The organism is Pseudomonas sp. L13 (assembly GCF_009935965.1).
In the GTDB taxonomy this organism is placed as follows: domain Bacteria; phylum Pseudomonadota; class Gammaproteobacteria; order Pseudomonadales; family Pseudomonadaceae; genus Aquipseudomonas; species Aquipseudomonas lactis.
The window spans coordinates 1-57671 of record NZ_QODJ01000036.1; the positions used below are offsets into that span (position 1 = coordinate 1).

General features: G+C 60.0%; 51 protein-coding genes and 2 pseudogenes (1 of these 53 running past the window's edge). 10 read left to right on the forward strand and 43 right to left on the reverse strand.

The genetic code is table 11. The features are described 5' to 3' along the window. Window positions 1-193: 193 nt before the first annotated feature. The 12 genes from DK871_RS17985 to arnC all read right to left on the reverse strand — a co-directional run bounded on the left by DK871_RS17985 (window position 194) and on the right by arnC (window position 13280). Entirely contained in the window at window positions 194-1345 is a 1152-nt protein-coding gene (locus DK871_RS17985) for an acyl-CoA dehydrogenase family protein (protein WP_161906122.1), read from the reverse strand. Window positions 1346-1348: 3 nt separating this feature from the next. After that, entirely contained in the window at window positions 1349-2452 is a 1104-nt protein-coding gene (locus DK871_RS17990; RefSeq protein WP_161906123.1) for an enoyl-CoA hydratase/isomerase family protein, read from the reverse strand. A 130-nt stretch (window positions 2453-2582) separates the two neighbouring features. Continuing rightward, on the reverse strand, window positions 2583-3293 hold the full coding sequence (locus tag DK871_RS17995) for an HPP family protein (protein ID WP_161906124.1): 711 nt from the start codon (window positions 3291-3293) through the stop codon (window positions 2583-2585). A 165-nt stretch (window positions 3294-3458) separates the two neighbouring features. Next, window positions 3459-3647, reverse strand: coding sequence for a type VI secretion system contractile sheath small subunit (locus tag DK871_RS18000; RefSeq protein ID WP_256677490.1), 189 nt, complete (start codon window positions 3645-3647; stop codon window positions 3459-3461). 321 nt (window positions 3648-3968) lie between these two features. Further along, the gene (locus tag DK871_RS18005; protein WP_161906128.1) at window positions 3969-5591 is read right to left on the reverse strand and encodes a glycosyltransferase family 39 protein; all 1623 of its coding nucleotides are present in this window, start codon (window positions 5589-5591) and stop codon (window positions 3969-3971) included. After that, the gene (locus DK871_RS18010; RefSeq protein WP_161906130.1) at window positions 5592-6974 is read right to left on the reverse strand and encodes a UDP-glucose/GDP-mannose dehydrogenase family protein; all 1383 of its coding nucleotides are present in this window, start codon (window positions 6972-6974) and stop codon (window positions 5592-5594) included. Continuing rightward, window positions 6971-7384: a 4-amino-4-deoxy-L-arabinose-phosphoundecaprenol flippase subunit ArnF gene (gene arnF, locus DK871_RS18015; RefSeq protein WP_161906132.1), complete on the reverse strand. Its 414-nt coding sequence runs from the start codon at window positions 7382-7384 to the stop codon at window positions 6971-6973. Before arnF ends, DK871_RS18010 begins: the two co-directional genes overlap by 4 nt. Continuing rightward, on the reverse strand, window positions 7381-7728 hold the full coding sequence (arnE, locus tag DK871_RS18020; protein WP_161906134.1) for a 4-amino-4-deoxy-L-arabinose-phosphoundecaprenol flippase subunit ArnE: 348 nt from the start codon (window positions 7726-7728) through the stop codon (window positions 7381-7383). Before arnE ends, arnF begins: the two co-directional genes overlap by 4 nt. Next, window positions 7725-9380 carry a lipid IV(A) 4-amino-4-deoxy-L-arabinosyltransferase gene (gene arnT, locus DK871_RS18025; RefSeq protein ID WP_161906135.1) on the reverse strand — a complete coding sequence of 552 codons (1656 nt, stop codon included), beginning with the start codon at window positions 9378-9380 and terminating at the stop codon, window positions 7725-7727. Before arnT ends, arnE begins: the two co-directional genes overlap by 4 nt. Continuing rightward, on the reverse strand, window positions 9377-10261 hold the full coding sequence (gene arnD, locus DK871_RS18030; protein ID WP_161906137.1) for a 4-deoxy-4-formamido-L-arabinose-phosphoundecaprenol deformylase: 885 nt from the start codon (window positions 10259-10261) through the stop codon (window positions 9377-9379). The genes arnT and arnD overlap by 4 nt, the downstream gene beginning before the upstream one ends. Next, a complete protein-coding gene (gene arnA, locus DK871_RS18035) occupies window positions 10261-12252 on the reverse strand; it encodes a bifunctional UDP-4-amino-4-deoxy-L-arabinose formyltransferase/UDP-glucuronic acid oxidase ArnA (RefSeq protein ID WP_161906139.1) in 1992 nt (663 codons plus the stop codon). Before arnA ends, arnD begins: the two co-directional genes overlap by 1 nt. Further along, window positions 12249-13280 (reverse strand): undecaprenyl-phosphate 4-deoxy-4-formamido-L-arabinose transferase, encoded by a 1032-nt coding sequence (gene arnC / locus DK871_RS18040; RefSeq protein WP_161906141.1) that lies wholly within the window; start codon window positions 13278-13280, stop codon window positions 12249-12251. Before arnC ends, arnA begins: the two co-directional genes overlap by 4 nt. A 410-nt stretch (window positions 13281-13690) precedes the next feature. Between arnC and DK871_RS18045 the strand changes: the two genes are divergently transcribed. Both DK871_RS18045 and xerC read left to right on the forward strand, forming a co-directional pair. Then, on the forward strand, window positions 13691-14503 hold the full coding sequence (locus DK871_RS18045; protein WP_161906143.1) for a M949_RS01915 family surface polysaccharide biosynthesis protein: 813 nt from the start codon (window positions 13691-13693) through the stop codon (window positions 14501-14503). 108 nt (window positions 14504-14611) lie between these two features. Next, window positions 14612-15526 carry a tyrosine recombinase XerC gene (xerC, locus tag DK871_RS18050; protein ID WP_161906145.1) on the forward strand — a complete coding sequence of 305 codons (915 nt, stop codon included), beginning with the start codon at window positions 14612-14614 and terminating at the stop codon, window positions 15524-15526. A 489-nt stretch (window positions 15527-16015) separates the two neighbouring features. On the opposite strand, the gene DK871_RS18055 is transcribed toward xerC, so the two are convergent. After that, window positions 16016-17227 carry a multidrug effflux MFS transporter gene (locus DK871_RS18055; RefSeq protein WP_161906146.1) on the reverse strand — a complete coding sequence of 404 codons (1212 nt, stop codon included), beginning with the start codon at window positions 17225-17227 and terminating at the stop codon, window positions 16016-16018. A gap of 157 nt (window positions 17228-17384) precedes the next feature. Here DK871_RS18055 and DK871_RS29730 point away from each other — a divergent pair. Continuing rightward, window positions 17385-18140, forward strand: a pseudogene (locus DK871_RS29730) (MCP four helix bundle domain-containing protein); the annotation flags it as partial. 132 nt (window positions 18141-18272) lie between these two features. Beyond that, the gene (locus DK871_RS29735) at window positions 18273-18998 is read left to right on the forward strand and encodes a methyl-accepting chemotaxis protein (RefSeq protein ID WP_375139745.1); all 726 of its coding nucleotides are present in this window, start codon (window positions 18273-18275) and stop codon (window positions 18996-18998) included. Here DK871_RS29735 and DK871_RS18065 read toward each other — a convergent pair. The 7 genes from DK871_RS18065 to DK871_RS18095 all read right to left on the reverse strand — a co-directional run bounded on the left by DK871_RS18065 (window position 18988) and on the right by DK871_RS18095 (window position 26055). Further along, entirely contained in the window at window positions 18988-20355 is a 1368-nt protein-coding gene (locus DK871_RS18065; RefSeq protein WP_161906148.1) for an ATP-binding protein, read from the reverse strand. The genes DK871_RS29735 and DK871_RS18065 overlap by 11 nt on opposite strands. After that, complete coding sequence (locus tag DK871_RS18070) at window positions 20331-20996, reverse strand: response regulator transcription factor (protein WP_161906149.1); 666 nt, start codon at window positions 20994-20996, stop codon at window positions 20331-20333. Before DK871_RS18070 ends, DK871_RS18065 begins: the two co-directional genes overlap by 25 nt. Before the next feature lie 81 nt (window positions 20997-21077). Further along, on the reverse strand, window positions 21078-21497 hold the full coding sequence (locus DK871_RS18075; protein WP_161906150.1) for a hypothetical protein: 420 nt from the start codon (window positions 21495-21497) through the stop codon (window positions 21078-21080). A gap of 29 nt (window positions 21498-21526) precedes the next feature. Next, window positions 21527-22291, reverse strand: a complete 765-nt coding sequence (locus tag DK871_RS18080) for a hypothetical protein (protein ID WP_161906151.1) — start codon at window positions 22289-22291, stop codon at window positions 21527-21529. Between the two features lie 111 nt (window positions 22292-22402). Further along, a complete protein-coding gene (locus DK871_RS18085; protein ID WP_161906152.1) occupies window positions 22403-23440 on the reverse strand; it encodes an ABC transporter ATP-binding protein in 1038 nt (345 codons plus the stop codon). Beyond that, the gene (locus DK871_RS18090; protein WP_161906182.1) at window positions 23437-25020 is read right to left on the reverse strand and encodes an iron ABC transporter permease; all 1584 of its coding nucleotides are present in this window, start codon (window positions 25018-25020) and stop codon (window positions 23437-23439) included. The genes DK871_RS18085 and DK871_RS18090 overlap by 4 nt, the downstream gene beginning before the upstream one ends. 18 nt (window positions 25021-25038) lie before the next feature. Then, window positions 25039-26055, reverse strand: a complete 1017-nt coding sequence (locus DK871_RS18095) for an iron ABC transporter substrate-binding protein (RefSeq protein WP_161906153.1) — start codon at window positions 26053-26055, stop codon at window positions 25039-25041. Between the two features lie 596 nt (window positions 26056-26651). On the opposite strand from DK871_RS18095, the gene DK871_RS18100 reads away from it, so the two are divergent. Further along, window positions 26652-26834 (forward strand): hypothetical protein, encoded by a 183-nt coding sequence (locus DK871_RS18100; RefSeq protein ID WP_161906154.1) that lies wholly within the window; start codon window positions 26652-26654, stop codon window positions 26832-26834. A gap of 302 nt (window positions 26835-27136) precedes the next feature. Here the strand turns inward: DK871_RS18100 and DK871_RS18105 are convergent, their stop codons facing one another. The 14 genes from DK871_RS18105 to DK871_RS18170 all read right to left on the reverse strand — a co-directional run bounded on the left by DK871_RS18105 (window position 27137) and on the right by DK871_RS18170 (window position 43766). Further along, window positions 27137-29848 (reverse strand): AAA domain-containing protein, encoded by a 2712-nt coding sequence (locus DK871_RS18105; RefSeq protein ID WP_161906155.1) that lies wholly within the window; start codon window positions 29846-29848, stop codon window positions 27137-27139. A 44-nt stretch (window positions 29849-29892) separates the two neighbouring features. Beyond that, window positions 29893-31191 (reverse strand): FAD-dependent oxidoreductase, encoded by a 1299-nt coding sequence (locus DK871_RS18110; RefSeq protein WP_161906156.1) that lies wholly within the window; start codon window positions 31189-31191, stop codon window positions 29893-29895. Next, a complete protein-coding gene (locus DK871_RS18115; protein WP_161906157.1) occupies window positions 31188-31763 on the reverse strand; it encodes a cytochrome c in 576 nt (191 codons plus the stop codon). The genes DK871_RS18110 and DK871_RS18115 overlap by 4 nt, the downstream gene beginning before the upstream one ends. A gap of 33 nt (window positions 31764-31796) precedes the next feature. Continuing rightward, a complete protein-coding gene (locus tag DK871_RS18120) occupies window positions 31797-32255 on the reverse strand; it encodes a hypothetical protein (protein WP_218581463.1) in 459 nt (152 codons plus the stop codon). Between the two features lie 93 nt (window positions 32256-32348). Next, window positions 32349-32963 carry a class I SAM-dependent methyltransferase gene (locus DK871_RS18125; RefSeq protein ID WP_161906159.1) on the reverse strand — a complete coding sequence of 205 codons (615 nt, stop codon included), beginning with the start codon at window positions 32961-32963 and terminating at the stop codon, window positions 32349-32351. 12 nt (window positions 32964-32975) lie between these two features. Beyond that, on the reverse strand, window positions 32976-33536 hold the full coding sequence (locus DK871_RS18130; protein ID WP_161906160.1) for a hypothetical protein: 561 nt from the start codon (window positions 33534-33536) through the stop codon (window positions 32976-32978). Beyond that, window positions 33533-34327: a hypothetical protein gene (locus tag DK871_RS18135; RefSeq protein WP_161906161.1), complete on the reverse strand. Its 795-nt coding sequence runs from the start codon at window positions 34325-34327 to the stop codon at window positions 33533-33535. The genes DK871_RS18130 and DK871_RS18135 overlap by 4 nt, the downstream gene beginning before the upstream one ends. A 23-nt stretch (window positions 34328-34350) precedes the next feature. Then, complete coding sequence (locus tag DK871_RS18140) at window positions 34351-37167, reverse strand: hypothetical protein (RefSeq protein ID WP_161906162.1); 2817 nt, start codon at window positions 37165-37167, stop codon at window positions 34351-34353. Beyond that, on the reverse strand, window positions 37164-37949 hold the full coding sequence (locus DK871_RS18145; RefSeq protein WP_161906163.1) for a hypothetical protein: 786 nt from the start codon (window positions 37947-37949) through the stop codon (window positions 37164-37166). Before DK871_RS18145 ends, DK871_RS18140 begins: the two co-directional genes overlap by 4 nt. Next, window positions 37946-39337, reverse strand: a complete 1392-nt coding sequence (locus DK871_RS18150) for an MBL fold metallo-hydrolase (RefSeq protein ID WP_161906164.1) — start codon at window positions 39335-39337, stop codon at window positions 37946-37948. The genes DK871_RS18145 and DK871_RS18150 overlap by 4 nt, the downstream gene beginning before the upstream one ends. Further along, window positions 39334-40806, reverse strand: coding sequence for an MBL fold metallo-hydrolase (locus DK871_RS18155; protein WP_161906165.1), 1473 nt, complete (start codon window positions 40804-40806; stop codon window positions 39334-39336). The genes DK871_RS18150 and DK871_RS18155 overlap by 4 nt, the downstream gene beginning before the upstream one ends. Window positions 40807-40892: 86 nt before the next feature. Continuing rightward, window positions 40893-41054 (reverse strand): hypothetical protein, encoded by a 162-nt coding sequence (locus tag DK871_RS18160; RefSeq protein WP_161906166.1) that lies wholly within the window; start codon window positions 41052-41054, stop codon window positions 40893-40895. Window positions 41055-41240: 186 nt separating this feature from the next. After that, a complete protein-coding gene (locus DK871_RS18165; protein ID WP_161906167.1) occupies window positions 41241-41912 on the reverse strand; it encodes a dTMP kinase in 672 nt (223 codons plus the stop codon). Window positions 41913-42038: 126 nt separating this feature from the next. Beyond that, window positions 42039-43766 carry a hydrogenase maturation protein gene (locus DK871_RS18170; RefSeq protein WP_161906168.1) on the reverse strand — a complete coding sequence of 576 codons (1728 nt, stop codon included), beginning with the start codon at window positions 43764-43766 and terminating at the stop codon, window positions 42039-42041. Between the two features lie 217 nt (window positions 43767-43983). Here DK871_RS18170 and DK871_RS18175 point away from each other — a divergent pair, with 217 nt between their 5' ends. The 3 genes from DK871_RS18175 (at window position 43984) to DK871_RS18185 (ending at window position 45549) form a co-directional block, all read left to right on the forward strand. Next, complete coding sequence (locus tag DK871_RS18175) at window positions 43984-44211, forward strand: hypothetical protein (protein WP_161906169.1); 228 nt, start codon at window positions 43984-43986, stop codon at window positions 44209-44211. Window positions 44212-44267: 56 nt separating this feature from the next. Continuing rightward, entirely contained in the window at window positions 44268-44528 is a 261-nt protein-coding gene (locus tag DK871_RS18180; protein WP_178116063.1) for a metallothionein, read from the forward strand. Between the two features lie 115 nt (window positions 44529-44643). After that, entirely contained in the window at window positions 44644-45549 is a 906-nt protein-coding gene (locus DK871_RS18185; RefSeq protein ID WP_161906170.1) for a LysR family transcriptional regulator, read from the forward strand. A gap of 1 nt (window position 45550) precedes the next feature. Here the strand turns inward: DK871_RS18185 and DK871_RS18190 are convergent, their stop codons facing one another. From DK871_RS18190 to DK871_RS18230, 9 genes are all read right to left on the reverse strand, one after another. Continuing rightward, window positions 45551-46483, reverse strand: a complete 933-nt coding sequence (locus tag DK871_RS18190) for a cupin (protein WP_161906171.1) — start codon at window positions 46481-46483, stop codon at window positions 45551-45553. 134 nt (window positions 46484-46617) lie between these two features. Beyond that, the gene (locus DK871_RS18195; protein ID WP_161906172.1) at window positions 46618-48108 is read right to left on the reverse strand and encodes an aldehyde dehydrogenase; all 1491 of its coding nucleotides are present in this window, start codon (window positions 48106-48108) and stop codon (window positions 46618-46620) included. 153 nt (window positions 48109-48261) lie between these two features. Beyond that, window positions 48262-49629, reverse strand: a complete 1368-nt coding sequence (locus DK871_RS18200) for an APC family permease (RefSeq protein ID WP_161906173.1) — start codon at window positions 49627-49629, stop codon at window positions 48262-48264. Window positions 49630-49668: 39 nt separating this feature from the next. Further along, window positions 49669-51051, reverse strand: a complete 1383-nt coding sequence (locus DK871_RS18205; RefSeq protein ID WP_161906174.1) for an aspartate aminotransferase family protein — start codon at window positions 51049-51051, stop codon at window positions 49669-49671. A gap of 36 nt (window positions 51052-51087) precedes the next feature. Beyond that, window positions 51088-51927, reverse strand: a complete 840-nt coding sequence (locus DK871_RS18210) for a helix-turn-helix transcriptional regulator (RefSeq protein ID WP_161906175.1) — start codon at window positions 51925-51927, stop codon at window positions 51088-51090. Between the two features lie 94 nt (window positions 51928-52021). Further along, complete coding sequence (locus tag DK871_RS18215) at window positions 52022-53359, reverse strand: LLM class flavin-dependent oxidoreductase (protein WP_161906176.1); 1338 nt, start codon at window positions 53357-53359, stop codon at window positions 52022-52024. Window positions 53360-53381: 22 nt separating this feature from the next. Continuing rightward, entirely contained in the window at window positions 53382-54338 is a 957-nt protein-coding gene (locus tag DK871_RS18220) for an ABC transporter substrate-binding protein (protein ID WP_161906177.1), read from the reverse strand. A gap of 165 nt (window positions 54339-54503) precedes the next feature. After that, on the reverse strand, window positions 54504-55832 hold the full coding sequence (locus DK871_RS18225; protein ID WP_161906178.1) for an ATP-binding protein: 1329 nt from the start codon (window positions 55830-55832) through the stop codon (window positions 54504-54506). Then, complete coding sequence (locus tag DK871_RS18230; protein WP_161906179.1) at window positions 55829-56539, reverse strand: response regulator; 711 nt, start codon at window positions 56537-56539, stop codon at window positions 55829-55831. Before DK871_RS18230 ends, DK871_RS18225 begins: the two co-directional genes overlap by 4 nt. A gap of 163 nt (window positions 56540-56702) precedes the next feature. On the opposite strand from DK871_RS18230, the gene DK871_RS18235 reads away from it, so the two are divergent. Together DK871_RS18235 and DK871_RS18240 are read left to right on the forward strand one after the other, a co-directional pair. Next, window positions 56703-57014 (forward strand): hypothetical protein, encoded by a 312-nt coding sequence (locus DK871_RS18235; RefSeq protein ID WP_161906180.1) that lies wholly within the window; start codon window positions 56703-56705, stop codon window positions 57012-57014. Continuing rightward, window positions 57014-57671 (forward strand): annotated as a pseudogene (locus DK871_RS18240) (DUF3313 domain-containing protein) (it continues 11 nt past the right edge of the window). The gene DK871_RS18235 and the pseudogene DK871_RS18240 overlap by 1 nt, the downstream one beginning before the upstream one ends.

Here is a 57671-nt window from a genome sequence, read left to right on the forward strand (position 1 = left end):
ACCCACGAATTCAAGCCTGCGTTCGGCCAGCGTGGTTTAACGGGGCGCTTGAGATCAAGATCACAAGCAGATCAAGAGCAAGAGCAAGAGCGGCTCGCTTCGCATCGTGGTTACCGTTGATCGGTACCCTGATGTACCGAGGTGTCTGCATCGCAGTTCAAGCCAGCTCCCACAGGGTTTTGTGGGGTGTCCGTTAGAGCTGGTAGTTTTTCAACTCCCTGGCAATCACCATCCGTTGAATCTCGCTGGTGCCTTCGTAAATCTGCGTGATCCGTGCATCCCGGTAGTAACGCTCCACCGGGTAGTCCTCCAGGTACCCATAACCACCATGGATCTGCATTGCCTTGGAGCAGACCCGTTCGGCCATTTCCGAGGCGAACAGCTTGGCTTGGGAGGCTTCGGATAAGCAGGGTTTACCGGCGGTGCGCAGGCGTGCGGCGTGGAGGATCAGCAGGCGCGCAGCGTTGAGTTGGGTTTGCATGTCGGCCAGCAGGTTGGCCACGCTCTGGTGTTCGATGATTGCCTTGTCGAACTGCACCCGATCACGGGCGTAGGCCAGCGCGGCTTCAAACGCGGCGCGGGCAATGCCCAGGGCCTGGGCGGCGATGCCGATGCGTCCGCCTTCCAGGTTGGAGAGGGCGATGGCCAGGCCTTTGCCGCGCTCACCCAGCAGGTTGGCTTCGGGAACCTTGCATTGGTTGAGCGTGACGGCGCAGGTGTCTGACGCACGAATGCCCATCTTGTGCTCGGTGCGGTCGACCACGAAACCTGGGGTAGCGGTGGGCACCAGGAACGCCGAAATACCTTTTTTGCCCAGCTCCGGGTCGGTGACGGCGAACACGATGGCCAATTTGGCACGCTTGCCGTTGCTGACAAACTGCTTGGCGCCATTGATGACCCATTGGCCGTCACGCAACTCGGCACGGGTGCGCAGGTTATGGGCTTCGGAACCGGCCTGGGGTTCGGTCAGGCAGAAGCAACCGATGGCCTGGCCACTGGCGAGTTCGGCCAGCCAAGTGTGTTTCTGTTCGGTTGTGCCGTAGTTGAGGATCGGCCCGCAACCCACTGAATTATGGATACTCATCAGCGCACCCGTCGCAGCGTCACCGGCGGAGATTTCCTCCACGGCCAGGGCGTAGGCGACGTAATCGACATAGGTGCCGCCCCATTCTTCCGGTACCACCATGCCCAGCAGGCCCAGCTCGCCCATCTTCGCCACCAGGGCGTCGTCGATCCAGCCGGCTTTCTCCCACGCTTGGGCATGGGGCGCGATTTCGCCACGGGCAAAATCCCGCGCCATGTCGCGGATCATCACTTGTTCTTCAGTGTATTCAAGATCTTGCATGGCTTATTTCCCAATCTGCACGAAGTCGCGGAAGAAGCTCTCGACATGGCTGGCATCCAGCGCATGGAGGGTGGGTGGGTTCCACTTCGGCGTCTTGTCCTTGTCGATGATCAGGGCGCGAACCCCTTCGATCAGGTCGCCGCGTTCGAACCACTGGCGGTCCAGGTGCAGTTCGAGGGCAAAGCACTGTTCCAGTGGCAAATGGCGGCCACGGCGCAGCATCTCCAGGGTCACGGCCATGGCCAGGGGCGAGCGGGTGTGCATGAGGTTGGCGGTGGTCAACGCCCAGTCATGGCTATCGGCCACGGTGACTTGTTGCAGTTGCTCGACGATGCTCGGCACGTCCGGCAACCCGAAGAAATGGTCAATGGCCGGGCGCAAGGCCGCCAACGGGGCGTCGGGCAATTGCTGCACGGCGAGCTTGGCGAGTACGCCTTGCAAGTCCTTGAGCGGCGAGTCGTGCCATTGCAGGCCGTCGAGTTTCTGGTCCAGCTCAACCAGCTTGGCGCTGTCGATGTACCAGTCTGCCAACCCGCAATACAAGGCATCCGCCGCACGGATCTGCATCCCGGTCACCCCGAGGTAGGTGCCCAGTTCGCCAGGAATACGCGAGAGAAAATAGCTGCCGCCCACATCCGGGAAGTACCCGATGGCCACTTCCGGCATTGCCAGGCGGCTGCGTTCGGTGACCACACGTAGGTCGGCGCCTTGCACCAGGCCCATGCCACCGCCGAGGACGAAGCCGTCCATCAACGCCAGTACGGGTTTACGGTAGTGGTGAATGGCCAGGTCGAGGGCATATTCCTCGACGAAGAAATCCTGGTGCAGGGTGTCGCCTTGCTTGAAGCTGTCGTACAGCGAACGGATGTCGCCGCCAGCGCAAAAGGCTTTCTCACCGGCGCCGCGCAGTACCACGGCGTAGACCTCGGGGTCGTCGGCCCAGTCCTGCAAGTGCGCGGCCAACTGGCGGACCATGTCCAGGGTGATGGCGTTCAGGCCGGCGGGACGGTTGAGGGTGAGGTGGCCGATATGGTTGCGCACGTTTGCCAGGACAGCGTCCTGCTGGACCTCGGCTTGGCTTGCTTGGGATGAAACCTGAGCAGTCATCTCTAACTCCCTGCTTTTATTGTCTTTATCAAGATGTTCGCGGGTGAACTCTCTCGTGATCGTACCAGTGCAAATTTGCTCCGTACAACCCGAAATCCTGCAGGTCGTTGTTGCATTTATGCAGTGCCGGTCAAACCACCCGGCTCGCCAGAACCTCGCCGATACTGCGACGCCTGGCATGGCCCTCGGCGGCGTGGATCAGCTGCTCCAGCTCTGTCGGTTCGACGTCGTAGAACTGCTCCATCTCGGCCAGCGCCCGCTTGAGGTCGGCTGCCGTGATGCTCGGCTCGCTGACGGCGGTGGCAGTGCCCAGGATAACCGGGGCAGGCTCGGCAAGCCCCTTGGGATAACGCGTGCGCGTGGCATTGTTATAGGCCAGCGCGCAGGCGAGCAGGGCGCCAGCGCCGAGCATCACCGGCGCCAGTTCGTACCAGCCGAGGGCGACGGATGCCGGATCGGCCAGCACCAGGGTCATGGCCAAGCCGCCGGCCGGCGGGTGCAGGCAGCGTAGCCAGCAGATGAGGATCACCGTCATGCCCGCCGCCAGGCACGCGCTGCCCAAAGTGCGCCCCAGGACGCGGGCGACCAGCAGCGCCACGACGCCTGCACACAGGTAACTGCCGATGATCGACCAGGGTTGGGCCAACGCGCCCGATGACACGGCAAACAACAATACTGCCGAAGCACCAAGGGGCCCGAGCAGGTGCAGGGCCACCTCCATGCCGAATACTTGGGCACAAGCCCAGACACTCAATAGCGTGCCCAGGGCCATGCCGATGGCTGCACGGCTCCATTCGGCGGGACGGGTGTTGATTGCAGCGGGTAACCAGCGAGCGAGCATTGAAAGACGGTCCATAAACGGCGGGCGAAAAAAAAGGCCTGCCTGGTTTCCCGGAACAGCCCTTTGAAGGTTCCAACATTGGGGGAAGGAACCTGCGCAGTGTGCCGCGCTTGATCAGATGGCACCACTGCATATTAATGAGGGTTAAATGCAACATAAATGCAGTTAACCAGCCTCGCCACAGGTTATCTGCCCGGTGGACACGGATGCAGTCGGGTTGATCTTGCCCAGCACGCGACTATGGGTTTCTTCGTTGAACAGGCGCTCTTGCAGGTCTTCGCGCAGCCTGGGATCGTCGGCCAACGGCCCCTTCAACGCCACCAGTGCGTCACGCAACGCCATCAAACGATCCAGCCTGGGTAAAGGTACGGTTAACAGGTCATCTCGCACGGCATTGTCCTCTCAATGAAGTAAGCCATCGCGCGCGGGCAGCCTACAACGTCCTTGTTGTTGTGAAGTGCCCTGACCCAAGCGTTACAGGTTGGTCCTGACGGTCGGGTGGTAGATAGTGAGTGCACGTGGCAGCGAGTCTACAGTTGGGCTCCGAGCACCGGAAGGGAAAGTGCACCAGCCATTACGCAAACAAATGTAGGTATTTTCTTGGTACCTATGATGAAAGTCGCCCACTCGTGGAGGGAGTGGGCGTTCTTTCTTACAGTGCAGCCGGAAAAGCACTCAAGGCGTCGAGGCTTTTTCCAAATGCAGCAACACATAGGGGTTTTTGTCGAACTCTGCGGTAAGCGTCGGCGTGATTGAACGCAGGCGCGGATCCTCCAGCGCTTGGAAGTCGGCCTGGCTCATGACCAACCACGCCGGCGCCTGCACCGGTTTCAAATCGGCGGGCAACTGGGTAAACAGCGGGACCTTGTCGCAATCGAAGTTGACCATGAACTTGATGGCTTTCGCGTCTTTGCCCAGTGCGTGCAATACCAGCGGCGCCGGTTGCTGCTGAACGTGCGCCTTGACGGCGAGGCTGAAGGTGCGGGTGTCGTAAAGCTGACGTTCCAGGGGTTCAACCACCATGATGTAGGTGGTCCAGAGGGCGAGTACGGCGGCCAAGGCGGGGCCGTAGCTGCGCAGCCGCGCTCGGAACAACCCCAGCAGCGCCAACACCTGCAGCATGCCAAGCACGATGAAGATCAGCTCAAGGTCGGCCAGCGGTTGCGGGTAGCGCCGCCGCGCCACCACCAGGCCAATTGCCAACAGCGCCGGCAACAACGTCCAGATGCCCAGCATCAAGGCGCGCAGCCAGGCGAACAGTCGCCCTTGCGTGACCTGGAAGGGATACGCGGCAATGATCGCGGCCATCGGCAACATCGGCAGGATATAACGCGCTTTCTTGGCTTGGGGCACCGACAGGCCCACCATCACCAGCACACCGGCTGCCGCGCAACAGAGCACCAGCTTCAATGCCGGGTCCGGCGCACGTCGACCGCCCATCAGCACCGCCAGCAGCACCAACAACGCGATTGGATAGGCCAAGGCGTAGTTGCCCAGGGAGCTGGTGAAGTAATACAGCACGCCGCCGGAGCCTTCGCTGCCATCCATGCGCCCCATGAACTGCATGCGAATCACGTCATGCATGAAGTCTTCGCCGCCGCTGAGCTTGGCCAGCAGCAGCAGCAGGCCGACGCACGCCGCCAGCAGCGCCAGTGCCAGCAGGCCGAAGCTGAACAACAGGCGCCACTGGCGGTTGATCAGGTAGTAGCTGCACAACACGCCCGTAGGGATCACCAGGCCGATCGGGCCACGGATGGCAAACCCCACCAGCAACAGCAAAAACACCCAATGCAGGCGCTTGGCTGCGGCGAAATGGTCATGGGCATAGCCCAGGTAGAACACCGCCAATGCCACCGCGGCGAGCATCTGATCGAGGGAGACTGCGCGGGTTTCGCTGACGAAGGTACTGCTGAGCAGCAACATCGCAATGCTCAACAGGCCCCAACGCGGCGAGTAGGGCGCAGTGAGGCGATAGACCAGCACCACAATCAGCGCCGACGCGAGCGCCGTGGGCAGCCACGCCGTCAGGCTGGTGACCTGGCCCAAGGACACCGACAGCAGCCACGTCAGCAGGGTCGACGTTGCCAGATAATCGGCATACGGCTGGCCATAGGTCGTGGGGAAGAAACTTGGCCCATGGCGCAGCATTTCCTGGGCAAACAGCACGAAGCGCGAATCAAAGCCGATGGTCGCCTGGTGCCAGTTGCCGACGATGAATAGCAGCAGCGCCAAGAGCCCAAGCCCCAGCGATTGGCGGCGGATCGTTGCGCTTTGCTGAAACGGGACGGCGATGTTCACCTAGCAAGCGTCCTTGACCTGTTCCACCCAGTTTTGCTGGGGGATCGGTAACTCGCAGGAGTCGCCACGGCCGATGGGGAAGTACTTGAAGCCTTTGCGTGTCAGGCGTTCGCCGTCGTACAGGTTACGGCCGTCGAAGATCACCGGGGTTTTCAGGCGGTCATGGATCAGGTCGAAGTCCGGGGCCTTGAATTGCTGCCACTCGGTGCACACGATCAACGCATCGGCGCCGCCCAAGGTGGATTCCGGGGTGCCCATCAGCATCAGCCGGGGGTCGTCGCCGTAGATGCGCTGGGTTTCCTGCATGGCTTCGGGGTCGAAGGCGCGCACATTGGCGCCAGCGGCCCACAGGGCTTCCATCAGCACGCGGCTGGGGGCGTCACGCATGTCATCGGTGTTGGGCTTGAAGGCCAGGCCCCACAAGGCGAAGGTCTTGCCCTTCAGGTCGCCCTTGAAGAAGGCATTGATGCGTTCGAAAAGTTTGCTTTTCTGCCGCTGGTTGATGGCTTCAACGGCCTCCAGCAGGTCGCTGGAACAATTGGCTTGCTTGGCGCTGTGGATCAGCGCGCGCATGTCTTTGGGGAAGCACGAGCCGCCGTAGCCGCAGCCTGGGTAGATAAAGTGGTAGCCAATGCGCGAATCGGCACCAATCCCCAAGCGCACGGCTTCGATGTCGGCGCCCAGGTGTTCGGCCAGCTCGGCGATCTGGTTGATGAAGCTGATCTTGGTGGCCAGCATGCAGTTGGCCGCATACTTGGTCAGTTCGGCGCTACGCAGGTCCATGAAAATGATGCGGTCGTGGTTGCGGTTGAACGGCGCGTACAGGTCGCGCATCACGTCGCGCACTTCTTCACGTTCGCAGCCGATAATGATGCGATCCGGGCGGCGGCAGTCGGCAACGGCGGAGCCTTCCTTGAGGAATTCCGGGTTGGAGACGATATCGAACTCCAGGTGGCGGCCGGCGATATGCAGGCTTTTTTCGATATGGGCACGCAAGGTATCCCCGGTGCCGACCGGCACGGTGGATTTTTCCACCAGAATCACCGGCTCCACGCGGTGACGGGACACGGCGTCACCCACCGACAGCACGTATTTCAGATCGGCCGAGCCGTCTTCATCCGACGGTGTGCCCACGGCAATAAACAGCACTTCACCGTGCTCGACGGCGAGTTTTTCGTCGTGGGTAAAGTGCAGGCGCCCGCTTTCCAGGTTTTCCTTGACCATGGCTGCCAAGCCCGGCTCAAAGATAGTCACGTGACCTTTCTGCAGCGACTCGACCTTGTGCTTGTCAACGTCCATGCAAATGACATCATGACCGACTTCGGCTAATACAGTGGCCTGGACCAGACCAACGTAACCACTACCAAATACACTGATTTTCATGGGGTATTCCTGGGACTTGAGGTGCTAGCACGACGAGAGTTGATAACCAGTACGCCGAGGATGACCAAGGCCACCCCTAGGGTTTTTGAAAGCGAAAAATCTTCGTTGAACGCCGGCAGGCTGGCGGCCAGCAGGTACACCAGCGCGTAGCTGATGCTGAGCAATGAGTAGGCGCGCCCGAGCGGCAAGTGTTTCAGCGCGCCGAGCCAGCAGAGCATTGAGAGTGCATAGGCGATGATCGCCAGGATCACCACGCCCAGGGCGCTGAGGTCGATGCTGCCGGTACTCAAGGCACTGAGCCATTCAGCCGGCAATGGCAGGCGCGTCATGCTCCAGCGCATGCCCAGTTGGGCAGCGCTGACCAGGCCGACACTGCCCAGGGCCAGGGCGAAACCGTGCGTGCGGCTCATACCTGGCGCCCCAACAGCACAACACCGGCAATGACCAGCACCACGCCCAGCCAGTGGCGGCCATCGATGTGTTCGTGGAAGACAAAGCGCGCTACCAACGTGACCAATACAAAGTTCAGGCTGAGCATGGGGTAGGCGACGCCGACTTCCAGGCGCTGCAGGACCAACAGCCACACCAGCAGGCCCAGGCCCAGGCATATCAGCGCCGACCACAACCACGGTGAACGCAATTTCAGCGCCCAACCCTCGGGCAACTGACGCCAGCTTTCCACGGCGAACTTTTGCGAGACCTGGCCCATGCAGGTGAGCAGGCAGGCCGTGAGTAACAGAAGCAGGGTGATCATTGCGCGACCTTGGCGAAGATCAGGATCACGATATTGCCTTGCTCGTAGCGCTTGCCGTCTTTGGGCAGCAGCTCGACTTCGGCCACTTCGTCGTCACCCTTGACTCGCATCACGACACCCACGGCGCCTTGCTTGCGCGCATCAGTCATCCATTGCTGGACCTGGTTAAGGTCAACTTTGCGATGCGCGGTGTCCGGGTAGGCGAGGCCGTACTTCACTTCACCGATCGTGTTGTAAAGCGTGACGTCCGCACGCGCCAACTGCCACGACAAGGCCGATGCAGCGCCCAGGTCATTGCTAAGCAATGCGGTGGTCGAACGCAGTTCCTGCAGGTGATCGATGATGAACTGGTCTGGGGTCTTGTTATAAACCACCGAGTGGGGCAACGCCGCTGGTGCCAAGGCAACCAGCAAGCCGCTGCCGATCAGCGGTGCGGCCCAGAATCGCAACGGGCGCGCCGCTTGCAACAGATTGGCCAGCACCCACCCGAACAGGCAGATGAATACCAACACCAGGCTGAGGGTTTCCTCACCGTGCTCATACACCGGTTTCTTCAACTGGACCCAGGTCAGCGCCACCAGGGCAAGCACGCCGATCACCAGGTTCAACCAGCCGTTGAGGCGCAGCACACGGCCCTGGCCCTGGGCGAGTTTGTCGCTCAGGGTCGAACCCATCAGCAAGGCCAGGGGCAACAGGCACGGCATGATGTAAGAGGGGAGTTTGCCTTTGGCCAGGCTGAAGAACGCCAGCGGCATCAACAGCCACAGTAGCAGGAACGCGGTTCTCGGCAGACGCTTGTCCACCCAGGCCTTTTTCACCGTCGACGGCAGCAGCGCAACCCAGGGCAGCGCGAACGCTACCAGCAACGGCAGGTAATACCAGAAGGGTTCGGCATGCTGCGCGTCTTCACCGGCAAAGCGCTGGATATGCTCATGCCAGAAGAAGAAGTGCCAGTAATCCGGCTCCTGCAGGTGAACAGCCAATGCCCATGGCAGGCTGACAAGGATCGCCATAACGACCGCCACAGGGCCGAATTTGAACAATTCACCCGAGCGCTTTTGCCAGAGGGCGTAGGGCAGGGCGATCAATACCGGTAACAACCACGCCAAAAAACCCTTGGTCATGAAGCCCATGCCGCAGGCAAGGCCCAACAGGGCCCAGGACCAAAGCCGAGCACGGCGTGTAGTGCTGTCGAAGCAGAACCACAAGGCAACGCCTGTCAGGTTGACCCAGAACGTGAATTGAGGGTCCAGGTTGGCGTAGCCGCCCAGCATCGCCACGCTGACGAAACTCATGTACAGCACGCTGCTGACCAGGCTCTTTTGCGGGTCGTTCCACAACCGGCGGGATACCAGATACACCAGCAGAATGCTTAACCCGGTGCTCAACGCCGAGGCAAACCGCACGCCGAACAGGTTCTGGCCGAAGACCGCCTGGCCCAGCGCGATCATCCAGTAGCCCGCGACAGGTTTTTCGAAGTAGCGAATACCCATGAAGTGAGGCGACGCCCACTTGCCGGTCAGCAGCATTTCCTGGCTGATCTGCGCGTAGCGGGTTTCATCGGGAATCCACAGCCCGTGGGTCGCCAGCGGTAACAGGTAAAACACACCGAACGCCAACAGGAGCAGGGGCAACGCCCAGCGGCGGATCATGCCTGCTGCACTCCCAGCCAACCCTCGCGGCCGCTCAAGGCGCCGCGTACCAGCTGTTGCTGGGGCAGGGTGGTCACATCCGCAGGCAACAGGTCGCCCAGGGGTTTGAAATCGATGCCGCGCTGCCCTGCCTGGGCGAGCAACTGGCGAAAATCATTGGCCATCAGAATCCCTTCTACTTCTGCGTGGATCGTATAGACGTTCAGCTTCGACGCGCTGAAGCGGTCGAGAATGAAGCGGTTGAAATCGTTGGCAGCCACCACCGGCCCGACGACTTCGTCGAAGGTCGGCAGGTCTACCGGAATTTGTGGGGTGCCCGCACTGCCATCGGCCAAGGTTGGTCGAAACAGGCTGCTGCCCCGGCAATCGCTGTTGTAGCGAAAGTTGAAGCCTTGCTTGGCTTGCACCACGCGCTCATCGGCACGCCAGCCGGCGGCCGCTGAACAGTCGATGCGCTCGCCGAGGATGTCGCTCAAGGTGTCTACGCCGCGTCGAATCTGCTCGACCAGCTGTGCCTCGCTCCAACGCCCGGTGTTGGCCTGCCAGCCATGGTGGTCCCAGGCGTGCAGGCCGACTTCATGCCCGGCGGCCTTGGCCTGGCGCATCAAATGCCCCAGGTCGCGGCCAATCGGCTTGCCTGGCCAGGCAGTGCCGGCCAGCAAAATATCCCAGCCATACAGGCCGGCAGCGTTGGAACGCAGCATCTTCCACAAAAACTGCGGACGGATCAGGCGCCACAAGTGGCGCCCCATGTTGTCCGGCCCGACACTGAAGAAGAACGTCGCTTTGACCCCGGCTTCGGCCAGGGAGTCGAGCAACCGTGGCACACCTTCACGGGTGCCGCGGTAGGTGTCGACGTCGATGCGAAGACCTGCCTGCATTACTTTTTATCCGCAATTTCAAGCATGGCTTCACGCAGGAAGAAATCCAGGGTGTTGCCGATGGTTTCGCTCATATCTACGCTCGGCTCCCAGTTCAGCAGGCGCTTGGCGTTTTCGATGCTCGGCTTGCGGTGCGCCACGTCCTGGTAGCCCGTGCCGTAGAACGCCTTGCTCTCGACGTCGCGGAAACCGGCGAACGGCGGGAAGTTGTGGCGCAGCGGGTGGGCCTCGAACTGACGCAGCAGCTCTTCGCCCAACTGGCGGATGCTGGCTTCGTTTTCGGGGTTGCCGATGTTGATGATCTGGCCGTCGCACACGCCATTGTCGTTATCAATGATGCGCGCCAGGGCTTCGATGCCGTCGGCAATGTCGGTGAAGCAACGCTTCTGCTCACCACCGTCGAACAGACGGATCGGCGTGCCTTCCACCAGGTTCAGGATCAGTTGGGTAATGGCGCGGGAGCTGCCGATACGTGCCGAGTCCAGGCGGTCCAGGCGCGGGCCCATCCAGTTGAACGGACGGAACAGGGTGAACTTCAGGCCCTTGTCGCCGTAGGCCCAGATCACGCGGTCCAGCAGTTGTTTGGAGACGGAGTAGATCCAGCGCTGCTTGTTGACCGGGCCCACCACCAGGTTGGAGGTGTCTTCGTCGAAGTACTGGTCTTGGCACATGCCATAGACTTCGGAGGTCGACGGGAAAATCACGCGCTTGTTGTACTTGACGCAGTAGCGCACCAGCTTGAGGTTTTCTTCGAAGTCCAGTTCGAACACGCGCAACGGGTTACGGGTGTATTCGATCGGCGTGGCGATGGCCACCAGCGGCAGCACCACGTCGCATTTCTTGATGTGGTATTCGATCCACTCGGTGTGGATGCTGATATCGCCTTCCACATAATGGAAATTGGGGTGGCTGCGCAGGCGCTCGATGGCGTCGGAGCCGATGTCCAGGCCGTAGACTTCGTAGCGGTCGTCACGCAGCAGGCGCTCGGACAGGTGGTTACCGATAAAACCGTTGACGCCCAGAATCAGCACGCGAGTGCGGCGCGGCTTGCGACCCGACTCGGCGCCGCGCAGTACAGAGCCATCCACCAGGCCCAGTTCATCGGCCAGGGACGGGCCCGCCAGGTACAGGCCGTTTTCGTTGCGCTGGCCGAACTTGACCACCAGGGAATCTTCACCACAGGCAATGCGCAGCGGGTTGACGCTAATCACACGGCCAGGCGCCAGACCTTCGTTGCCCTTGACCACGTCGGCTTGCCACACGATCAGCTTGTGCTCGCCCACGGCGCAGAAGGCGCCCGGGTACGGCTGGGTCACGGCACGTACCAGGTTGAACAGTTGCTCGGCGGGCTTTTTCCAGTCCAGCTTGCCATCGACGGCGGTGCGACGACCGAAATAGGTGGCTTTGCTCTCTTCCTGGGCGGTTTCGCTCAGCTTGCCCTGGGCCAACTGTGGCAAGGCATCGCGCAGCAGGGCAGCGGCCGCATCACGCAGCTTGGCGTGCAGGCTCAGGCCGGTATCGCTGCGCTCGATGATGACTTTTTGCTGGGCCAGGATAGCGCCCGCATCGGCACGCTTGACCATGCGATGCAGGGTCACGCCGGTTTCGGTTTCGCCGTTGACCAGCACCCAGTTAGCCGGGGCGCGGCCACGGTATTTAGGCAGCAACGAGCCGTGCAGGTTGAACGCGCCTTTGCGGGCGGTGGCCAACAGCGGTTCGCTCAGCAGGTTGCGGTAGTAGAACGAGAAGATGTATTCCGGGCTCAGCTTGGCAATGCGTTCGATCCACAGCGGGTGGTTGGCGTCTTCCGGAGCATGTACCGGGATGCCGTTGCGTGCGCAGAGTTGGGCGACGGAACCGTAGAAGTTGTTTTCCTTGGGGTCATCGGCATGGGTGAACACGGCGGCAATGTCGTAACCGGCGCTGAGCAGCGCTTCAATGCCTGCGCAGCCAATATCGTGGTAGGCGAATACAACAGCTTTTGAACTCATGACTGGACCTGATCCGAAGAAGTAGACGTATGGGAAGACACCAGGCCGTCAACCACGACGACTGGAGCCGGTGCTGCCGGTTGGTTGCGCAGCACTTTTTCAATAAAGAAGCGTGGGCGGGCGCGTACATCGCTGTACATGCGGCCCAGGTATTCGCCCAGCAGGCCCATGCCGATGAACTGACCACCGGTGAACACGAACAGCACCGCAAACAGCACGAACAGGCCATCACCAGCCCAGTCGGCGCCGAACGCCAGGCGCATGACGATCAGGGCAAAAGCAAACAGCACGCCCAGCGCCGCCAGGCTGAAACCGACGATGGACAGCAGGCGCAAGGGCGTGGTGGTCATGCAGGTCAGCAGGTCGAACATCAGGCTGATCAGGCGCATGGCGCTGTATTTGGATTCGCCATGTTCACGTTCGGCGTGGTGCACCAGGATTTCCGTGGTGTGGCGGGCAAAGCCGTTGGCCAGGATCGGGATGAATGTGCTGCGCTCACGGCAGGCGAGCATGGCGTCGACGATGGTGCGGCGGTAGGCACGCAACATGCAGCCGTAGTCGGTCATGGCCACGCCGGTAGAACGTTGCACGGCGAGGTTGATCAAACGCGACGGCCAGCGGCGGAAGGCCGAGTCCTGGCGGTTATTGCGCACGGTGGCAACCACGTCGTAGCCCAGGGCGGCTTGCTCGACCAGGCGCGGGATTTCTTCCGGCGGGTTCTGCAGGTCGGCATCAAGGGTAATCACCACTTCGCCACGGCACTGTTCGAAGCCGGCCATGATCGCCGCGTGCTGGCCGTAGTTGCGGTTAAGGATCACCGCCACCACGTTGCTGCCGTCTTCGGCGGCGGCGTCTTCGAGCAGTTGGGCCGAATTATCGCGGCTACCGTCATCCACCAGGATGATTTCGTATTCGTAAGCCAATTGCTTGCAGGCGGCCGTGGTGCGACGCAGCAATTCAGGCAGGCTTTCTTGTTCGTTGTAGACCGGGATAACGACCGACACGCAATGAATAGGGTAGGGTTTCAAAGATTCATGACCTCGGGCTAAAGCAATTCTAAGCGTGAAAACATCAGCGTTTATTGGGCGAGACTACAGGCCGCGAGTTACAAAACGGCGCTAAAGATGACGCGTTTTCAATAGGTTAGTCGATAATCCACGGATTGCTCTGAAGTAATGACGACAAGGTTAAGCGCAAAAATGTGCAACGAATATGAAAGCAGGATGAAAAACTCGTTTATTTGCCAGGTAGACAGCTAGGGTTCAGCTAAGTAATCAAGGCGTTACATGTCGATGTCAGGGGGCGATTCGCAACGCTATGCAGGGTGCTTGGTTCAATCTGAGCGACGTGATCAGGCCAATGCGTGCCCTTCAACAATCTTCTCTGCATTGGCGCTCAAGTGCCGGTAAAGTAAGCCCTCTCTTGCCAGGGTACTCGGATGAATAGCGTGCAGCTTTTACGCGGCCAGTTGCGGCCCGCGCTGATGGGATTGTTGATGGCGGTGGCCTGTGTCACCCACGTGCGCGCCGACCAGGGCGTCGCCTTGACGCCACTGGACCAGGTGCCAGAGGGCGTGGAAGTGCGCGGCAAGCAGGTTGCGGCTTACACGTGGGATGACCGCCAAGGCAAAAACCTGTTGGTACTCGCCGAGCAGGTCGGCGAGCGCGATGACGATGGTACCCAATCGGCCTTTGTCTACGCAGCGCAATACGTGCTGGGTGGCGAACGCCCCAAGCGCGTGTGGATGCTGTATGACGATGTGCAGCACTGCGAGTTCGACGCCGGGCTGCGTTTTGACCGGGCTGCCACCAAGGTCACCGACCTGCTGGGCGACGGCAATACCCAGGCTACGGTCGGTTATTCGCGGGCCTGCACCAGTGACGTCAGCCCCAACGAATTCAAGCTGATCATGCATGTCGGCAAGTCCGAGAAGTATCGTCTGCGGGGCCTCGACCGCGTGGGCGCCAGTTGGTGGGATGAGGACGCTGGCGCCTTGCGTGGCATGCCACTGCCCACTGACTGCAGCGTCGCGGCGCAGCAAGCGTTGGTGAGCCAGTACAAGGAGCAGGGCACCGAACTGCCACTGCCAGGCTGCTATGGCGACGAGAAGGACTTTGCCAAGGCGCCGGACAGTTACCTCGCCTTTATGCGCCAGCAGTGGTTCGCGCTGATGCAGCAACAGGACGCCGACTGGAGCCAGTCCCAGGCCCAGCCCCAGGCCGCCACCGAGGACGACGACACCGCCCCGTGATTTTGTGCCAGGGCCGCTCCTGGGTTAGACTCGGCCTTCGCCAATCCACTAAATACATCGATTAATCAAAGTGTTGGTCGATTTATTTAATCCAAAGGCTGATCTACCTTGACCGAGTCCATTTGCAACCCGCTGACCCTTTATCTCACCCGCCTGGCGCCTTCCAGCCAACTGACCATGCGCTACGTGTTGCAGGATGCCGCCGACCGCCTGGGTTTCGAAGACCTCAACCTCGAAGAGATTGACTGGCACCTGCTGCAGCCCGAACACGTTATCGCGCTGGTGGCTGCCTTGCGCGAGGACGGCTTTGCGCCGAACACCTCATCGCTGTATGTGAATGCGGTGCGCGGGGTGATGAATGAGGCGTGGCGCATGAGCTTGATCAGCCAGGACCACCTGTTGAAGATGCGCTCGGTCAAGGCCACACCCGGCACGCGCCTGGGCCAGGGTCGCAACCTGCGCCGCACCTTGATCCGCGAGATGCTCGACGTCTGCGCCGCCGACCCTCGGCCCCAGGGCCTGCGGGATGCCGCAGTGATCGGCCTGTTATATGGCTCGGGCATGCGCAAGTCGGAGTCGGTGAACCTGGACCTGGCACAGATCAACTTTGACGAGCGCAGCTTGCGCGTGATCGGCAAGGGCAACAAAGAACTGGTCAAGTACGCGCCGGACTGGGCGTTTGCCAAACTGCAGGCCTGGCTGGCGTTTCGTCGCGAGCAGCTCAAGGATGGCGAGCAGGACGACAGCTTCCTGTTCAACCGCATCCGTCGAGGCAGCCATATCACCCGGGAGCGCATCACAAAGCATGCGATTTACTACATCGCGCGCCAGCGTGGTGATCAGGTGGGCGTCAAGATCATGCCCCATGATTTCCGTCGTTCGTTTATCACGCGGGTGATCGAGGAGCATGATTTGTCGATTGCGCAGAAGCTGGCGCATCACACCAACATCCAGACCACTGCCAGCTATGACGTGCGTGACGACAATGAGCGGCGGCGAGCGGTGGACAGGTTTGATTTATAGGCGGCGGCGACACCTCGATCCAAATGTGGGAGCTGGCTTGCCTGCGATGGCGGCCTCCCAGCCGACACCTATCTATCTGACACCCCGCGATCCAACTGTGGGAGCGGGCTTGCTCGCGAAGGCGGCCTGACAGCCGGCCGGGATGTTGGCTCACACCGAGTACATATCCGTTATTTAGGTAACGGCCACCTAGGGTTACGCCCTGACGGCGTCTCACTTTTGAGAAGCGCAAAAGTAAGCAAAACGCTCTTGCCCCACCACTCGGCACCTCGCTTGGGCTCGGTGTGCCCTCACTCCGGCTTGAATCCGTGGGCCGCCGTCATGGGCCATCCTTGGCCCAGGACGGCTAACCCGGCGTCCTGCCGGGTTACCCACGAATTCAAGCCTGCGTTCGGCCAGCGTGGTTTAACGGGGCGCCTAAGATCAAGATCACAAGCAGATCAAGAGCGGCTCGCTTCGCATCGTGGTTACCGTCGGCTGCAACCATGCTCAGGAGGAGGGCGGAGCGCTTGAAGCCAAGTGGGCAGGCAAACGTCGCAAGGTCCACCACGTGGTCAACATCGCGGCCAGCGCACACAGCGCAATGCCGATCAACATCGGCGCCGGTGTATGGTCGGCAAACACACCCACCAAGGTCATCGCCACAGCCGCCGTGACCATCTGGATCGCGCCCAGCAGTGCAGACGCAGAACCGGCCACTGCACCGTGATCTTCCAGCGACAACACCCCGGCCGCCGGCAATAGCAGGCCAAGAAAGCCAAAACCGATAAACAGCAGCCCCATCATCAAGGCCAGGCTGTCACCCCACAGCGTAGTCGCCGCCAGCAAGCTCATGACCGCCGCCACGCCCACCACCGACCAGCGAATCAACGGCGCCAGGCCAAAGCGGGCGCTGAGGCGTGCGGTCAGTTGGCTCATGGCAAAAAACGAAGCTGCGTTGAGGGCAAAGCACAGGCTGAACTGGGTGGGTGTCAGGCCAAAAAACTCGATATACACGAAAGGCGCGCTGCCGATGAACACGAAGAAAGTGGCCAGACCAAACCCGCACACCACCGACAACCCCGTGAAGACCGGGTCGCGGAGCAGGGCGCCATAACTGCCGAACGCCTGGCCCAGGGTCTTGCCCAGGCGGCGCTCGGCCGGGTGGGTTTCTGGCAGTTGTACGGCGGTCATCACCAGGCACAGCACGGCCACCACTGCTAAAACGGCAAACACTTCGCGCCAGCTCCAGATCGAAATCACCAGGCTACCAGCCAAAGGCGCGAGGATCGGTGAAACACTCATCACCAGCATCAACAAAGCCATAAGACGCGCCGCTTCATGGCCGGTGTACAGGTCGCGGACAATCGCCCGTGGGATCACCATCCCCGCACAGGCACCGAACGCCTGCACCGCACGAAAGCCGATCAACACTTCAATGGTCGGTGCCAGCGCGCAGCCGACGCTGCCAATGGCAAAGATCACCAGGCCCGCGTAAATCGGTGGTTTACGCCCGAACACATCGCTGAGGGGGCCATAGAACAACTGGCACACGCCGATAATCATGAAGAACACCGTCAAACTCATCTGCACCGCCGCCGGCGAGGCCTGGAGGCTGGCGCCCAGGGTGGGCAGCGCTGGCAGGTAGATGTCGATGGCAAACGGGCCGACGGCGGTGATCAAGCCCAGCAACAGGGCGAGGCGGGCGATACGTTGGGGCATTTGGCAGATCCAGGCAGAGCAACGGACGGTCAGCTTAAGGGAACCGCGCAGATCCGCAAACTTAGGCTTCACTAACAAGCAACAGCTGCCGATACAGCTAGCAGCGACACTCAAACGGTTGGGTTCCCAACCGGCAGTCCTGGCTCGGGGTACCACTATGACGATCAAATTACGCTTGGTGCTGTTGATTGCGACGGGGTTGCTCACCGCCTTGGTCATGAGCCTGGCCGGTTACCTGGGTAATACCCGGATGGCCAATGCCGTGCAGGACAGCGACGTCAGCATGACAGTGCTGCGCAACCACATGGAAGCCGACATGATGCACGACGCGCTGCGTGCGGATGTGCTGTCGGCCATGTTGGTCGGGCTGGGCAAAAGCACCAGTACGCCGGCCGAGGTCAGCAGCTCGATCAAGGAGCATGCCGAGCACTTTCGCGAGGTGCTGGCGGAAAACCTCAAGCTGCCGCTGGAAGCCTCGATCAAGGCCAGCCTGGAAAAAATCAAACCCAGCCTTGATACCTACATCAGTGCCGGCGAGCGCATTGTCGCTCTTGCCCTGGACAACCCCGAGGCCGCACGAGGGGAACTGCAGACCTTCAATGCCGCGTTCAGCCAGTTGGAAGAACAAATGGCGGCGTTGAGCGAACTGATCGAAAACAATACCCAACTCACCAGCACCGGTACCCGCCAAACCATCAGTAACGCCAACTGGACCTTGGCCATCGTATTGGGCGCGAGCCTGCTATTGCTGCTGGCGCAAGGACGGTGGGTGACCCTGAGTATCATGGGGCCGCTGCGCACCGCCAGCCGTATTGCCCAGAGCATCGCCCATGGCAACCTGAGCGAGCCGATTGTCGAACCCAAGAATCAGGACGAAGCCAGTGCACTGATTCGCAGCCTGGCCACCATGCAGCGGGATTTACGCGGCATGATCGAAGTGGTTCGTAGCAATGCCCATGGCGTCAATGGCATGAGCGAGCGCCTCAGCCAGGGTTGCCATGAAGTGGCAGGCAGCAGCCAGCAACAAAGCGTCGCCGCCAGCACCATGGCCGCCGCCGCGAGTGAAATGACCGCCAGTATTGAAGAAATCACCCGCCACGCCCAACGTGCCCTGGACATGGCCAGCCAGGCTGAAACCCTGGCCAAGGACGGCGGCCGCGTCATTCACCAGGTGGTCAGCGACATGGACGGCATAGCCCGTTCGGCCCAACAGTCAGCCCAAGTGATCCGTACACTGGACAAGGAGTCCGAAGCGATCTACAGCATTATCCAGGTGATCAAGGGGATTGCCGACCAGACCAACTTGCTGGCCCTGAACGCCGCCATTGAAGCTGCCCGCGCGGGCGAACAAGGGCGCGGCTTTGCGGTGGTCGCCGATGAAGTGCGCAGCCTGGCCGGGCGCACCAGTGCATCAACCCAGGAGATCGCCAGCATGGTCGGGAGTATCCAGCAAAACACTCGGGAAGCGGTGATCAGCATGGAGCAGGGCGTTGCCCAGGTGGATAAGGGCATGGCAGTGACCGCCGAGGTGGAACGCGCCATTCGTGAGATTCTCCAGGCTACGCTGAGTACCACTGAGTTGGTCAACGATATTTCCCGCACTATTAGTGAGCAGAGCCTGGCCAGTAATGAGATTGCTCATCAGGTGGAAAGGATTGCGGGGATGTCGGAAAGTAACAGTCGGGTGATTGGAGATACGGCGTCGACAACCGATGAGTTATCGAGTTTGGCAGGGAAGCTGTCGCAGTCGGTTGACCGATTCAAGTTGTAAACCGCAGGCCTTCGTGTCCTAACCAGACCGTGACACATAGGCCTCGTCGCTCAACTTCATCGCTCCATCCCAGCTGAATACGTGCCCCCGTACGGTCGATGATCGCCTTGACGATCGACAAGCCCAACCCGGAGCCAGACTCATCGGTGCCCAAGCTTCGATAGAACGGGTCGAACACGCGCGCCTGTTCCTCAAGGGTAATGCCAGGCCCTGAATCTTTGACCTGCAGTTGGACCCAGCCTTGCGTCAAGACGACTGACAGGTCGATACGCCCGCCATGGGGGGTATAGCGAATAGCGTTATCCACCAGGTTCTTCACCAACGTGAACAGGTCTATTTCGTTAAAGACCACCTGCACATCCTGTGCGCTCTCAACGCCAATATCGATGTGCTTGCGCTCGGCAAGCGGCAGTAAATCTTCCAGGACCTGGCGGTAAACGTCATGCACTGAAAGTGTGCTCAAGGGCCGCGCTGACGCCGACTGCGCCGCGGCCAGGCTCAATAGCTGATCGATCAGCTTTCGACCGCGCTCGATACCACGTGACAACGGTACAAATCGCTCCCGGGTCATGGGCGACATGTCAGTGGCCGCTAGCCGATCGGATTGTAAGGACAAGGCCGTCATCGGCGAGCGCAACTCATGAGCGGCATCGGCGACAAAGCGCAACTGGCTGTCCATGGCGTGCGCTACCCGAGTGAGCAACCGATTGATGGCGACGACAAATGGCCGTATTTCAAGCGGTAGATGCTGCTCATCGATGCGATGCAATTCCTGCTCGCCTCGCTGATCGATCTCGGCCGCCAGCACTTCAATCGGACGAAACAGCTTGCGCACCAGGTCGCCAACCACCAGCAACAGCACCGGAAACAAAATCAGGAACGGCAGCAAACTGCGCCATGCGCTTTCGCGCGCGTCCTTGTCCCGAGCGTCGGACTCCTGGGCCACTGCTATGCGTTCGCCACGCGCAGTGGTATGCACCAGCACACGAAAGGCTTCGCCTGCGACCTCAACCGTGGACAAGCCGTTGGCGAGGCTACTGGGAAACGGCAAGGGCAGGGTTTCGTCGGTGGTGCCCGAGGCCTGCTGGCTGTCACCCAGGTGCTGAATAATCACGCGAGACTCTTCGTCGTCCCCCTCGATGGCCGGGCCTTGCGGGTAGCGTAGTGTCATCTGCTGGCGGTCGAACAACATGGCGACCTGGCGTAACGTGTCGTCTTGCTGTTCATGGGTTTCTTCGAAGGCTGAGGCGAAGGCAAACACGCCAGCCGCCAGCGCCACAAGAATAATGGCCAGTGACAGCGTTACAGAAAGTCGCAGCTGGACCGACTCACTCAGACGCTTTTTGAAACCATCCATCCCATGCCCCTTACATTCTTGATCACGTGGCTGCCCAACTTGCGCCGCAAGGCATGAATCAGAAACTCGATCGCGTTGCTTTCAACTTCGTTACCCCAGCCATACAGGCGGTCCTCCAGCTCGCTGCGCGAAAGAATCGCCCCCGGACGTATCAGCAGCGCTTGCAACAACGCAAACTCGCGATTGGACAGGGCGACGTCACGATGCTCCTCGGTGCTGGCCTGCTTGGTGAGCAGGTCCAGTGATACCGTGCCGTTGTCTAGCAATGGCAGGGCGTTCCCGCCTTTGCGGCGCAACACCGCGCGTATACGGGCGAGCAGTTCCGAGATATCGAACGGTTTGAGCAGGTAGTCATCCGCGCCGTTGTCCAGGCCGCGCAAACGGTCGGCGAGGTTGTCGCGAGCGGTGATGATCAACAAGGGAACGGCGATGTTGCGCGCGCGGATGCTGTCCAGCACATCGAGGCCGTCCTTGCCCGGCAGACCAAGGTCCAGCAGTACCAGGTCGTAGGGATGGGTATCGAGGGCGGCCAAGCCGCTGACGCCGTTGGTGATCCAGTCTGCGGCGTAGCTCGCGTCACTGAGGGCGCGCTGGATCGCATCGCCAATCATCGGGTCATCTTCGATCAGCAATATCCGCATGTACCACTCCGCACCATAGCAAACGCGGCGAAGGGGTCGCCGCGTGTGTATTGAAGCACCTGGCCCGGCATTTGTCCGGTGTCAGCCCTTCATCAGATCGAAAGCCTTGAGCAATTCATCCATCGAGGATTTGCAGTCGGCCTGGTTTGGCTGAGCCTCCCGCAGTGCCGAGAGCGCGTGATCGATGGCGTTGTCCAGGACGTGCCAGTCCTTCGCGGCCCGAGGCTTGATGCCGGCTTCGGCGGCGTCCCAGCTGGTTTCGAGGTCCTTGATGCGAGTCTTGGCACCTGCCAGGTCGTTCTTGTCGACGAGTGCCTTCACATCCAGTGCGATGTTGCGAAACTCAGATAAGTCCCCCAGCTTCGATGCCTGCTGTTGAGCGGATGCCGGGCCGGCAGCCGTGGGTTTGTCGACGGGTTTGGAGCATCCGGTGGCGATACCCAGCACGCAGATGGCGGAGACGATTGCAACGGGACGGATCAGCTTTTGAAAAGGGCGCATGATGATTTCCTGTAGGGTTTGTTGAATATTCATTGATGAGCGGGTTTGCGGTTACCCGCACTGAATTGCGCGACGGCCACCAACAGCACGATCACGCAGAGGAACAGCGCGCTGGTCCAACTGGCCCCCATGCCGAGCCCGCCATAGGTCTTGGCTTGCGTGAGCAGGTCGCCAAGGGACGCGCCGAACGGTCGGGTAAGGATGTAGGCAATCCAGAAGGTCAGCACTGCATTGACGCCCAGACGCCATGCCAGCAGGGCCAAAGCGATCAAGGCCCCGAAGATTCCAACGCCCAGCGTGAAGCCCAGGCCCAGTGCTTCGGTGGCCAGGTCTCCGGCGGCAGTACCGAGGGCGAAGGTGCACAGCACCGTGGCCCAATAAAACCACTCACGCCGGGGGGTAACGATGTCGCGGATTGAAAGGCTGCGCTCCGTGCGATACCAGACCGTAAAGTTGAGTGCCAGCAGTACCGAGAAAATCGCCGTGCTGGTGTACAGGCTGACGTCGAGCTTATCGGTGAGGATGTCGGTAATCTGCGTACCCACGATGCTCACCAACACTACGGTCAGCCAATAAATCCAGGGGGTGTAGGCCTTGGTGCGCATCTGCCAGAACAAGGCGAGCGCTAGCAGTGCGGCCATGCCGATACTGGTCCAGCCGACGCCCAAACCGGCATCGACGGCAAGGTAGTCAGCGCCGGTTTCGCCCACGGTCGTGGAGAGAATCTTGATCACCCAAAATGCCAAGGTCACTTCGGGTACTTTGTTCAACCAACGGGTTGCTGTGTCGTTCATCTGGGTTACCTTCCTTGCTCGCGCTGGGTTTGGCGAAGCAAGGAAGGTAAGGGATGAAACTTAGCTGAGACTGAGGAGCCGCGATCAAGCCTGCCGAATCACGCAGCGTTGTCAACTCGATAGCACATGAGCGAGCCCCGTCGTGGTGAGATACACCTCACTCCCTGCGGGAGGGGCATGGGTGCCAGAGCTATGCACTTTGATCGCTCGGCAGGGCTTGGATGGCAATAGAACGGTCAGCGTGCAGGTATTGCCACCGAATTCCCGTTCAGTCACCACCCCGTGACAGTCGGACACAACCGTTGTGCTGACCTGTATTTGCTCAGGGCGCAGCATGATTGCTGCCGTGGCGCAGGTCTGGTTACTGTTGACCTGAATCCGCCCCAGTTCGCAGTAAGCCCAACCCGCCGCGATGGCAGCGGGCAGCACCACGGCATCCCCAAGAAACGACGCGGTCTGTTCATCGACCGGGTACTGGTACAGGTCCATCGGCTGGCCCGATTGTACTAATCGCCCCATTCGCATGACTGCCAGTGTGTCGGCAAACGACAGTGCCTCACTTTGATCATGGGTGACCAGGATCGTGGTGATGCCCGCGTCGCTCAGCAACCTCGCGACCATCTTGCGCATGGCGCAGCGCAACCCGGTATCCAGCGCTGAAAAGGGCTCGTCCAGCAACATCAACCGTGGTTGTTGCGCCAGGGCCCTGGCCAGCGCCACCCGTTGCTGCTGGCCACCGGACAGTTCGTGCGGCCAGCGCTGGGCCATGTTGCTGTCCAGGGCCACGCTGTCCATCAGTTGCGCGATCCGGGCGTGTCGGGAATCGCCCTTGCTTGCCAGGCCGAAGCCGATATTGTCGGCCACGGTCATGTGCGGAAACAGCGCACCATCCTGGGGCACGTAGCCGATGCGCCGCTGGTGGGCGGGCACGGCATGGGTGGCATCGACCAGCGTCTGGCCGTCCAGGATCAAGCTGCCGCTGTCGGGAAACTCAAAGCCGGCAATCATCCGTAGCAACGTGGTTTTGCCGGAGCCAGAGGGCCCGACAATCACTGTGCGGCTGCCCGCCGGCACGGACAAGGAGACATCCACGAGGGCAGGCTGGGGGCCGAAGGTTTTACAGATGGCGTGAAGTTCGAGGGTGTTCATCGGCCTGCCGTGCGTTTGGATTGATGGTAGAGAATGCCGGTCAAGGGCAGGGAAAGCAGGACCATGATCAAGGCATAGGGCGCTGCGGCGGCGTAGTCGATCTCGCTGGTCATCGCCCAGAAACCGGTGGCCAAGGTACGTGTACCGTTAGGGGCCAGCAGCAAGGTGGCGGTCAGTTCATTGGTGATCGCCAGGAACACCAGTGCGGCGCCGGCGGCGGCGGAGGGTGCGGCCAGGCGCAGGGTGATCAGCCACAACACACGGCCCGGGGAACGGCCAAGGCTGCGCGCGATATTTTCCAACTCTACCGGCGCTTGGGCGATACCCGCGCGCAGGCTCACCAGTGCACGTGGCAGGAACATCAACAGGTAGGCAAGCAGTACTGTGATGACGGTCTGGTAGATCGGTCGGGCAAAGTGAATGGTCACCGTGACAAGCGCCAAGGCCACCACGATACCGGGCAACGAGCTGGTGATGTAGTTGCAACTTTCCAGCATGCGTTGCAAACGCCCAGGCGCACGAACCGACAACCAGGCTATTGGCACAGCGGCGCAGGTAGTCAACACCGCCCCGGCAACTCCCAGCAGCACGGTTTGCTCCAGTGCCGGCAACAACTCGCTGAACTGCCAGACTTCCCGGCCGCCGGCCAGCAACCATTTGCCCAGGGTGATCAGCGGAATGCCCAGGGCCAACACGCAGACGATGCCTTGCAAGCCGAGGGCGAGCAGGGTGGTGCGACGGCCCAGCACCATAATACGCTGTTGCCGTGGGCTGCCCGACCCGACCCGCGCATAGCGCGCATGTCCGCGTGCCGCGGATTCCAGCGTCAGCATCGCCAGGCAGCACAATGCCAGCACCGCCGCCAGCATATTGGCCGCCGGACCATTAAAGGTAGATTTGAACTGATCGAAGATCGCGGTGGTGAATGTGTCAAACCGAATCATCGCGTACAACCCATATTCGGCCAGCAAGTGCAGGCCGACCAGAAGCGCGCCACCGCAGATTGCCAGGCGCAGTTGTGGTAACACCACACGCAGGAACACTGCCCAAGGCTTGAGTCCCAGGGACTCTGCCACGTCCTCAATCGCAGGATCGAGCCGGCGTAGCGTTGCCGCTATCGGCAAATACAGGAACGGAAAGTAAGCGATCACCGAGACCAGTACGCCGGCTGGCAACCCATGGATCGACGGCACCAGGCTGACCCAGGCGTAACTGTGTACGAACGCTGGCACCGCCAGCGGCGCTACCGCCAATAATGACCAGGCGCGTCGCCCCGGCAGGTTGGTGCGCTCGGTCAGCCACGCCAACGCAATGCCCAGTGCCACGCACAAGGGGAGGGTGAGTCCCACCAGCAACACGGTGTTGACCAGCAATTCGCCGACCCGTGGGCGCAACACCAGGGCCACGATCTGAGCCCAACCAATCTCCCAGGACACCCCGACGACAAACGCTATCGGCAACAGTGCCAGCAGCGAGACCAGGACCGACACACTGGTCACCCATGCGCCCCCATGGCCCCTGAGCAGCCCGCGGGCGCGTCGTAGTGATTGCGCAGGTATCGCTTGGGCGATACCTGGCATTGCGGTTTCAGGCAACAATCAGAGCAGTCCGGCCTGGGTCATCAGTTCGACGGCCTTTTTGCTGTCGAGCTTGGAGGCATCGACTTTTGGCGCGTCAAGTTGCGTCAGCGGTACCAGCTTGGCGTTCGACTGAGCGTTCTGGCCCACCGCATATTCGAACGAATTGCCATCCTTTAGGATTGCTTGACCGTGTTTGCCGGTGATCCATTGCAAGAAGGCTTGAGCCTCCTGCGGGTGTTTGCTGGAGGCTAGAACCGCGCCACCGGAGATACTCACAAAAGCACCCGGGTCCTGGTGCTTGAAATAGTGCAGCGCGGTGTTTTTACTGTTTTCGCCAGTCTTGGACTGATCGACGAAGCTGTAATAGTGATAAATCACGCCGCTGTCGACTTGGCCGGCGTTGACTGCCTTGAGCACTGCACTGTTGCCACGGTAAATAGCCGCGTTAGCCTTCATCGCCTTGAGCCAATCGAGCGTGGCGGCGCTTCCTTTGAGTTCCAGCACGGCGGCGACGATGGCCTGGAAGTCAGCGCCGGCCGGGGAGGCGGCCCAGCGGCCTTTCCACTCGGCAGAGGCGAGGTCCATCAACGATGTGGGCAGGGCCGCCTCCTGGAGCTTGCTCGGGTTGTAGACAAAAACGGTGGAGCGCGCGGCAATGCCGAGCCATCTGCCGTGAGCCGGGCGATAGGCCGCGCCCACTTGCTCCAGGGTGGCAGGCATTACCGGGGCGAACAGCCCGGCGTTGTCTACCAGCACCATGGCCGGAGAGTTTTCGGTAAGGAATACATCGGCCGGCGAGGCCGCGCCTTCCTGCACAATCTGGTTGCCCATTTCCGTGTCGTCGCCGTTGCGCACCGTGACCGGAATCCCGGTTTCCTCGGTAAAGCCCGCCACCCACGCTTTAGTCAGGCTTTCGTGTTGAGCGTTGTACACCACGATACCAACGGCGTCGTTGGCGGCGTAAACATGCCCGGCGCCAAGCAGGGCGGTTGCGAGCAGGGTGTTTTTAACAAAGCGAAGAACGCAGGTGGTCATTGCTGTAGGCACTCCGGGTTTTATGGATGCACGGGAAGACGCTGAAAGGCAGGCCGCCTGACCAATAGGAATCATTTGCATATCAGGGCGCGGCGAATGTAGAGCCGCAGATGAGAAAAAAACGTCAAGAAAACGGTTAATTCATGTGATTTCGCAAGCCTTCAGCGTGCTTATAAGCTGGCAGTAGATCGGTGAAGCGCTGGGCGATATCAGGCCCTTTGGGGTGGCCACACGTTCCCCGGCCATATATACCCAGCGCCGAAGGGTTTTCCCCAGCGCCTGGCAATGAAGTTCCGTTGTTGGCTAGTTGGCTTTATTTATAACTCAATTAAATAGTCATTTAGTATAGTTATTCATAAATTGCATAAAGTTGGGGTAGGGCAGCTCAACTAATGAACTAGGGGCAGCTCATCTCTGATCGCTATCTTTCAAGTTTGCACGGTATCGTTCAAGAATGAGCTAGGGATAGCTCACCAGGTGAGCCAAGGTTAGCTTACGCATGACCGCTATCTTTCAATTTGAAGCAGTGTCGGCCAGCCTTGCAGGATTTCTCGCATGCGAGAATTTTTCACGAATGGCTACCCCGGGAGAATTTTATGACAGAGCCGATTTACGTTTACGACCCAGCGGACTCGCTGGTTGATGCTGAAGCGATGGCTTTCTTTTTGGCTGACGCTTACGACAGCGGTGACGCTGCGTTTATTGCCGAAGCGATGGCCGTTGTTGCACGCGCTAAAATCCGTATTGATGCCGCGGCAGAAGCACAGCGGCCATCGTAATGTTCGTAGTGGTGTTTTTCTCGCATGCGAGAAGTTCGGCCTGGCCAGCCTGATCACCTGGTGAAAAGCAGCCTCCAGAGCCCCCCAGTCCCGTATAGGATGATTCGCATAATGTATATTATGTTAAATTACAGGTAGCGTCGTAGATGTTCATACGTTACCCCGTGTCATTGCTCTTTCTTTGTGACTTCACATTAATAGCCCCACGCAGGTCTGTCCCTTTGAGTTTGCACGAAAAGAAGTCTGAGCCGCGCCGGATGTCAGCCCCACTAGACGCTTTGGGAATGCGCCTAACCCAGCGCTTATACACCCTGTGTAGGACCAACCCACTGCCCGATAAAGTCGCCAATTCTTCGCTCAATGTCACTCTCAACTGTGCGCAGCCGTAAAATAGAAATACCGCTTCTAGCCAAAATCTCGTTTTTCATCGCATCTCGAGCTGCTTGCACGGGCTGGTCGTGGTATCCGCCGTCGACCTCGATTACCCCTATCGGCTTCTTGCCCACCTTGAAATAGATCACGAAATCGCAGCTGGCACGCCTCATGAACGCCCGTTGGGGCTCCGTCCAGTCGAGGCCACTCGGTGACGCAAGCTTATCCAGATGGATCTGTGTGTGGTAAGTCAATGCCTGACACCCCGGAGCCGCCAGCGCTTCGCGCAGCAACTGCTCTACGATCTGTTCGGATTTGTAGCGTGAGTCTTCGGGCCTAAGCCGGGCGGCCAAGCGTGCCAGGGACTGGTCGTACTCGCGGTACAGCAAGTCGAATGCCGACACCACCGGGGCGCGTACGATGTGCTCGTCCTGCGCGTAATAGCTGATGTAGCGGATCAGTGCGGCGATATGGCCATTGTTGTTAGTGAACACCTCGTCGCCGGTTAACAGGGTGAAGCGATGTTTGGCCCGTGAAACAGCTACGTTAATCATGCTTGGGTTGTCGACGAAATCCATGCGCATTTGCGTCTGGTTGTAGCGCTTCTTGTCCAGCACGGTGGAGAAGACGATCTCGTCGCATTCACGCCCCTGAAACTTGTGCACGGTGTCCTTAACGAAATCCATCGGCAGGTGCGTATCGGAAAGGTTGACTTGCGCCCGGAACGGGGCGATATAACCGCGCCCTTCGCCGTCCATTCCGACAGGCTGCCCCTCCTCCTCCAGCACCTTCAGGAGCGAGTCTAGTTCCCGAAGGTTGGTGTTCTTCCTGGCGTGATTGCCCTTCGCTGTCACTACCAGGCGCAAGGGGGCTTCGCCCTTGTCCTCGGTCATCGGCACCAGTGCGTTGTCGTAGAACTGCTGGTTGCAGAACTGAATGATCCTAGGGTGGCAGCGGTAATGTTCTTTCAGCAGGGTTCTGGGCAGCGCGTCCCGAAACACCGCAATGCACGAATCCAGCAGACTGTGGCGCTCGCAATCGTAGGCGTTGGCGGGAGCCTCAAGCCCCAGCGCCACAGGGATATGTGGCAACTGGCGATTGTCTCCCACGACGATCAGGTTCTTTGCGCAGCCCAGTGGCAGGACACCCGGCACGATATCCTGCAAAGAGGCTTCGTCAATGATCACGTAGTCGAGGATCGCTCCCGGTGCGATCGAATTGACGATGGAGTGTGTACCGCTGCCCAGAATGGGGAAGCGCTGCAGGAAGGCGTCGAACTGCCTGCGGTACGTTTTAACTTCAAATCTGTCCGACGGCGGTACCTGAAGCTGCAGATGCTGCTTCAGATGGTGCATCGATGCTGTCGTCAGTTCTTTTAGCTGCGCGGTGAAATTCGCGCGAGCCAACGATTCACGGCAGGCCTGCAGTTCTGCTTCTTTATCCCGTACAGACTTGTCGTAGTAATGCAGTTGCAGTGCATGGAAAGCAGCCATGCGCGCCTCGCCGTCGGCGAACGGCTTAGTGCGAAAAACTCTGAATTTGAACAGTAGCTCGATGCGCTCTTTGAGATGAATGCGCTGCTCGCCGAGGTAAGCCAGATAGGCCATGAGATCCGCAGTTTTGCGCGGCGTCAGGCCGTACTTGTCGAGCGCATCAGAGGCTTGCACATCGTTATCTACCTGCCACTGCTGCAGATAGCGACGTTCGATGACCAACTCGTCCAGCTCGATTTTTAGTTGTGCCGCCCTGTTGTGGTCTCGCAGGTGCTGCTTCAAGCAGCCCAGCAAGGCCTGGATCTCATCCAGGGACGGTGCCGGCTCTGGCGCACTCGATGGCCACGCAGGCAGGTCGGCGAAGAAGGCCTCACGTTTGTCTTGATTGCCAAGCTTGGCGACCAAGTGGCCCAGGCCGGATTTCTCCAGCTTTTCGTAGACGTTTTCAACGGCAGCATTATTGTTGGACAGCACCGCTACCGTCTGACCACGTAACAAAATATTGGCAAGAATGTTGAGGATTGTCTGGGTTTTACCGGTCCCTGGCGGGCCTTCAATCACGCTGATTTGCGCGCTGAACGCCTGCTCGACCGCCTGAAGCTGACTCTCGTTAAGCCCGAACGGATAGATGAGCCCCGGGCCCGGAGCCAGCTCGCTGTTTCGCCCCGTACAATAGGCTTGCAAGGCAGTGCCAGCGATGGCGGGCAGCTTTTCGAGCTGGCGCACCACATTGTTGGCAATTTCACGATCCGTTGTCGACTCAGCGTAAGCCTGTCGGGCATGCGCCACGGCAGTGAAATAGTGGAAGACCGGCGTCTCCTTCATCGATGTCGAAGCGGTAAAGCTGATGCCATCCATCTTGTAGACATAAGGCTTTTTGCCGCCCGGGTGGTGTACGACGGCATATCGCTCGCCGTAGATCGTAGCTTTGGCCACGGGCTTGACGATCGTACTGCCAAGCTTGTGCAGCAGCACATTAGTCAACTCGCGGGTAGGCGAAACCTGGCAGTTACCGAGCGGGCGGGTGTATTTTTTCTTGGAGGGGAAGTGACAGGTCAGTTCCAGGGCTTCGTACTTGTCGCTCCAACGAATCGCCCAGTCACTGATCTTCGCCGTCTTGTCCTCACCATCCATTTGAATCGAAGCCATCTTCATTATCCCTATGTGTAGAGCATCCGGCCATGTCCGTTGGCCTAGCCAAACGCCTCTTTGACCAAGCTGTCGAACATACTGTAGGCCGACAGCGCTTCACGACGGTAATCCTCGTCGTTGGCGTCCAGGGGTGTGACCCGCAAGGTTTGGATCTCGATGATATTGCTGACTGCGTCATGCTGGTACTGAAGCAGCACCGAGATACCGTAGTTGTCGCCACACAGGCTGTAGCAGACATTCATATACTGCGGCTTGAGCAGCGCCAGGCCGTGCATCTGGCTATGGATGGCCAAGGCACAGACCCTGGCCTGGCAGGTCGCGGCGAATGCAGACTTGGGTAGTTTCTCGGCGTAGGCCGCGTCACCGATTACATGCACGCCCGGTACTAACAGGGATTCCAGGGTCTGGGTGTTGACCGGACACCAGCCATGTTCGGCAGCAAGACCGTTGTAGCGTGAAAAATCATCAGCCTGCTGGGGCGCAATGATGTTGATCACTTGGCCACTGACCGGACCTCCCTCGGTCAGCAGTTGCCCTTTAGCTTCGTCGAAACCTTGCACGGTCCCGCCCTGCAAAGCGCCGATCCACTGGATGTTGGCTGTCTCGGTGCCATAGCCATAGAAGCGTTTCCAGGCCTGCTCGAATTGTGCTTGCTTGGCGAACTTCGGCTTGGCGTCCAGGATGACCACGCGTGAATCGGGCTTGTGGGTCTTCAGATAATCGGCAATCAGGCTCGCCCGTTCATAAGGTCCGGGCGGGCAGCGATAGTCGTCCACGGGGACGGAGATCAGCACGTTGCCGCCGTTGGGCATTGCCTCCAGTTGCTGTCGAAGCAGGCGCAGTTGCTCGCCGCCGCCCCAAGCATGAGGTACACGCTGTGCCACCGCCTCGCTGTAACCAGCGATGCTGTCGTACTTATAGCCTATGCCCGTGGCTACTACGCAACGGTCATAGCCGAGCAACGAACCGTCGGCGAGCGTCACCTGCTTTCGTTTGGCATCGATCAAGTGTGCTTTTTGATGGATCACCTCGATCCCCTCGGCGCATAACTGCTCGTAACCAAAGATCAGGGTTTTTTCGTCCCTCTTGCCTACCAGGTATTCGGCCCCCAGTGGACAACAGTGATACTGTCGGCCGGGCTCGACCAGCGTGATACCGACCTTACTGTCCAGACGCCTGAGTGTACGAGCGAAAGTCGCACCGGCAAAACCGCCGCCGATCACCACTACTCGGTAAGAAGGGGGCGCTGCAGGCATCGCGGTGCTCGCCAGGGCCTGGATTGAAGAAGCGCCGATGCCGGTGGCCAGCCACTTGAGCAGTAGCCTTCGTTGTGGGTTCATCGGCATAAAGCCTCCTGCGGGCAACCTTGCAGATAACCTAGCAACTGCTGTAACTCCTCCCCTTTGAGGGCGGACATCGCACTGGCCATCTCTCTTGGCATCGTTCGTTGGCCCGAGGCCATATCTTTCAGCACGCCTTCCATATACTGCGCATTTTGACCTCTCAGATACGGCGTATTCGCCTGCCGCTCATGGCAACTGGAACAGTGTTGAACGTAAAGCCCCTCCCCTTGCTCAAAAATCTTGGGCATCGCCGTTCCCGGCGAATCTTTCGACAGGCCGCTGTAATACTTGGCGAGCTGCCGCAGTGTCGGGTCGTCGTATCCTTCCATCGCCCGATTCATGATGGTGCCCTTGAGCGTCCCGTCGCGATAAGCCGCTAGGGTCTTGTACAAATAGGCCTCGGGCTGGCCGGCCAGCGAAGGAATCGCCCCCGGCGTACGCTGCCCTTCAAAACCGTGACAGTTGATACAACCGTTGCTCAACATGAAGGGTTCGCCACGATTGCCTGCTTGCAGGTCTTGAACCACAAAAACTAGGCCGATAAGCAACGACCCGATGACCACGCGCATAGGCTGGATTCTCTCTGTTCTTTGTCGGTCGTTTTACTCGGTGAGCACGTTGCTCATATACACCTTGGTGTGGCGCAGGTACTCCTTGGGAATGTGGTAACCGCCGTAAGCTTTCACATGGCCGTCGATGTAGCCGTTCATGGCCTCGCGTGAAGCAAATATCTGCTTGGCCCGCTCAAAAGTCGCCGGGTCTCGGTAGATCATCAGGTGGATCAACGGCTCGCCCAGTTCGGTGGGGATCAGGTTGATCACCTTGACTCCGTCCTTCGATTTACCGGCATAGGTCTGCATGTACGCAGCCTGAGAGGTGACGAAGGAATTCAGGAACGCCTCCTCCTGGCCCTTGGGGGGCTCGAAAATGATGGTCATTGCCTTGCTGGTGGAAGTTGCAGCCGGAGCCCCGGCTGTCTGGGCCTCAGTTTGAGCCCATGCTTGGCTGCCAAAAAAACATAGAAGGCTGATCAATCCAAGACGTGCTGTGAGCTTGTTCATCGCTATCACCGTTATCGTAACTAATGGCTTATTTTTTCTGTCCGGCCAGGCACGTTAGGCGAGCAGGCCCAGATAGTGGTCTTGAGGTTTTTTCTATTTGTGCAATACGACTGAAATCATTCGCCCGTCCAGCTCCGCCGTGGGGTTGGCGGTATCTCTGGGGGCAACCTGCACCGAGCTGATTTCCACTCGGCGATAATGTTCGAACATCACTCGCTGGTACTCCAGCGGTAGCAAGGGTCGGATGCAGAACAGGGCCAGACGCCCTCCATCGCCAAGTAGCGACTGTGCGGCGAACTTGAGGAACCTGAGGTTCTCGTCGTCAACTGCCGCCATGTCGTCGGCGAACGGATCGAAGAAGATTGCTGAATAACGCTGGGGCCTAGTGTCTAGCTGTTGCCAGTAGCCTGAGTGCAACTCAATGTTCGTACGTGCGCCTTTCCAGCGCTCGGCCTGGAGCAGCACTTGGGGGTGGGGTTCGACAATGGTATGGGACGCCGGGCCGAACTCCTGCAGAATGCTGGCCGAGATGCCCATGCCGAAGCCGATTTCCAGCAGATGGTCATCGGGCGTGAGGTTTAGGTCCTCGACCATCCTACGAATCAGTGGCCTCTCCCACTCATGCATGACGTAGTCATCGCCGATGCGCAGCGAGTCGCCTGTGTAAACCGCTTCTGTCGCCAAATAGTCCTTGCGTTGCGGGTCCATGAACACTCCTTTTCACTTCACTATTTTCAATTCGGGCCTGCCGATGAAGGCTTGCGCCGGCGTTACATTTGATTTCAGCAGCAGGGTCTGGAACCCGCCCTTGAACGGGACCCTGGCAAGGATCGCGATACTCAGCTCTTCGAGGTACAGCGAAAAGCCCTGGAGCGTCTGCAGGGGCAGACCGGCAAGTACGGCGTAAGCGATTTCCAGCAACAACTGGTCGAGATAGATCACGAGGGTTCGTTCGCTGTACCGACGGACAATCGCTTCCAGTTCGAGGGCGAGCGCATGAAACAGCGTATTTAGGCTCTGGCTGCCGTTACGACCGGCGTAAGGGTCGAACAACCAGTCCATCTTGCGGGCTCCATGCACCTGCTGCGGGTCGTAGTACTCCTGCTCGAAGACCAGCGCCTGGATCTTCAGGTTGCCAGCCAGCTCCAGCACCGGGGCGTAGCAAGCTGAGCGGCCGGTCAGTACTAGCAGGTCGCCGTGTGCCCGCTGTAGCGTCTGTAGATGGCTTTGCAATAAAGCCTCGTCGACCTGGCGCGCACGGCGCATGAGGATCACATTCATCTCTTCGAGTTCCTGAAGCCAGCCTCGCAGGCCGCCAATGCCTCGATATGCTGTGTACGGGTAGCGCCGACAATACAAGCGTCGACCTGGCGATGATGAAAGGCGTAGTCCAGCGCAGGCTCCAAAGGAATATCTCCACCCGCCAGGCAATGCACGGCGTAAAGTCGGGACCGGGCCTTGATCTGACGTAAATAACCCGCGTAGCTTGGGCACTGCATATTCAGAAGGTTGACCGGCACCGCAGCGCCGGCGAACGGTCGTTCTCTCAACACCTGCAGGAAGCCAGCGCTGGGATGAAACCCCAGAAGAATCCGCGAGGCTGTCGGAATGGCCGCCTCCATCTGTCGCAGGATCGTCTCAAGCAACCCGTATTGCTGTTGCGCGAGCAGGATGTCCAGCCAGTCGCCACCCAGGGTCACCAAACCGGGCTTGCAGCACCGAGTGATTTCGAGGTCTTCGGCTATTTGTTGCGCATCGGCGGTGAAGGTATAGCCACGTGCGGTGTAGTAGTACGCCGGGTTTGCCTGGACCTGACGGACACTGACGCCCTGCCCCGTTGCCTGCTCGGTCACCCGCAGAAGAAACCGCGAATGATAGATATGTCGCGTTCGCGGGCCGCCGGCCAAGGCATTGCTGACGGCCTTGGCTGTGGGCCAGTCGCCGCTCGCCATGCCCAGGCTGGAAGTGGCCAATACCCGGCGCGCGATCCCCTCGACCTGCTGTGCCGAGTAGGGGCTGCCGTAACGTTTGAGAAACCCCCGGTCACCCAGGTACAGAATCGGCTCATCCATGAGTATTTCCTTGCATCGGGCAATCAGCGAGTCAGCTCGTCCAGCTCGATGTTATGTTCCAGTCGGCAACGATGATCCACCAGCACCAGGGTATTGCCGCTTCGCTCGACATAACGGTGCAACGCCTGCACATGCTCCGGCAGTTGATCAGCATGCAAAGCGCTGAACGGCTCATCCAGCAACAACAGACAGTGGCGGTCTTGCGATAACGCACTCAGCCAGGTATGCATCCAGTTGCTTGCCCCTGGCTCATCGCCGAGCAGCGCCAGGGCTTCACGGTCCAGGTAATAGCGAGTTGATGTCGTCGCCTGCACCGCGCTCGGCTCCTCGATGACCACGTCGGTTATCCCGGCCACGCCCTTCAGGTAGTCGCTCTTGCCGGAGCCGGAGTGGCCCGATAACGAATACAGCCGGCCTCGCTGCAGGTTCAAGGCACGATAGGTGCGTTGAGCGATAAAGGGCGCGATGCTCAGGCTCTGCCCGGCAATCGTCACGGCCACCAAGCTTTTGGGCCGGGCAAAGTGTTGCAGGCGCGCCACGGACACCGACTGCGATTTGAAACCCGTGATGGCCAGAAATACATTGGCCAGGTCGGAACGAACCAATAGCAAGGCCGTGACCGCCAATACAAACGCTGAATCGCTCGTCCGGTAGAGGCTGCCCATCAGGACTACCAAGACAATCACCAGGTCGCTGAGCAACGCGCAACTGGCCGCTGTGACGGTGCGGGTGATCACGCTGCGCATGCGGGTGGTATAGAAATGCGTAAGCCCCTCGGCTAACGCTCTGCGCTGAGTGAGCGTCAGCCAGTCCCCCTGGCGTTCGAAACCCGCGCCACCGGCGCGGGAAATGGCAAACGCCACATGGGCCGAGCGCATCAGGGAGTCGAATCCCTTGACGCTCTCGATCCGGGTCCGATATAGCTCATTGATCGAGAGCCGGTACAACACCGCCAGCAACCCGCTGAACAGCAGCGCCACGGCGATGCCGAACAGGCCGAATCCCATCCACAAAGCCACGCCATTACACAGCAACAGCGCGATGATCCAGGCAATGTCGTGGGCATACCAGGCGATGCGTTCAAATGTCGTGGTGACATCGCGCGAAACGGTCTGCAGCGCATCGGCCAGCCCTGTAACTCGGATATCTCGCAGGCCATCGATGAATAAGCGGGAAAAGTGGCTGCGCAACAGATCCTCGATAAACAGTCCGGCAGCGATTCCTGCGCCTACCCCAGCTACGGCATACAACAGAACCTGCCAAGGCGAGAAACCTGCTTCTGGAAGCGTCAGGTTGGCTGCATAGCTCATCATCAGCGCTGGCACCAACAACATCAGAACACCCCAGCGACAGTGCTTGAAGAGATCGCCAAGGCTAAAACGCTCCGGCACCGACGCACCGTCCGGCACCGTCGAAACTGTACGCTCAGGGGCCTCCGTCGGCGCCCCCTGGCGCTGTGCTATCGCTCTTGCACACGATGGGCTGAAGCTAACCCAGGACAGGCGCTCCAAGGCCTCTTTGACTGCAAGGACAGCCGCGGCGTCCAGCACCGAGAAATCGTGGTCGATATTCAGGGTTCCATTCTGGACGCGGGCCAGAAACACCCCACGCAGCAATTGCAGACGCAGGCGCTGCCCGGCAGAGAGGTTGCTTCCATCCAGCTCGATGGGCAGTTGCATAACGTGCTGTGGGTCCGGCCCCAACTCAGGTACCAAGCGAATAGCGCCCAGTAACGCCTGCAGCTCCTCATGCTGGCTATCCAGCGGGCCAGGAATCAATTCGACCAGCGTCGCTGGCCATATCGGCCAGTCCGCATCGAACTCGATCACGCCAGGTGGCTGGTCGGCGGCAGCGGTTCGGGATACCGACTCCCCGGAGGAATGCTGATACAGGTCACTAAGCGCCTCCAGGGAGCGGCCGACGGCCTTGTAACTCACGTAGGCGCGGGGCAACGCGAGCACCGCCGCCAGCAACGGAATACTCAGCCAGAAAACTGCTCCATCCCAAACCGAGGCTGATTCGGAGGTACCCAGTAGCCCAAGCAATACAAAGGGGATCAAACGGCCGAAACCGATGATGTAGCTGTCGGCGCCACGCAGCAGCGTGTCCAGATTGCGAAGGTCACGTTCGCCCGCCAGGGTTCGCTCAATGCTCTGCAAGGCGCTCTGGTCCGTAAACTGCTTAAGCCACGGCCCCTTGCGCAACCACGCCGAACACTGTTCGATACGCTGTGCGGTCATATCCATGATTCGCCGGTAGTTACGGTCCGAGAGCCTGGAAAGCAGATAAGAAAGCGGCAGGAACATGCTGATCACCGCAACGGCCCAGAAGCCTGCGGTGCCAAAAATCAGCAACGCCAGCAGAACTGACAGCAGCAGGAAAATCGGAATAGCCAATAGGTTAATGCTAGTACCGATGCCATCTAGAATGACGCTGAAGTCCCGTGACACCACTCGTTCCAGCACCGCAACCTCTACATGGGCGTGCAGCTTGCGCACCAAAAGGCTCTCGAACTCGCGGCATAACCTCAGGCAGATATAACGCTCCAGATTGAGCTCGCTGACCACCAGCGAGAACGCACTGATGGCCAAGAACGCCAGGAGCACGATATCCCACAGCGCGGTATCGGCACCGCTTTGGGTGCTCACCAGCGTGCTAAGCGTGTAGATGAACAATAGTGGCACGCTGTATTGCAACAGTGACACCAGTACATAAGCGCCGGTCGCCCAGGGCGCAAGTCTGAAGGCCAGGCCGAAAAAGCCCGTGGGCAACGCTCCCCCTTCTGAGCGTGTGGTCGGCCGATAACGCAATGCTGGGGTAAAACAGTACATCCACTTCACGACAGGGCCTCCTCGCAGTACACCCGACCAGGCTCCATGGCCTGTACACGCTCCAGGCAGTCTTGGATTTTCTGTAGATCGTAGTAGTGGACGGGAATCTTTCTGCATGCGCAGTAACAGGCCACCCATTCCTCCAGGCTCCACGAACATGAAGGTGCCGCCCCCAGGAAGCGACTCAAGGACAAGATGTCGAACCACACGCTGCGCTGCAGGGAATGAGTCTCCAGGTCGAGGATACGCACGCCATCTGGCGTAACAAGCAGATGCTCCGGCTTGCCGTCACCGACGCTGATGCCCTGCAGGTCAAACGAGGGAAAACCACAGCAGGAAGACAGACAAGGATCGACGAATTCAGGGGTACTGTGATGCCCCATGACACGCTGGATATTCACCAGGGCCGTGGCATGCATTCCTGCATAGGCCTCGATCACTTCAGGCAGGTCGGCCAAACAGGGCAAACGGCCTTGGAGAAACTCCAGCACCAGTACCTGATGCCGCGAATCTTGATAGCGCACGCCAGCGATCGGCCCCGAGCGGAACAACAAGTAACCGCTGGTTTCAGCAGCATAGGCCGCTTTGTCGAAGTAACGCTTGATCACCACCTGCTCGCCCGAGGCCATGCACAGGCCTGAGCAAACCAGGGACTTCACCGACTGGCCGAGCACACGCAGAACCTGATAACGCCCGGCCAATAGCTCGGCAAGCGCCTGGTGCTGCAGCGCCACCTGATCTGCTGTGAGAAGTTTCAGATGCACGTGTTCAAACGTTCTGTGCCCGCTCATGACGCAGTCACCAGCGACTGTTCATAACTGCGCAAGGCGCGTCCATAGTCGACTTGCTCGTTGTAATACTCGAGCCAGAACGCCAGCGGACTGTCATAGCGATCGCACACATACCATTGCGATGCCGACAGATTGAGCAGTTCCCATATCTGCAACTCGCCGAGAATCAGTTGGCAAAAATCGCTATGGTCGACACGGATGCCGTAGGGATAACGTTTGATTGCGCCCGCGCCTTCGTCCGGCACCTCGACGAACTCGACCCTGGATACATCCAGCAGCCACTGCTGGCCGTCGCCGTCGTCTCGGGTTAGTTGCAGTACCACACGGCATTGGCCCAACGCGCGCCCCAGGTAATGACTCTGGGTCATCAGCATCTGGCCGTAGCGGGTAATCAGCCAGGTCCTGGCCATTTCGTCGAGATGGGCCTTAATTTGCGGTGTGTCGAGCGCGATCATTCGGCGTCGTCCTTTCGCCTGACGGGGTTCTGCCTGCTCCTTCGAAACGCAGATCCAGTCCGCCGGTTCACCAGGCCGTGCCGGCAACACGTCAAAGCTTTCGCCGGGTGCCAGTGAGTGCACCGCCCGCAACAACGATAGTTCGCTACAAATCTGCGCCAGCTCAAGGTTTGACCAGGGGTGGTGCATCTTGCCTAAGGGATCGTGATAACCATTGCCCGCGAGAATCAGGGTCGGCACTTGGTTCAGTCGGCGCATCGGCTTATGTACGATTTCGTCCAACAGTCGCAAGCCGGACACGCGGGTGTAGCGCTGGTCGGGCAGCGGTAACAGGTTGTCCAGGCCAACCGGACCTTGCGCACCGCTACTCTGGAAGTTATTGGTCATCACCATGACCTGCGGCCACGTAATGGCTGCGCTGTTGACATCGGCAAAGTAGGTGTCGGCGATACGGGTATCAGACTGGATGAAAACCGCTTCGCGGCCTTGGTGCTCGACATGCAGCGACGCCACGCGGCTGTCCCAGAACAGTACCTCGGTGCAGGGCATGTAAAAGCGCAGGCTCAACGCACCGATGACAAACTCGGTCTGAGTATCGACTCGCCGCACCTCGTAACCGCAGGCGTGTGCGATTGCTTCGGCCGCGCCGGGAAACAGTTCCGGGACGTAGACCACCTTGCGCTTGAGCAAATGCCCGTAATCCGTCGACAGGCGACGCAACGAGGCTGGGTGAAAGTGTTGCAGGTGCTCGGTGGTCAGGACGATGCCGTCCACCGCGGGCATGCGCTGCAAGTCGACATTGCGTGCCGGGACTATCGCGAACTGCCGGTCGATATCAGAACCGAAGCCATGACCCAGCACCGGGTCGATCAGCACGTGGCTATCGCCAGCCTGCAGCGACCAGCTTTCATGGCCAATCATTATCAGCTTCATGGGCACACCTCGAGCTTGCGCATGTTGCGCCTGATGATTTTCGCCAATAGCTGCGGGCTGCCGTTCTCGCCGTAGTAGCTGTAGAAAAATGGGATCAGGCCGTCAAAGATGCCGCCCTCGAACCAGGACTGGACCGAAACGCCTACGATGTCCCAGATCTGCAGGTCCCCCTCGACCATGCCGATGAAGTCCACAAGGGGCATGCATACGCCAAAAGGATACTGCGCCACCAGCGATTCGAGCTGGTTGTGCCTCTGAGCCTCGAACTGGCCGCTGATGAGGTTCAGCGCATAGCTGTCCTGACGCCCAAGGGCATGCGAGACAAAACTGAAAACGATTCTTTTCGGCCCGAGCTTTCGTCCCTTGTAGTGAGACATAGCCAACACCTTGCGTCCGGTAATGAACAGCATCAGGCTTTTCGCAAGGCGTTGCAGCTCGGCTTGCGCATGCAGCAACAGCTCTTCATACGCTTCGACGTTTTGCAGGTCCGGGCGTACCGAAGCAACTACCTCGACGGTTTTGCGTGCCTCGATGAACTGGTCCAGCTCCTCGATCAGCATGTTGTGCTGCACCGTGTTCACCTGGACCCAGTCGATAACACTTTGCTGGCAGGGCTCAGGGTCTAGAGCAAAAGCTTCGCCTGGCAGCAGGCCGACAATATTGGTGTCAAGGCTGAGCCGGTTAGCCAGTCGGCTCAATGTTGGTTGGTCGGAAAATGGAAATGCGGCGAACTCGCCCATGCGCTTGATGAACCCGCCGCCGCACAGGGCTATGTTCGCAGGTTGCACCGGAAAATCGTCCATATAGCTGGTCAGTACGGCGCTTAACACACCGATCCCCAGCGGACCAACCTTACGATTGCTGTCATTCGCATTCTTGCCCCAGTTTTCCAGGGACTGAAAGGCTCCCGGGGGCGATACCCTTGAGTTGTTCGAGACGATTACAAGCTTGGGCGGCGCCAGTCGGCCTTCGACGATATCGGTCTTGAAGACTTCGGACACCAGTGCGTCCACAGCAATGAAGATGCCATTGCTTGGCTGCTCCGCCTCCTCGATATGCACCTGTGTGACTCGGCTTTCCCAGAAGGCGGTCTTCGGATCCGCCGGGTAGAAGCGCAGGCTCAAGTCGCCGACCCGCATTGGCTCGGTGTCGTTGACTTGGCTAAGGCTGAACCCGAGGTCGCGGATACATTGCTTGACCGGTTCGACAATGGTCGCACCCACCACAAACCGGGCTGAACGAGGTAACAGATTCAGCGACTGGATGTCGAAATGATCGGAATGTTCGTGACTGAGGAAAATCAGGTCTATATCGGACAGTGCTGTGGCATCGACAGTACGTGGCGGGTAGATTTCGATCCGGTGTTCGTGAACCAGACCGAAGTCCTGACATAACAGCGGGTCAATCAGGATCCTGGTGCCTCCATGTTCCACAAGCCACGTTTGATGGCCGATAAAGATCGCCCTCATGTCCACCTCCCTGGTTGACAATTGAATACTCGTTACCCAAAAAAAGAAAAAGCAAGAAAGTCCTTTCTTGCTTTTTCGGGGTCAACTCAACGGTGGTATGCGCAGCTCGCCGCCTTGGTTTCGCAAGCGCGGGTCTTGGACTTCTTGATAGCGTCGCTCAAGACCTGCAACTCCTCTTTGCTGAAGAGCACTTTGTCGACGTCTTGATGGTTGGGTGCGGCCGCACCCTGCTGGATTTTCTGGTTCATGACTTGCTCCTTGTCTGGCTGTTTCCAGGTACGCCAAAAGCGCAACGGCGGCCTGTCCTGAACCAATATAACGGAGGAAACCGATTTTTCAAGAAAGAAACAGGTCTGGGGTAGTGACACGGTGGCATTTTTATGTATCAGCAAGAATTTGATACAAACAAGATGAAGACCACCGATCAGCCTCAGTCAGTCCATTTGCGAATAAGACAACGGCTTGTGATGCTGCTCGCCATTCGCGGCCTTCGTATCACTCTGCACTCGATAGATCTGCGAAACCACCCATCTAGTCGCCTCCTCAACCGTTCCTTCATTCCTGCAAAGAACCCAACCGTTATCGACGACAGCTTGCTCAAACGCCTCGGTACAAACGATCTGCTCCTCCAGCCTATGCATCACCGTACTGCTCAGCCCCCGTGGCCGCGCTGCCGCCCTGGCCCATGAAGTCTCGGCAGCGGTAACCACCCCGACATGCAGGTCTGGAACCCGCACCTGTCGATCAAGGTTCATTTGAAGAATGTCGGCAAACGGAATCAGCCGCCGAAACGCCGCATCTGACGGGTACCAGCGGTCCATCAGGATGATACTTCCAGGCGGCTGTTTAGGTAGCACATGCTGGGAGATCCAATGACGGCTCTCAGCAAAGCGTTCACACACCTCAATCTCTAAGTCCCGGCTGGGGCTTCTGGCAAGTTGGTTAACGAGGGCCATTGTTTCAGCCCTGTAGGGATCGCTTTTTCTTTCGCACAGTCGCACCACCTTTTGGTTGTCTGCCCTCAGTACTTTGGTGACAGCCTCCAACAGCGTGGTTTTGCCGGTTCCCTTGGGCCCATCCAGTGATACAAACAGTGCGCGATTCATTTCGATGACAGTCGGTTCTTTGCGAGCGCCGATAGTATCTCAAACGGCTGACACAGCCATGGCCTGGCCGTTGAAAGGTCCAGGCCTTGTGTGAGCTAGCTCCTCGCTACCGCCACTGTTGACCGATTACACGCTCGGCATCCGGCTTTGCGGCACGCCGGCCTCGCACCTCAACGCCCACGGCGCAATCAACCGCTGCGGGGTCTGGCAGGTTTTGCGTTTAAACACGAAGTTGCGGCATTTTTCGGCAAACTGCTGGCGATTTTCCACCATATCCAATCGCATCTGTGCCAGCTCCTGCTCGCGACAGCATTCAATTTGCTGAGCATCCAACGTGGCTTTACGTGTGCGTGCGTGAAGGTACTTATCATCGGTCAACGCACTGTCGGCCTGTTGCAAAAGCCACAAGCCAAATGCCTGTGGGCAACGCGGTCCGATGGCCTGGACCATGCCGTACTGCTGGGCCTGGATGGCACTGATGGGTAGGCATTCTTCAGTGAGTTTATGCGCGATTTCACTGCCTACGGCCCGTGGCAGGCTGTAGGTCCAGTATTCGGAGCCGTAGAGCCCCATGGTTTTGTAATGCGGGTTGAGCACCACACCTTCGCGGGCCAGTACCATGTCGGCGGCCAGCGCCAGCATCACGCCGCCTGCGCCTGCGCTGCCGGTCAGGCCGCTGATCACCAGTTGCCTGGCGGTGAGCAGCTCCAGGCATACATCGTCGATGGCTTGAATGTTGGCCCAGGCTTCCAGCCCCGGCACGTCGGCGGCCTGGATGACGTTGAGATGAACGCCATTGGAAAAGCTGCCGCGCCCGCCCTTGATCAGCAGCACATGGGTACTTCGCGCCTTGGCCCAGCGCAACGCAGCCACCAAACGCTGGCATTGTTCGGTGCTCATGGCGCCGTTATAGAACTCGAACGTCAGTTCGCCGATGTGGCCGAACTCTTGGTAGCGAATCGGTTGATAGACCCGCTCGTTGAACGGCTGGCAGGCGATTGAACTGTCCAGCACCGGCACGCCGGCCAACTGCTCAGCCAGAACATGCCGTGCCGGCCGCTTGAAGGGCTCTGGGCCTTTGGGTTTGAGCGAGCCGATCCACAGGCTGTGATCTCCAGCCGCTACCAGCACGGCGTCGTCCTGCACTGCGAGGATTTCCCCCGGGGTGCCCTGGCGGGCGTCCAAGTGCGCGTCGTAGAGGTAATATTGCCCGCCCAACAGGCTCGCCAACACGCCGGGCTGGCCATCGGCAGCGTCGATGCTGCGCTTGATAAAGCCTGCGCAATCGAACCAACTGAAGGTGCGGTCAGCCTGGGTCATGTTCGGCTGCAAGCGCCCGATGACGCTGGGTTGGGTGTAATCGAGCGGTGTCGGGACGAAGCCCTTGGCGAATTTCGCCACGACGTCACGGATGCAAACCATCGCGGCGTCGCTCACCAGGCCGTTGTACAGCTCGGATTTGCGCACCTGGGCGGGCATGTCGAACTCACAGGTGGACCAGATTGGCCCGGCGTCCATTTCCTCCACCGCTTGCAAGGCGGTGACGCCCCAACGGCGGGCCTGCTGGGTGATGGCCCAGTCCAGCGCACTGGCGCCACGGTCACCAACGATGCCCGGATGGATGATCACCACCGGGCGCCGCGGATGGCTCCATAGTTGGTGCGGCACACGGTCCTTCAGAAACGGGCAGATCACCAGGTCGGCGCCTGACGCCTCGACCTGCTGGCACACCGTGGCTTGATCGGTGAACACCACAACGCTGGGGTCGTGACCCGCCTGGCGCAGATCCAGCCAGGCCCGTTGGGTTAAACCGTTGAATGCCGATGATAACAACAGGATCTTCAGTGATCGCATGGCTGACTCTTCCTTGAGAATGTGCGACCAGAGCTGCTCGTTGAGCCGTCCCTGGCCATCGATAAGCACCCAAGGTTATAGAGCGAGCCAGCGTCCCCACCTGATCGAGATCAATAGATGAAAGCGGCTTATTTTTTCTGAATCACCGCGCAGCCAACTCATCAAACGAACATGCCCTGCTCGGGGGCGCCTTGTTAACCGTAACGGAGCCACGTTCATGTTCGAGAAACCGCATTACCTCATCAGTTTCATCCTCGACAACCAGCAACAAAGCCGCACGCTTGAGCACGATGCCGACACGCTGGACCCGCAATGGGCAGAGTCCCTGCTCAGACAGCGCTTTGCAGAGCTCAAGGACGCGAAATTGAGCGACGTCCAGGTGCAAAAGCGCAACAAGCCCGCGGATGAAGGCCATGACGTCCCCGGGCATTACCAGCAGCCCTGATTCGCGTATCAGAAACGTGCTGAACGTTCACCCATCACTGAATATTCGGAGGACCTATGAACCCGACAACTCAAGGTTTGCCCTGCGCCTGCCCAGGCTGCACTTGCCAGGTGACCGATGACACACGTCATCAGCGCAACGGCAAAGCCTACTGCAGCCAGGCATGCGCCGACTTGCACCCACAAGGTCAAGCGTGCCCCGGTGCCGATTGCCATTGCGAGTCGAATGTGAAGGTGCAAGACCGCGCCGTCAGCGATAGCCAGCTCGATGAGGCGATCGAAGAAACCTTTCCTGCGAGCGATCCCATATCGCCTTGATCCTTGAAACCACTATAAAACGGGGGCTGCATCGTGGTTCTACGGTCTTGCAGTTGACAGCCCCCGGCAAAACTCAACACGCTGCACTTCTCATCGCCCTGCCCTGAGGCTGCCCTTGGACTATTTCACCGCCCTCACCGCCTTCATCGAAGCCGCCGAAGGTAACAACTTTTCCCGCGCCGCCGAGCGTTTGGGGATCAAGGCCTCAACGGTTTCACGCTATGTGAAGGACCTTGAGCAGGACCTGGGCATAGCGCTGTTCAACCGCTCCACACGCACGCTGCACCTGACCGAGGGCGGCCAGACCTTCCTGATACACGCACGCAGGGTGCTGGATGAACTGGAACACGCCAAGGCCGCTACCTCAGCGCTTAACCAGCATCCACGGGGCGTATTGAAACTCAACCTGCCACCGGCGTTTGCACGGCATCACATCCTGCCGGCGTTGAATGACTTTCTGGTGCGCTACCCGCAAATCAGCGTGGAACTGGTGCTGGATAACACCCAGGTCAATTTGATTCATGCCGGCGTCGACTTGGCCATCCGCATTGGCACGCTGGCCGACTCCAGCCTTAAAGCGCGCAAGCTCAGCGACGGCCGCTACCGCTTGGTGGTCAGCCCGGCGTTTGGCACGCAGCACGCTCCTCCGTCCACGCCCACGGACTTGGCCGGTGTGCCTGCGGTGCTGGGCACGGCGACCACCGGAGATATCAGTTTTGTATCCGCCGGCCGCGCGTTCCCGCTGCTGCATGACAGCGTTATTCGAATCAATGACCTGGACGCGCAACTGATCGCCGTGCGCCAAGGTTTGGGCTTTGCGCTCTTGCCGGACTGGCTGGTGGCGCGAAGTATCGAGGCCGGCGACTTGGTAGTGTGGCTACCGGAGTGGCACATCCAGGGCGTGGAGCGGGCGTTTGCGGTGTGGTTTGTCTACCCGCCCAAGCGCATTGTGTCGTCCAAGGTCCGGTGTTTTATCGACTTTATCGTTGAACGACTGGGCGAGACACCGGACTGGAAGTGACTCAACTGAAACGAATATCCAACGCGCGCAAGAAGGTTTGCAGCCCGGCATCTTGAATCGGGATCAGGAACGCCTCGCTATCGGACTCATTGAAGTGCGCATGCCAATAACCCGGTGGCGTGACAAACGCCAGGCCGGGCGACCAGTCGACCCGTTGCGGGTTACGGATTTGCCCATCCGCCTCAAGCTCGGTGCCCACCAAGGAATAACAGCCCTTGGGGCAATCGATAATGAAGTCCAGTGCAATCGACTGATGCCGATGGGGTTTCTGCACCGATCCTGCCGGCAGAATCCCGTACATGGCCCACAATACGTGGGTCACCGTGCGTGTCTGCGGGAAGTGGCGGTTACCCAGCAGGATACTGATGCGGCTGCGGTCCTGGGCCCTGGGATCATCGGCTGCTTCCCGCAACTTCGCGTTGGCCAGTGCTGCCGGGTACAGGGTTGGCGCAAAGCGGTCGGCACTGGGTGTCACCCCCAGGTAACGCAGCAACGGTTCATCGTGCACATAGTAAAGACGCGCATCTTCGCGGGCACTGAAGTGTGCCTGCTGTAACCCAGGCAGGGCAATAAAACAGCCCTTGGACCATTGAATTTCATACTCGCCCTGAACCACGCCGCCCTCCCCGGCGATCACGTAGAACACCTGGGAGGTGGCGTTGGGTTGCAGGGTCAGCGTGTCGCCACGGTTAAGGCGCATGAAGTTTGCGCACAACCCGGGGCCTGTCGCAGGGCCTTCGCAGCCCAAAGCGTCGCTGAGGTCCAGCGGTACCACGCGCGAGGGGCCACTGTCATACAGCGAGGCGGGAAAGCTGTGATAGGGAATGCGGGAAATCAGGTTGGCACTGATGGGATTCGCCGCCTTGCTGTACTCGAAGTACTCGGCGTCTACTTGGTTGATATCCGTCAGTGCGGGGTCGAATTCACGGTTCATCAGGCTCACCTCGGTCTTGGGCTGGATCGCGCAGCGCGGTTGAACGCGCGCTGCACGTGGTGAGTGGACTATAGGCATAGCGCGCAGGCGGATGAATGCCTGTGACGGCACAGCAGTTATGCGAAACGGGGCAGTTAACGCAAGTGGAACCAGGTGGTTTTCAGCTGCGTGTACTTATCAAACGAATGCAGCGACAAATCGCGCCCGAACCCCGACTGTTTGCCGCCGCCAAACGGCACGGTCACATCCAGCGCATCAATGGTGTTGACCGACACGGTGCCGGCATTCAGGGCACGGGCCACGCGATGCGCACGGTTCAGGTCATCACTCCACACCGATGCCGCCAGGCCATAAAGGCTGTCGTTGGCTTGCTGTATGGCCTGTTCTTCGGTATCGAAGGCGCTCACCGCCAGCACGGGGCCAAACACCTCTTCGCGTGAAAGGCTCATGTCAGCGGTGACGTTGGCGAATATCGTCGGCTGGATGAAGTTCGAACAACCCTCAATGTTCACCTGCTGGCCACCGGTCAACAGCGTGGCACCGTCTGTGCGCGCCTGGCCGATGGCTTGCATGATGCGTGCGGTTTGCCCACTGTCGACAATTGCACCGGCGGCGCTGGCCGGGTTGAGTGGGTTGCCGGGCATCCAGGCGCGGGACTTGTCGATCAGGCGCTCGATGAACTCATCATGAATGCAGCGTTGCACGTAAAGGCGCGAATTGGCCGAACACACCTCGCCCTGGTTGAAGAAAATCCCAAAGGCCGCCTTCTCCGCCGCCAGGTCCAGGTCCTGACAGTCTGCAAACACCAGGTTCGGGCTCTTGCCGCCACATTCCAGCCACACCTGCTTGAGGTTGGACTGGGCGGAGTACTGCATGAAGTACTTGCCCACTTGGGTAGAACCGGTAAACACCAGGCAATCGACGTCCGGGTGCAACCCCAAGGCCTTGCCGGCGCCCTCGCCCATTCCTGGCACCACGTTCAGCACGCCTTCGGGGATGCCCGCCTCCAGCGCCAGTTGGGCCAGGCGCAGGGCGGAGAATGGCGATTGTTCGGCGGGCTTGAGCACCACGCTGTTGCCTGCCGCCAATGCAGGCGCGAGTTTCCAGGCGGCCATGTCCAGCGGGAAGTTCCACGGCACCACCGCTGCAATCACGCCCAATGCTTCGCGGGTAATGGTCGCCAACGCGTTGTGGGCAGTCGGCGCGACCTGATCGTAGAGCTTGTCCAGGGCTTCACCGTACCAGGCGAACACATGGGCCGCGCCGGGCACGTCGACGTTATAGGCGTCCATTACCGGCTTGCCCATGTTCAGGGAGTCCAGCAGTGCGAGTTCTTCGCGGTGGGCCATCAACAGGTCAGCGAGTTTGAGCAGGATTTTCTTGCGCTCGCCCGGGGGCATGCGCCGCCACGGGCCGTTGTTAAAAGCGCGGCGTGCAGAGCGCACTGCCAGGTCGACTTCCGCTGCACCGCAGGCGGCGACCTGCGCAAGCAAGCGGCTGGTCGCCGGGTTGATGGTGTCGAAGGTCGCCCCGCAGAGTGCACCTACGGGCTGGCCGTCGATCAGGGCGGTGCTGATGAAGGTTTGGCGGGCAGCGCGCTGCTGCCAATAATCAAGGTTGAACATGCTGTACTCCTGAAGGGGGCCGTAAGGCTTTTGTAGGAGCGAGCTTGCTCGCGAAAAACTCACAGGCGCCGCGTTCATCCAGGAAGCACGCGTTATCGTTGACGTTTTTCGCGAGCAAGCTCGCTCCTACAGATGAACCGAGGTGGGGCCTGTTTATTCGGCCATTTGCAGGTCCGGCATGCGCACCCGGAACCCACGCGTGACGCAGAACAAACACACCAGCCCCAGGCCCATCCAGCACAGGCCGATGGTGAACGACATACCCGACAGGCTCGTCCACAACCACAGCGTGCTGAGAAACCCCAGGCCCGGCAGTGCGGCGTACAGCAGGTAGTTGCGCGGGCCGCGCAGCTTCTGGTCGCCCAGGTAATGCTTGATCACGGCCAGGTTCACCGCCGAAAACGCGAACAGCGCGCCAAAGCTGATCATGTTGGCCACGGTGTCCAGGCTGATAAACAGCGCAATCAGCGAAAACAGGCTGACCAGCATGATCGCGTTGGCCGGTACGCGCTTTTTCGTCACCAGCTTGCCGAAGACCCTGGGCAATGCGCCGTCGCGGCCCATGGCGAACAGCACGCGGGACACGCTGGCCTGGGAGACCATCGCGGAGGCGAAACAGCCCGCCACATAGGTAGCGGTAAACGCACTCACCAGCAGCTCACCGCCGACCCGACGCATCACATCCACCGAAGCCGAGTCGGGATCTGCGAAACTGTTCCATTCCGGGAAGACCATCTGGGCGCAATACGACACCACCAAAAACAGCAACCCACCGATCAGCGACACCGCCATGATCGCCTGCGGAATGGTGCGACGCGGGTCCGGCGTTTCCTCGGCCATGGTCGACACGGCATCAAAACCCAGGAACGACAAGCACAGCACCGCCGCGCCGGTCATGATCAGCGGCACACTGAACCCTTCATGGTGAAACGGCTCAAGCAGCGACACCGGCTCGGCCTGCTCGCTGAGGTTGTGGACCGACAACACCACGAACACCACGATGAACACCAGCTGGGCCACGATCAGCACCCAATTGACCCGGGTAATCGACTCGATGCCCACCAGATTCAGCGCCGTCACCAGGGCAATGGAGCCCAGCACCCACACGGCGGTGGGCACGGCGGGAAAGTACTCGGACAGGTAGATGCCAATCAGCAAATAGCTGAGCAGCGGCAGGAAGATGTAGTCCAGCAGCAAGGTCCAGCCGGCGATAAAGCCGAAGGAGGCGCCAAACGCCTTGCGCGTATAGGTGTAGACCGAGCCCGAATAAGGGTGCGCCTTGACCATGCACCAATAGCTGTAGGCCGTCAGCAGCATGGCGGCCAGGGTCAACAGGTAAGCGGTGGCCAGGTGGCCCTTGGTCATTTGGGTCACCAGGCCGTAGGTGGTGAACACCGCCAGCGGCACCATATACGCCAGGCCGAACAGCACCAATCCGACGAGGCCCAGGGGTTGTCGAAAACGGCGTGAAGAGCAAGTGTGATGGGTGGGAGTGTCGGCTACGTTTGTTATTGTATTCATTGCTGACTCCTGGGAAGTGGAATGCAGGGGCTCTGCCCTTCACAGCTTTCCCGCGATCCGTGCGGTGCGGTCCACCGCGATGCGGGTCTTGTCGACCAGCTCATCGAGCTCCGCGCGGCTGGCCACCAGGGCCGGGGCCATGATCATGCGGCCCAGGGTGGAGCGAATGATCACGCCTTCTTCAAAGCCAAAGGTGCGGCATTGCCAGGCCAGATCGTTTTCATTGGCAAAGCGTTTACGCGTGGCCTTGTCCTCGGCAAACTGCAAGGCGGCGAGCAGGCCGGTGCCCTGGATCTCGCCGATCATCGGGTGGTTGCCAAAAACTTCGTGCAGGAGCGTGTGCAAATACGGCCCGGTGTCGTCCTTCACCTGGCGCACGATCCCTTCGTCACGCAGCGCCTTGAGGTTGGCCAGGGCCACCGCCGCCGCAACCGGGTGCCCGGAATACGTCAGTCCATGGGCAAACACCCCGCCCCGCTCTACCAGGGCTTCGGCCATGCGCTTGCTCAATACCAAACCGCCCATGGGCAGGTATCCGGAAGTCAGGCCCTTGGCGATCGACAAAGTGTCGGGTTCGAAGCCGAAATACTGATGGGCAAACCACTCACCGGTACGGCCGAAACCGCCAATCACTTCATCAGCGCACAGCAGCACATCGTATTGGCGACAGATGCGCTGGATCTCTGGCCAATAGCTTTCTGGCGGAAAAATCATGCCGCCGGCGCCCTGGAAAGGTTCAGCGATAAAACCGGCGACGTTTTCCGCGCCCAGTTCCAGGATCTTTTCTTCCAGTTGCAGGGCGCAGCGCCGCCCGAACTCGGCCGGGGTCAACTCACCGCCCTGGGCGTACCAATAAGGCTCATCAATGTGCGCGACGTCCGGGATCAAGCCGCCCATTTCATGCATGAATTTCATGCCGCCCAAGGCAGACGCCGCCAGGGTGGAGCCGTGATAGCCGTTCCAGCGGCCGATCATGATCTTCTTCTGCGGTTTGCCGAGCACCTGCCAGTAGCGGCGCACGGTGCGGATCAGCACCTCGTTGGCTTCGGAGCCGGAGTTGGTGTAGATCACATGGCTGTAGTGCCCTGGCAACAGGCTGAACAGCAACTCGGACAGTTCGATCACCGCCGGATGGGTGGTGTGGAAGAACATGTTGTAGTACGCCAACTGATCCATCTGCGCAGCCGCCGCAGCGGTCAGGTCCTTGCGGCCATAACCCAGTTGCGTACACCACAGGCCCGACATGCCGTCCAGGTAACGCTTGCCCTCGCTGTCCCACAGGTACAGGCCCTCACCGCGGACCATTACGCGTGGGCCTTCGGCATTCAGCGCTTTTTGATCCACAAAGGCATGGATATGGTGGGCCGCGTCCGAGGCCTGATAGTCCTGGGTCTGGCGTTGCGGTTCAAAGGGTAGGTTCATGGCTTTTTCTCTTGTTGTGGGTAGTCATGCAGCCGGTCAACGGCCTTTGCTCATGTAGCGTTCAAGGGGGTCTTTGCTCAGCCCGCCCTGGGCCTCGGCCAACGAGTCGATAAACAGGGAAAACAGTTCCGATTGCGTGCCGATGTCGAGCTTGCTGTAGATGTGCTTGCGGTGGGACTTGATGGTGTCTTCGGAGACCCCGAGACGCTCTGCCAGTGAGCGCGTGGAGTGGCCGCGCAGGATCAACTGGGTGATCCGGCATTCGCGTTCGGTGAGCAGCGAGGAGCCGAAGTTGTTGAGCGCCGAGTGAATGCGCTGTTCCAACAGGCTTTCGAAACGCGCGCCCTGAGTCTCCAGGCCGACGAAGTGCTTGCCCAGCACGGCCAATACCCAAGGCGCTATGCGCTTGAATTGCTCGGTGGTGGCCGTGTCGAGCTTTTGCGTAAAGGCCAACGACACCGCCAGGCTCAAGCCGTTGCTCGCCTGCAGGATGTAGTTGAGCTCATCCTCCAGGTGCGAATGCCGGTAAAACGACTGGTAGTACTCGCTGTGCTCAAAGTGATCGGGCGCTACGTCGGCGAGGTCGTAGCAGCCGGATGCCGCCCCCTCCACGCAGGCGCCGTAGAACGGGTCGAGCAAGTAGAAGCCAGAGAGATACTGGCGCACATTGCCCTGGGGCAACCATGGCCCGTCCAGTTCAAACAGCGCGCTGGGCATGCCGTCGTGGGGGTACAGGTACAAGGTCGTGGCCTGAATGGGGCGGATACACCCCAGGGCATCGAACAACGTGGCGGCAAACCCAGCGTGCCCGATGCTCTCGGTGACCTTGGCGATCTGTTCGAACCACTGGGCTGAAGACAGTCGATCATTTTCCACTTCGAAGACTCGCCGTCATAACGGTTGGGTGCGACACCAGGTCACTGGCGCCGGGGACTGGAGTGATAGTCCCACACCCGCAAAGTCATCGAAATCACCCCTTAGGGTGAGGGGGGCGCTGGAACCTCGGAATCGCCAAGCCCAGGCTTTCACGCAAGGTCGAGCCCTCGTAGGCCGTGCGATAAACACCGCGCTCTCGCAGCAAAGGGATCACCTCCCGAGTAAAACGATCAAATTGCCCAGGGTGCCCGATGTAGATATTGAACCCATCCACGGCCCGCGCCTCGAACCAATCCGCCATCTTCTGCGCCACCGTGGCGGCGCTGCCGACGAACGCGCCTGGGCGCAATTGCCGGCCAAATTCGACGGCCTGGCGTAGGGTAAAGCCCTTTTCCCGCGCCTGGTCGGCGATGCGCTTGGCTGCGGTGAAAAAACTGCTGCGCGCGGCCTCCAGGCTCTCTTGCGGGAACGGCGCGTCCAGGTCGTATTGGCTGAAATCATGCCAGCCAAAATTGCGCCCGAACTCCTTGAGTGCCAACGCAAAACTGTGGTCGAGCTGATGGTAGTGCTGTTCGATTTCCCGGGCATGGGCATCGGTGTCGCCCACATAGATTTCCGCACCGGGCATGATCAGTAGCTGCTCAGGATCACGCCCCCGTTGTGCCGCCCTGCCCTTGATATCCCGGTAAAACGCCTGGCCCTGCTCGATACTGGCCGCGTGGGTGAAGATCACATCGGCGGTGGCGGCGCCCAGCTCGCGGCCTTGTTCGGAGTCACCGGCCTGGAAAATCACCGGCTGGCCTTGGGGCGAGCGCTGGATATTCAGCGGGCCCACCACCCGGAAATGTTCGCCCTGGTGATTCAGGCTGTGCAGCTTGCTCGGGTCGAGAAACTGCCCGGTGGCACGGTTGCGCACAAACGCATCGTCTTCATAGGAGTTCCACAGCCCCTGCACCACCTGAACGTGTTCGGCGGCGCGACCGTAGCGTGTGGCGTAGTCGTAGTGTTCGTCGCGGCTGTAATTGCCGGCGGTACCGGCATCGCCACTGGTCACCACGTTCCAGCCGGCGCGGCCTTTGCTGATCAGGTCCAGGGATGCCAGGCGCCGGGCGACGTTATACGGCGAGTTATACGAGGTGGTCAGCGTACCGACCAGGCCGATATGCCGCGTGCTCACAGCCAGTGCCGACAGCAAGGTCAGCGGCTCCAGGCGATTGAGGTAATGGGACGGCGAGCCTTCGGTGATGAACTGGCTGTCGACGATAAACATCAGGTCGAACAACGCCGCCTCGGCCTGGCGTGCAATCTGGATGTACCAGTCGACGTTGACGCTGGCATCGGCCGGCAATTGCGGGTCAAGCCACAGGTTATGGCGGCCCGGCCCACCGCAGCCCATGGTCAGGGCGCCCAGTTTGAGCTGTCTTTTAGTCATTGCGCAGTAGTCCTTAAAGCAGTCAGGGCTGGGTGGTGGCGACGGCGGGCTGCAAGGCGGCCGCGAATGAAGGGTCGAACAACGTGGCGGCCGAGTAAGACTTGACCAGGCCCAGGCCGGCAAAAAAGTCCACGGTCTTTTGCGCCTCGATGGGCGCCTGAGGCGTCAGCGGCTCGACGGTGGTGCGTGCGCGGGCAAACCAGACGCGGGCGATGTCGGCATCCGCGCGGGTGCGCTTGGCCCAGGCATCGGCATACGCGTTGGCGTTGGCCGGGCTTTGGCGGGCCCAGTCGCGGGCTTTTTTCAGGCGCTGGAGGAAGTCGCTGATGGGTTCACGCTTGGCCTCCACAGCACTGGCGTTGGCGGCAATGAAACTCTGGGCCGGGATCAAGTCTTCAGCGGTTGCCAGCACCCGCGCGCCTTGGCGCTCCTGTTGCGTGACATAGGGTTCCCAGGTGGCGATCACGTCAACCGCACCGCCTTCCAGCGCGTGGGAGGCATCCAGGGCGCTGAGGTAGCGCCATTGCAGCGAATCCCGCGCCACCCCGGCCTTGTCCAGCGCGGTCAGCAACAGTTGCTGGCTCCAGGAGCCCTTCCAGATTGCGGCGCGCTTGCCTGCCAGATCGGCCAGGCTGTGGATCGAGGAATCCTTTTTCACCAGGATGGCCACGCCGTCGAGATTCTGCCGGCTCACGGCGATCACCTTGATCGGTGCACCCAGGGCGCCCAGGAACAACACCGGCGCATCCCCGAGCAGGCCCAGGTCCAGGCTGCCGACGTTGAGCGCTTCGGCCACCGGTGACCCGGCCGTAAACTGTTTCCAGTCCAGCGTGTAAGGCAGATCATCCAGCACGCCCGCCGCCTCCATCACGGCCTGGGCGTTGTAGCTCTGGTCGCCGACCACCAGGGTTTGCGCCTGTGCTGTCAGGCACAGCAATGAGGCGACCAATCCAGCCGCCAGGGTTGTGAGGTAACGCACGCTCGTCTCCAGATGCCTTGTAGGGCATTCAAGTCGATCCGCGCGTACGGTCTCGGTTTTATAAGGTCATTTGCTGTCAGGGGTATTTTTGCGGTGTTGAAGGCGGGATGTAAAATACTGATAACGCATAACCTAATTCAATAATAATGCGCATATCGCATCACGCTAGCGCGGCAATTCAACCCGGGCCACCAACCCCGAACCGGGCCGATTGCTCAGGCTCAGTTCACCGCCCTGCTCACGCACAATCGCCCGTGCCGCCGAGAGCCCAAGCCCCACACCGCCTGTGTTGCGGTTGCGTGAAGTCTCGAGACGAAAGAACGGATCGAACACACGCTCCAGGTCCGCTTCAGGAATCCCCGGGCCCTCATCGCAGACCTCAATGCACACACTCTGGTCATTAACACTCAGCGCAATGCTGGGGTGCCGGGCGTACTTGGCGGCATTTTCCAGCAAGTTGACTACCACCCGTTTAAGCCCCAGCGGCCGGCCGTGATAGACCAGGTGGGGCGGCCCGCAGAAATCGACCACCAACTGCTGGTCGCGGTAGTCATCGATGATGGTTTGCAGCAGTTCAGACAAATCGAATGCCGTGCTGGGCTCCAGCACCGTATCGTCGCGAAAAAACGCCAATGCGGCGTTGATCATCGACTGCATTTCCTCGACATCGCGAATCAGCTTGTGCTGATGGTCCAGGTCCTCCATGAACTCGCAACGCAGGCGCATCCGCGTCAAAGGCGCGCGCAAGTCATGGGAAATGGCCGCCAGCATATGGGTGCGCTCGCCGATGAAATGCTGGATCTGCGCCTGCATGGCGTTGAAGGCGATGGTGGCCTGGCGTATTTCGTCGGGGCCTTCGATGTCGATGGGCGGTGCGCGCAGATCGCCACCGAAGCGTCTTGCAGCGCTGGCGAAACGCTGCAACGGCTTGGCCAACTGCCGGGTGGCGACCCAGGCGACCAGCAAGGTGGCGATCAACCCCAGGGTGATGATCACCGCAATTCGTGTGGGTGCGCTCAGGCCCCAACTGCGTTCGGGCGGGATGAAGGACAGCCAGCTGCCATCAAGTAGCTGCACCAGCGCCACATAATGTGCGTCGGGGCTGCCACGCGGCCAATCGTCCGGGCTGTATACCTCAATGGTGCGCCCCGTGCCAAACAACGCCTGTATCCCGGGGACTTCGCCGGCTTGTAGCACGTTGCCGCCGCTGGGCAGGCCGAAATCCACGGGGTTGGTATGCCACGTCACTTGCAACCGGTTATCGCTGGCCGCTGCCGCCAGGTGCGAGCGCAACGGCGCAGGCGCGGCCTCGATCACTTTCAACGTCGCGGCCATCTGCTCCAGCAGCCCTGTGCGGTCGATGGGCGGACGCGCCCACACCCCGGCTACCTGCACGAACAAGGCATTGAGAGCCAGTGACGCGAGCATCGCGGCAAGAATGGTCAGGGCGATGCGCCGATTCAGGGTGTCGCGGCGCAACAGGCGGCGGATCATGAGCGGGTCACCGACGCGGTAAACAGATAGCCGCCATTGCGCACGGTGCGGATCAGGTCCGGGCGCTTGCAGTCGGGCTCGATCTTGCGCCGCAGCCGGCTGACTTGCACATCGATGCTGCGGTCGAAGGCATCGTGGCCCTGGCCGTGGGTCAGGTCGATCAATTGGTCGCGGGTGAGGATTCGCTGGGGATGTTCGAGAAACACGACTAGCAGGTCGAACTCGCCACCGGACAGCGGGATCATCACGCCTTCGGGCGAACGCAGTTCGCGACAGGTGATATCCAGATGCCAACCGGCAAAGGCAATCACCGGGCGTGAGCGCTCGTCGGCCGCACTGACCGGCTGCCCCGCACGCCGTTGCACAGCGCGCAGGCGGGCGAGCAATTCGCGCGGGGCGAAGGGTTTGGTCAGGTAGTCGTCAGCGCCCAGTTCCAGGCCAACAATGCGGTCGCTCAACTCGCCCATGGCCGTGAGCATGATGATAGGGATGCCCAACTGTGCCCGCACTTTCTGGCACAGGCTGAGGCCGCCTTCGCCGGGCAACATGAGGTCGAGGATGATCGTGTCCGGCCGCTGCTGTGCAATGGCCGCCCACATGGCCTCGCCGTCGGCGGCCACGTCGACTTCATAGGCATGCTGGACGAAGAACTTCTTCAGCAATGCCAACACTTCCACGTCGTCATCAACGATCAGCAGTCTGCTCACGTTCACAGATTCCCAGGCCAAAAAAAGAAGCCATCTAAAACCATTCCGGCGCCTTGGTCATTTATTTCAATCGAGCAACATTCCTTCACCAAGGACACAACCCGGACATCTTTGGGCAAAACCTGTCGGGCATCCTGCACGTCTTCCACTCAAGGAGACGCCCATGAAAGTTACGAGCAGCAGGTACACCGAGCAGGCAGCGGGCGACGTACGGCCATTGGTGCTAAGCCAGCGCACCTCCTCCCCCGCCCAGGATAGCCCGATGCTGTTCCAGGAATCCTGCCTGGGGCTGAACGCAGACCAGAACCGTATCGTGCTGCGTCGCTACTTCGAACACTACAGCCCCGACGCCGGGCGCTGGGTCGAGTACGCCCACTCCATTCCCATCCCCGAGCTTGTCCACTGGATCATGACCCATGGCCAGTTGCACATCGAATCCTCACACGACACTCCAAACGAACAGGCAACCCATTGATGGCCCGTAAATGCTCACTCCTGTTCCTGATGGCGGCCACCCTGAGCCTGATGGCTTGCAGCAGCAACAAGGTCGAACCCGAGCGATATACAGGCTTTCTTCATGACTACAGCCTGCTTAAAGAACAACAGAGCCCGTCGGGCCAGACCGTACTGAGTTGGATCAGCCCGGCCTTGAAGCGCGGCCGCTACAAGCAGGTCTACCTGGCGCCCAGCCAGTTTTTCCCGGCTGTTGAACCCACCGCTCAGATCCCGCAAAGCACGCTCTCCCACGTCACCGGCTACTACGACCTGGTACTGCGCTCGGAACTGGGTTAATACGTGTACCTGGCCTCAAAACCTGGCCCTGACACCCTCACAGTACGCCCCGCTATCACCCGCATCGCCACCAGCACCCAAAGTTTGCGGTTTTATGAGTGGCTGCCGATCACCCTGGTTGCAGCAGGCGTGAGCACCGCCACTGGCATCCGCGATCGAGACAGTGAAATCGCCACGGAGCTGTCATTGGAGGATGGTTCGACCGGCGATGTCGTGGCGGCCATGGTGCGTAAAGGCACCGGCACGCCCCTGGACAATGACAAACAAGTCATGACCGCTGACAACGTCAAGGACGTGCTCGACGGCTGGGCCCGCGACCTGGGTACGTCTTACAGTGCAG

What these genes read in the sequence shown, in the direction of transcription:
- DK871_RS17985 (WP_161906122.1), bottom strand. Translation starts at nt 1,345, where the DNA reads ATGCAAGATCTTGAATACACTGAAGAACAAGTGATGATCCGCGACATG.
- DK871_RS17990 (WP_161906123.1), bottom strand. Translation starts at nt 2,452, where the DNA reads ATGACTGCTCAGGTTTCATCCCAAGCAAGCCAAGCCGAGGTCCAGCAG.
- DK871_RS17995 (WP_161906124.1), bottom strand. Translation starts at nt 3,293, where the DNA reads ATGCTCGCTCGCTGGTTACCCGCTGCAATCAACACCCGTCCCGCCGAA.
- DK871_RS18010 (WP_161906130.1), bottom strand. Translation starts at nt 6,974, where the DNA reads ATGAAAATCAGTGTATTTGGTAGTGGTTACGTTGGTCTGGTCCAGGCC.
- arnF (WP_161906132.1), bottom strand. Translation starts at nt 7,384, where the DNA reads ATGAGCCGCACGCACGGTTTCGCCCTGGCCCTGGGCAGTGTCGGCCTG.
- arnE (WP_161906134.1), bottom strand. Translation starts at nt 7,728, where the DNA reads ATGATCACCCTGCTTCTGTTACTCACGGCCTGCCTGCTCACCTGCATG.
- arnT (WP_161906135.1), bottom strand. Translation starts at nt 9,380, where the DNA reads ATGATCCGCCGCTGGGCGTTGCCCCTGCTCCTGTTGGCGTTCGGTGTG.
- arnD (WP_161906137.1), bottom strand. Translation starts at nt 10,261, where the DNA reads ATGCAGGCAGGTCTTCGCATCGACGTCGACACCTACCGCGGCACCCGT.
- arnA (WP_161906139.1), bottom strand. Translation starts at nt 12,252, where the DNA reads ATGAGTTCAAAAGCTGTTGTATTCGCCTACCACGATATTGGCTGCGCA.
- DK871_RS18045 (WP_161906143.1), top strand. Translation starts at nt 13,691, where the DNA reads ATGAATAGCGTGCAGCTTTTACGCGGCCAGTTGCGGCCCGCGCTGATG.
- DK871_RS18055 (WP_161906146.1), bottom strand. Translation starts at nt 17,227, where the DNA reads ATGCCCCAACGTATCGCCCGCCTCGCCCTGTTGCTGGGCTTGATCACC.
- DK871_RS29735 (WP_375139745.1), top strand. Translation starts at nt 18,273, where the DNA reads ATGGCCGCCGCCGCGAGTGAAATGACCGCCAGTATTGAAGAAATCACC.
- DK871_RS18065 (WP_161906148.1), bottom strand. Translation starts at nt 20,355, where the DNA reads ATGGATGGTTTCAAAAAGCGTCTGAGTGAGTCGGTCCAGCTGCGACTT.
- DK871_RS18070 (WP_161906149.1), bottom strand. Translation starts at nt 20,996, where the DNA reads ATGCGGATATTGCTGATCGAAGATGACCCGATGATTGGCGATGCGATC.
- DK871_RS18075 (WP_161906150.1), bottom strand. Translation starts at nt 21,497, where the DNA reads ATGCGCCCTTTTCAAAAGCTGATCCGTCCCGTTGCAATCGTCTCCGCC.
- DK871_RS18080 (WP_161906151.1), bottom strand. Translation starts at nt 22,291, where the DNA reads ATGAACGACACAGCAACCCGTTGGTTGAACAAAGTACCCGAAGTGACC.
- DK871_RS18085 (WP_161906152.1), bottom strand. Translation starts at nt 23,440, where the DNA reads ATGAACACCCTCGAACTTCACGCCATCTGTAAAACCTTCGGCCCCCAG.
- DK871_RS18090 (WP_161906182.1), bottom strand. Translation starts at nt 25,020, where the DNA reads ATGCCAGGTATCGCCCAAGCGATACCTGCGCAATCACTACGACGCGCC.
- DK871_RS18095 (WP_161906153.1), bottom strand. Translation starts at nt 26,055, where the DNA reads ATGACCACCTGCGTTCTTCGCTTTGTTAAAAACACCCTGCTCGCAACC.
- DK871_RS18100 (WP_161906154.1), top strand. Translation starts at nt 26,652, where the DNA reads ATGACAGAGCCGATTTACGTTTACGACCCAGCGGACTCGCTGGTTGAT.
- DK871_RS18105 (WP_161906155.1), bottom strand. Translation starts at nt 29,848, where the DNA reads ATGGCTTCGATTCAAATGGATGGTGAGGACAAGACGGCGAAGATCAGT.
- DK871_RS18110 (WP_161906156.1), bottom strand. Translation starts at nt 31,191, where the DNA reads ATGAACCCACAACGAAGGCTACTGCTCAAGTGGCTGGCCACCGGCATC.
- DK871_RS18115 (WP_161906157.1), bottom strand. Translation starts at nt 31,763, where the DNA reads ATGCGCGTGGTCATCGGGTCGTTGCTTATCGGCCTAGTTTTTGTGGTT.
- DK871_RS18120 (WP_218581463.1), bottom strand. Translation starts at nt 32,255, where the DNA reads ATGAACAAGCTCACAGCACGTCTTGGATTGATCAGCCTTCTATGTTTT.
- DK871_RS18125 (WP_161906159.1), bottom strand. Translation starts at nt 32,963, where the DNA reads ATGGACCCGCAACGCAAGGACTATTTGGCGACAGAAGCGGTTTACACA.
- DK871_RS18130 (WP_161906160.1), bottom strand. Translation starts at nt 33,536, where the DNA reads ATGAATGTGATCCTCATGCGCCGTGCGCGCCAGGTCGACGAGGCTTTA.
- DK871_RS18135 (WP_161906161.1), bottom strand. Translation starts at nt 34,327, where the DNA reads ATGGATGAGCCGATTCTGTACCTGGGTGACCGGGGGTTTCTCAAACGT.
- DK871_RS18145 (WP_161906163.1), bottom strand. Translation starts at nt 37,949, where the DNA reads ATGAGCGGGCACAGAACGTTTGAACACGTGCATCTGAAACTTCTCACA.
- DK871_RS18150 (WP_161906164.1), bottom strand. Translation starts at nt 39,337, where the DNA reads ATGAAGCTGATAATGATTGGCCATGAAAGCTGGTCGCTGCAGGCTGGC.
- DK871_RS18155 (WP_161906165.1), bottom strand. Translation starts at nt 40,806, where the DNA reads ATGAGGGCGATCTTTATCGGCCATCAAACGTGGCTTGTGGAACATGGA.
- DK871_RS18160 (WP_161906166.1), bottom strand. Translation starts at nt 41,054, where the DNA reads ATGAACCAGAAAATCCAGCAGGGTGCGGCCGCACCCAACCATCAAGAC.
- DK871_RS18165 (WP_161906167.1), bottom strand. Translation starts at nt 41,912, where the DNA reads ATGAATCGCGCACTGTTTGTATCACTGGATGGGCCCAAGGGAACCGGC.
- DK871_RS18170 (WP_161906168.1), bottom strand. Translation starts at nt 43,766, where the DNA reads ATGCGATCACTGAAGATCCTGTTGTTATCATCGGCATTCAACGGTTTA.
- DK871_RS18175 (WP_161906169.1), top strand. Translation starts at nt 43,984, where the DNA reads ATGTTCGAGAAACCGCATTACCTCATCAGTTTCATCCTCGACAACCAG.
- DK871_RS18180 (WP_178116063.1), top strand. Translation starts at nt 44,268, where the DNA reads ATGAACCCGACAACTCAAGGTTTGCCCTGCGCCTGCCCAGGCTGCACT.
- DK871_RS18190 (WP_161906171.1), bottom strand. Translation starts at nt 46,483, where the DNA reads ATGAACCGTGAATTCGACCCCGCACTGACGGATATCAACCAAGTAGAC.
- DK871_RS18195 (WP_161906172.1), bottom strand. Translation starts at nt 48,108, where the DNA reads ATGTTCAACCTTGATTATTGGCAGCAGCGCGCTGCCCGCCAAACCTTC.
- DK871_RS18200 (WP_161906173.1), bottom strand. Translation starts at nt 49,629, where the DNA reads ATGAATACAATAACAAACGTAGCCGACACTCCCACCCATCACACTTGC.
- DK871_RS18205 (WP_161906174.1), bottom strand. Translation starts at nt 51,051, where the DNA reads ATGAACCTACCCTTTGAACCGCAACGCCAGACCCAGGACTATCAGGCC.
- DK871_RS18215 (WP_161906176.1), bottom strand. Translation starts at nt 53,359, where the DNA reads ATGACTAAAAGACAGCTCAAACTGGGCGCCCTGACCATGGGCTGCGGT.
- DK871_RS18225 (WP_161906178.1), bottom strand. Translation starts at nt 55,832, where the DNA reads ATGATCCGCCGCCTGTTGCGCCGCGACACCCTGAATCGGCGCATCGCC.
- DK871_RS18235 (WP_161906180.1), top strand. Translation starts at nt 56,703, where the DNA reads ATGAAAGTTACGAGCAGCAGGTACACCGAGCAGGCAGCGGGCGACGTA.